This window comes from Streptomyces sp. NBC_01317, from assembly GCF_035961655.1.
Taxonomy (GTDB): Bacteria; Actinomycetota; Actinomycetes; order Streptomycetales; family Streptomycetaceae; genus Streptomyces.
This window is the reverse complement of the sequence record NZ_CP108393.1, coordinates 3,367,424-3,424,047: the sequence shown is the minus strand read 5'-3', so window position 1 is coordinate 3,424,047 and position 56,624 is coordinate 3,367,424. Positions and strand designations below refer to the sequence as shown.

Below are 56,624 nucleotides of genomic sequence, written 5' to 3'. Positions count from 1 at the left end.
CCGCGGGCCCGGGCGCCGTCGTCGAGGCCGAAGAGGAGCAGGACGAGTTCGACGTCATCCTCACGGGTGCCGGCGAGAAGAAGATCCAGGTCATCAAGGTCGTGCGTGAGCTGACCTCGCTGGGTCTGAAGGAAGCCAAGGACCTCGTGGACGGCGCCCCCAAGCCCGTCCTGGAGAAGGTTTCCAAGGAGCAGGCCGACAAGGCCGCCGAGTCCCTCAAGGGCGCCGGCGCGGGCGTCGAGGTCAAGTAACTCCTCGCGAGTCCTCCACCGGGCGCCTGTGGGCGTACGGGACCGGTCTCGGCGCCGCGAGGCGCAGCGTTGACGCGAAGGGCGATCACCCATCCGGGTGGTCGCCCTTCCGCGTTGACGGGGGGATGCTGTGCTGTTCGGCTTCCGGCGAGTATCGTGATCATCGCCGTGCCCTCCGTACGACGGTGACGATCCGCAGGGAGCGGGGGGCCTTGACGAACCGCACGCAGCGCGCAATTCTCAGGACGCGTCGTCACAATCGATCCGGATCCGAGGCATGGATCGACGGCGAAGAGGGCAGTATCGATGTGCGCCTACGGCGCGAAGCTTGCCGCAGTAGAGACAAGGTGTTGAGAACAACGAGGGTCTCCAAAAACCCGCTCTGGACATCAGTGTGCCAAGTGGCTACACTGACCCTTTGCGCTGCCTGTTAGCTGCTCCCTGCCCGTCACCAGGGGCACCCCCTCGCACGGACATCGTGACCGACGGCCCGGAACTGGGCTTTCTGTCCTGATGTCCCGCTTGGGACCGGTACGCGCGTAGTGAGTCCGAGCCCTCGGAAGGACCCCCTCTTGGCCGCCTCGCGCAACGCCTCGACCACGAATATGAACAACGGCGCCAGCACCGCCCCGCTGCGCATCTCCTTTGCAAAGATCAAGGAGCCTCTCGAGGTTCCGAACCTCCTCGCGCTGCAGACCGAGAGCTTTGACTGGCTCCTCGGCAACGCCGCCTGGAAGGCTCGTGTCGAGACGGCTCTCGAGAACGGACAGGACGTCCCCAGGAAGTCAGGTCTGGAGGAGATCTTCGAGGAGATCTCCCCGATCGAGGACTTCTCCGGGTCGATGTCGCTGACCTTCCGCGACCACCGCTTCGAGCCGCCCAAGAACTCGATCGACGAGTGCAAGGAGCGCGACTTCACGTTCGCGGCCCCGCTCTTCGTCACGGCCGAGTTCACCAACAACGAGACCGGCGAGATCAAGTCCCAGACGGTCTTCATGGGCGACTTCCCGCTCATGACCAACAAGGGCACCTTCGTCATCAACGGCACCGAGCGTGTCGTGGTGTCCCAGCTGGTGCGCTCGCCGGGTGTCTACTTCGACTCCAACATCGACAAGACGTCCGACAAGGACATCTTCTCTTCCAAGATCATCCCGTCCCGGGGTGCCTGGCTGGAGATGGAGATCGACAAGCGCGACATGGTCGGTGTCCGCATCGACCGCAAGCGCAAGCAGTCCGTGACCGTCCTGCTCAAGGCTCTCGGTTGGACGACCGAGCAGATCCTGGAGGAGTTCGGCGAGTACGAGTCGATGCGCGCCACCCTGGAGAAGGACCACACCCAGGGCCAGGACGACGCGCTGCTCGACATCTACCGCAAGCTGCGCCCGGGCGAGCCCCCCACCCGTGAGGCCGCCCAGACGTTGCTGGAGAACCTCTACTTCAACCCGAAGCGCTACGACCTCGCGAAGGTCGGCCGCTACAAGGTGAACAAGAAGCTCGGCGCGGAAGAGCCGCTGGACGCGGGCGTCCTCACGACCGACGACATCATCGCCACCATCAAGTACCTGGTGAAGCTCCACGCGGGCGAGACCGAGACGGTCGGCGAGAGCGGCACCACGATCGTCGTCGAGACCGACGACATCGACCACTTCGGCAACCGCCGTCTGCGCAACGTGGGCGAGCTCATCCAGAACCAGGTCCGTACGGGTCTGGCGAGGATGGAGCGGGTCGTGCGCGAGCGCATGACGACCCAGGACGTCGAGGCGATCACGCCGCAGACCCTGATCAACATCCGGCCGGTCGTCGCCTCCATCAAGGAGTTCTTCGGCACCAGCCAGCTGTCCCAGTTCATGGACCAGAACAACCCGCTGTCGGGTCTGACCCACAAGCGCCGCCTGTCGGCGCTGGGCCCCGGCGGTCTGTCCCGTGAGCGGGCCGGCTTCGAGGTCCGTGACGTGCACCCGTCGCACTACGGGCGCATGTGTCCGATCGAGACCCCGGAAGGCCCGAACATCGGCCTGATCGGCTCGCTCGCCTCGTACGGCCGGGTCAACGCGTTCGGGTTCGTCGAGACCCCGTACCGCAAGGTCGTCGACGGTGTCGTCACCGACGACGTCGACTACCTGACCGCCGACGAGGAGGACCGCTTCGTCATCGCGCAGGCCAACGCGACGCTGTCCGAGGAGATGCGGTTCACCGAGCCGCGCGTCCTCGTCCGCCGTCGTGGCGGCGAGGTCGACTACATCCCCGGCGACGACGTCGACTACATGGACGTCTCGCCGCGCCAGATGGTGTCGGTCGCGACCGCGATGATCCCGTTCCTGGAGCACGACGACGCCAACCGCGCCCTCATGGGCGCGAACATGATGCGCCAGGCCGTGCCCCTGATCACGTCGGAGGCGCCGCTCGTCGGCACCGGCATGGAGTACCGCTGCGCGGTGGACGCCGGCGACGTCGTCAAGGCGGAGAAGGAGGGTGTGGTCCAGGAGGTATCCGCGGACTACATCACCGTCGCCAACGACGACGGCACGTACACCACGTACCGCATCGCCAAGTTCTCCCGCTCCAACCAGGGCACCTCGGTCAACCAGAAGGTTGTCGTCAACGAGGGCGACCGGGTCGTCGCGGAGCAGGTCCTGGCCGACGGGCCCGCCACCCAGATGGGTGAGATGGCGCTCGGCAAGAACCTCCTCGTGGCGTTCATGCCGTGGGAGGGCCACAACTACGAAGACGCGATCATCCTCAGCCAGCGGCTGGTCCAGGACGACGTCCTCTCTTCGATCCACATCGAGGAGCACGAGGTCGACGCCCGGGACACCAAGCTCGGCCCCGAGGAGATCACCCGGGACATCCCGAACGTCTCCGAAGAGGTCCTCGCGGACCTCGACGAGCGCGGCATCATCCGTATCGGTGCCGAGGTCGTCGCCGGGGACATCCTGGTCGGCAAGGTCACGCCCAAGGGCGAGACCGAGCTCACCCCGGAGGAGCGTCTGCTCCGCGCGATCTTCGGTGAGAAGGCGCGTGAGGTACGCGACACCTCGCTGAAGGTGCCGCACGGCGAGGTCGGCAAGATCATCGGCGTGCGTGTCTTCGACCGCGAGGAGGGCGACGAACTGCCGCCCGGCGTGAACCAGCTGGTTCGTGTGTACGTCGCGCAGAAGCGCAAGATCACCGATGGTGACAAGCTCGCCGGACGTCACGGCAACAAGGGCGTCATCTCGAAGATCCTGCCGATCGAGGACATGCCGTTCCTGGAGGACGGCACCCCGGTCGACATCATCCTCAACCCGCTGGGTGTCCCGTCCCGAATGAACCCGGGACAGGTCCTCGAGATCCACCTCGGCTGGCTCGCCAGCCAGGGATGGAAGGTCGAGGGCAGCGAGGAGTGGATGGAGCGGCTCAAGGTCATCGGCGCCGACGACGTCGCCGCCGGCACCAACGTCGCCACCCCGGTCTTCGACGGTGCCCGCGAGGACGAGATCTCCGGTCTCTTCGAGGCCACGATCCCGAACCGCGACGGCAACCGGATGGTGCAGCCGTCCGGCAAGGCGAACATGTTCGACGGCCGCTCCGGCGAGCCGTTCCCGGAGCCGATCTCGGTCGGCTACATGTACATCCTCAAGCTCCACCACCTGGTCGACGACAAGCTGCACGCCCGGTCGACCGGACCGTACTCGATGATCACCCAGCAGCCGCTGGGTGGTAAGGCCCAGTTCGGTGGTCAGCGCTTCGGTGAGATGGAGGTGTGGGCGCTGGAGGCTTACGGCGCCGCTTACGCCCTCCAGGAGCTGCTGACGATCAAGTCCGACGACGTGACCGGCCGCGTGAAGGTCTACGAGGCCATCGTCAAGGGCGAGAACATCCCCGAGCCCGGCATCCCCGAGTCCTTCAAGGTGCTCATCAAGGAGATGCAGTCGCTCTGCCTCAACGTGGAGGTGCTGTCCTCGGACGGCATGTCCATCGAGATGCGCGACACGGACGAGGACGTCTTCCGCGCGGCGGAGGAGCTCGGTATCGACCTGTCCCGGCGAGAGCCGAGCAGCGTCGAAGAGGTCTGACGGGTTGTCCGGCCGCCCCCGTCTCGGGGCGGCCGGCTCCTCCCGGACCCGTACAGACCATGATTTGAGACTCGACCCCGAAAGAGGGATTGACGACAAGTGCTCGACGTCAACTTCTTCGACGAGCTGCGGATTGGCCTCGCCACCGCGGACGACATCCGGACCTGGTCCCACGGCGAAGTGAAGAAGCCGGAGACCATCAACTACCGCACGCTCAAGCCCGAGAAGGACGGACTCTTCTGCGAGAAGATCTTCGGTCCTACCCGGGACTGGGAGTGCTACTGCGGCAAGTACAAGCGTGTCCGCTTCAAGGGCATCATCTGTGAGCGTTGTGGCGTAGAGGTCACGCGCGCCAAGGTGCGCCGTGAGCGGATGGGCCACATCGAGCTTGCCGCTCCCGTCACCCACATCTGGTACTTCAAGGGTGTCCCGTCCCGTCTGGGATACCTGCTGGACCTCGCGCCGAAGGACCTCGAAAAGGTCATCTACTTCGCCGCGTACATGATCACGTTCGTGGACGAGGAGCGCCGTACGCGCGATCTGCCGTCGCTGGAGGCCCACGTCTCCGTAGAGCGCCAGCAGACCGAGAACCGGCGTGACTCCGACCTCGAGGCCCGCGCCAAGAAGCTCGAGACCGACCTGGCCGAGCTGGAGGCCGAGGGCGCCAAGGCCGACGTGCGCCGCAAGGTGCGCGAAGGTGCCGAGCGGGAGATGAAGCAGCTGCGCGACCGTGCGCAGCGCGAGATCGACCGTCTCGACGAGGTGTGGAACCGCTTCAAGAACCTCAAGGTCCAGGACCTGGAGGGCGACGAGCTGCTCTACCGCGAGCTGCGTGACCGCTTCGGTACGTACTTCGACGGATCGATGGGTGCCGCGGCGCTTCAGAAGCGCCTGGAGTCCTTCGACCTGGAGGAGGAGGCCGAGCGCCTCCGCGAGATCATCCGTACCGGCAAGGGCCAGAAGAAGACCCGCGCGCTCAAGCGCCTCAAGGTCGTCTCGGCGTTCCTCCAGACCAGCAACAGCCCCAAGGGCATGGTGCTGGACTGCGTGCCGGTGATCCCGCCGGACCTGCGGCCGATGGTGCAGCTGGACGGTGGCCGTTTCGCGACCTCCGACCTGAACGACCTGTACCGCCGTGTGATCAACCGGAACAACCGCCTCAAGCGCCTTCTCGACCTCGGTGCCCCCGAGATCATCGTGAACAACGAGAAGCGGATGCTCCAGGAGGCCGTCGACGCGCTGTTCGACAACGGCCGCCGCGGTCGCCCGGTCACCGGTCCCGGCAACCGCCCGCTGAAGTCCCTGAGCGACATGCTCAAGGGCAAGCAGGGTCGTTTCCGTCAGAACCTGCTCGGCAAGCGAGTCGACTACTCGGCCCGTTCCGTGATCGTCGTCGGCCCGCAGCTCAAGCTGCACCAGTGCGGGCTGCCGAAGGCCATGGCGCTGGAGCTCTTCAAGCCGTTCGTGATGAAGCGCCTGGTGGACCTGAACCACGCGCAGAACATCAAGTCGGCGAAGCGCATGGTCGAGCGCGGCCGTACGGTCGTGTACGACGTGCTCGAAGAGGTCATCGCCGAGCACCCGGTGCTGCTGAACCGCGCACCGACCCTGCACCGCCTGGGCATCCAGGCCTTCGAGCCGCAGCTGGTCGAGGGCAAGGCCATCCAGATCCACCCGCTCGTCTGCACCGCGTTCAACGCGGACTTCGACGGTGACCAGATGGCCGTGCACCTGCCGCTCTCCGCGGAGGCGCAGGCCGAGGCCCGCATCCTGATGCTGTCCTCGAACAACATCCTCAAGCCGGCCGACGGCCGTCCCGTCACCATGCCCACCCAGGACATGGTGCTCGGCCTCTTCTTCCTCACCACGGACGAGGAGGAGCGCAAGGTCATCGGCGCGGACCGGTCCTTCGGTTCGACCGCCGAGGCGACCATGGCGTTCGACAACCGGGAGCTGTCGCTCCAGGCGAAGGTCGACATCCGCTTCCCGGTGGGCACCATCCCGCCGCGCGGCTGGACCCCGCCGGTGGGCGAGGACGGCCAGGCGGACGCCGAGTGGCAGCAGGGCGACCCGTTCCGGCTGCGTACGACCCTGGGCCGCGCGCTCTTCAATGAGCTGCTGCCCGAGGACTACCCGTTCGTCGACTACTCGGTGGGCAAGAAGCAGCTCTCCGAGATCGTCAACGACCTGGCCGAGCGCTACCCCAAGGTCATTGTGGCGGCGACGCTCGACAACCTGAAGGCGGCCGGCTTCTTCTGGGCGACCCGCTCCGGTGTGACCGTGGCGATCTCCGACATCGTCGTACCCGACGCGAAGAAGGCGATCGTCCAGGGTTACGAGGCGCAGGACGAGAAGGTCCAGAAGCAGTACGAGCGCGGTCTGATCACCAAGGAAGAGCGCACGCAGGAGCTCATCGCGATCTGGACCAAGGCGACCAACGAGGTCGCCGAGGCGATGAACGCGAACTTCCCGAAGACCAACCCCGTCTCGATGATGGTCAACTCGGGTGCCCGCGGAAACATGATGCAGATGCGTCAGATCGCCGGTATGCGTGGTCTGGTGTCCAACGCCAAGAACGAGACGATCCCTCGTCCCATCAAGGCGTCCTTCCGTGAAGGTCTGTCGGTGCTGGAGTACTTCATCTCCACGCACGGTGCCCGTAAGGGTCTCGCCGACACCGCCCTGCGTACCGCCGACTCGGGTTACCTCACCCGTCGTCTGGTGGACGTCTCGCAGGACGTGATCATCCGCGAGGAGGACTGCGGCACCGACCGCGGCCTCAAGCTGAAGATCGCCAAGAAGGGCGAGGACGGCAGGCTCCACAAGACGGAGGACGTCGAGACGTCCGTGTACGCGCGGATGCTCGCCGAGGACGTCGTCGTGGACGGCAAGGTCATCGCGCCGGCCAACGTCGACCTGGGCGATGTCCTGATCGACGCCCTGGTCGCCAACGGCGTCGAGGAGGTCAAGACCCGCTCGGTCCTGACCTGCGAGTCCGCTGTCGGCACGTGTGCCTTCTGCTACGGCCGCTCGCTGGCCACCGGCAAGCTGGTCGACATCGGTGAGGCGGTCGGCATCATCGCCGCCCAGTCCATCGGTGAGCCCGGTACCCAGCTGACGATGCGTACCTTCCACACCGGTGGTGTGGCCGGTGACGACATCACCCAGGGTCTGCCCCGAGTCGTCGAGCTCTTCGAAGCCCGTACGCCGAAGGGTGTCGCCCCGATCTCCGAGGCCGCGGGCACCGTTCGCATCGAGGAGACCGAGAAGACGAAGAAGCTCGTCGTCACCCCGGACGACGGCAGCGAGGAGACGCCCTTCCCGATCTCCAAGCGTGCCCGTCTGCTCGTGGGCGAGGGCGACCGCGTCGAGGTGGGCCAGAAGCTCACCGTGGGTGCCACCAACCCGCACGACGTGCTGCGCATCCTTGGTCAGCGCGCGGTCCAGGTCCACCTGGTCGGCGAGGTCCAGCGGGTGTACAACTCGCAGGGTGTGTCGATCCACGACAAGCACATCGAGATCATCATCCGGCAGATGCTCCGCCGCGTGACGATCATCGAGTCCGGCGACGCGGAACTGCTGCCGGGCGAGCTTGTCGAGCGCTCGAAGTTCGAGACCGAGAACCGTCGTGTGGTCACGGAAGGCGGCCACCCGGCCTCCGGCCGTCCGCAGCTGATGGGTATCACCAAGGCCTCGCTGGCCACGGAGTCGTGGCTGTCGGCGGCGTCCTTCCAGGAGACGACCAGGGTCCTGACCGACGCGGCGATCAACGCCAAGTCGGACTCCCTGATCGGCCTCAAGGAGAACGTCATCATCGGTAAGCTCATCCCGGCCGGTACGGGCCTGTCCCGCTACCGCAACATCCGGGTCGAGCCGACCGAAGAGGCCAAGGCCGCGATGTACTCGGCCGTCGGCTACGACGACATCGACTACTCCCCGTTCGGCACCGGCTCCGGCCAGGCCGTCCCGCTGGAGGACTACGACTACGGTCCGTACAACCAGTAAGCGGTGAACGAGGGGCGGCCATCCTGTTACGACGGGGTGGTCGCCTTTCGGCGTCCTTTTCCGGCCGTTTTCCCCTGTCGGCAACCTTGCGGACGGCCAGGTGAGCGGAATCACGAAAAGGGGCGCTCGTACCGTCGTTTCCCGTCCCCCCGGCGGCCTTTTCCGGCCGTCCGCGGACCACGGTCGCGGATGTCAGGGCCCTGGAAAATGGGCCTCTGTGCATTTGTTTTGACCGGAGTCAATGCGGTAGGTACGCTCCTACCTTGTGCCTGGGGTGTGCCTGGGCTCCTGTGCGTGTCATCAACCGCATGACGAGCTCGCGTACTGGCCACCGCAATCTGTGCTTTTTCGCCTCGGCGGGAGTTCGCAGCATTCGACACACCCGACCGCGTGGGTCGGCGACGTTCCAGGTTAGTTTTACGAACGGCACACAGAAACCGGAGAAGTAGTGCCTACGATCCAGCAGCTGGTCCGGAAGGGCCGGCAAGACAAGGTCGAGAAGAACAACACACCCGCGCTCGACGGCTCCCCCCAGCGTCGCGGCGTGTGCACGCGTGTGTTCACGACCACCCCGAAGAAGCCGAACTCGGCCCTGCGGAAGGTCGCACGTGTGCGCCTGACCTCGGGTATCGAGGTCACGGCCTACATTCCGGGTGAGGGACACAACCTGCAGGAGCACTCGATCGTGCTCGTGCGTGGTGGCCGTGTGAAGGACCTGCCGGGTGTTCGTTACAAGATCATTCGCGGTTCCCTCGACACCCAGGGTGTCAAGAACCGCAAGCAGGCCCGCAGCCGCTACGGCGCCAAGAAGGAGAAGTAAACAATGCCTCGTAAGGGCCCTGCCCCGAAGCGCCCGGTCATCATCGACCCGGTCTACGGTTCTCCTCTTGTCACCTCGCTGATCAACAAGATCCTGCTCAACGGCAAGCGTTCCACCGCCGAGCGGATCGTGTACGGCGCGATGGAAGGCCTCCGTGACAAGACCGGCAACGACCCGGTCATCACGCTGAAGCGCGCGCTTGAGAACGTCAAGCCCACGCTCGAGGTCAAGTCCCGCCGTGTCGGTGGCGCCACCTACCAGGTGCCGATCGAGGTCAAGCCCGGTCGCGCCGCCACCCTCGCACTTCGCTGGGTCGTGGGTTACTCCCGCGCCCGTCGCGAGAAGACCATGACCGAACGCCTCATGAACGAACTGCTCGACGCCTCGAACGGCCTCGGCGCAGCCGTCAAGAAGCGTGAGGACACGCACAAGATGGCCGAATCCAACAAGGCCTTCGCGCACTACCGCTGGTAGTCGCTACCCACCTCGAGACCGAGAGAAGACTGAGCCACAATGGCCACCACTTCGCTTGACCTGGCCAAGGTCCGCAACATCGGGATCATGGCCCACATCGACGCGGGGAAGACGACCACCACCGAGCGCATCCTTTTCTACACCGGTGTGAGCTACAAGATCGGTGAAGTCCACGACGGCGCTGCCACGATGGACTGGATGGAGCAGGAGCAGGAACGCGGCATCACGATCACGTCCGCCGCGACCACCTGTCACTGGCCGCTCGAGGACGTCGACCACACCATCAACATCATCGACACCCCGGGACACGTGGACTTCACCGTCGAGGTGGAGCGTTCGCTCCGCGTCCTCGACGGCGCCGTCACCGTCTTCGACGGTGTCGCCGGTGTGGAGCCGCAGTCCGAGACGGTATGGCGTCAGGCCGACCGTTACGGCGTTCCGCGTATCTGCTTCATCAACAAGCTCGACCGGACCGGCGCCGAGTTCCACCGCTGCGTCGACATGATCGTCGACCGCCTCGGTGCGGTGCCCCTGGTCATGCAGCTGCCGATCGGCGCCGAGGGTGACTTCAAGGGCGTCGTCGACCTCGTGACGATGAAGGCCCTCGTGTGGTCCGAAGAGGCCACCAAGGGCGAGATGTACGACACCGTCGACATCCCGGCCACGCACACCGAGGCGGCCGACGAGTGGCGCGGCAAGCTCATCGAAGCCGTCGCTGAGCACGACGACGAGGTCATGGAGCTGTACCTGGAGGGCCAGGAGCCTTCCCAGGAGCTGCTCTACGCCGCGATCCGTCGTATCACCCTGGCTTCCAAGGGCGCCGCGGACTCGGTCACCGTCACCCCCGTCTTCTGCGGTACGGCGTTCAAGAACAAGGGCGTCCAGCCCCTGCTCGACGCGGTCGTGCGCTACCTGCCCTCTCCCCTCGACGTCGACGCCATCGAAGGCCACGACGTCAAGGACCCGGAGAAGATCATCAAGCGCCGCCCGTCGGACGACGAGCCGTTCGCGGGTCTCGCGTTCAAGATCGCGAGCGACCCGCACCTGGGCAAGCTCACCTTCGTCCGGATTTATTCGGGCCGCCTGGAGGCCGGCACCGCGGTGCTGAACTCCGTGAAGGGCAAGAAGGAGCGCATCGGCAAGATCTACCGTATGCACGCGAACAAGCGTGAGGAGATCGAGTCGGTGGGCGCCGGCGACATCGTCGCCGTCATGGGCCTCAAGCAGACCACCACCGGTGAGACGCTGAGCGACGACAAGCACCCGGTGATCCTGGAGTCCATGGACTTCCCGGCGCCGGTGATCCAGGTCGCGATCGAGCCCAAGTCCAAGGGCGACCAGGAGCGTCTGGGTGTCGCCATCCAGCGCCTCGCGGAGGAGGACCCCTCCTTCCAGGTCCACTCGGACGAGGAGACCGGCCAGACCATCATCGGTGGTATGGGCGAGCTTCACCTCGAGGTACTCGTCGACCGCATGAAGCGCGAGTTCCGCGTGGAGGCGAACGTCGGTAAGCCGCAGGTCGCTTACCGTGAGACGATCCGTAAGACCGTCGATCGTGTGGACTACACCCACAAGAAGCAGACCGGTGGTACGGGTCAGTTCGCCAAGGTGCAGATCTCGATCGAGCCCCTCGTCGATTCCGACGTGCCGTACGAGTTCGTCAACAAGGTCACCGGTGGCCGCATCCCCCGTGAGTACATCCCCTCGGTGGACGCGGGTGCCCAGGAAGCCATGCAGTTCGGCATCCTGGCCGGCTACGAGATGGTGGGCGTCCGCGTCACCCTTCTCGACGGTGGTTACCACGAGGTCGACTCCTCGGAGCTCGCCTTCAAGATCGCTGGTTCGCAGGCGTTCAAGGAGGGTGCTCGCAAGGCGTCCCCCGTACTCCTGGAGCCGATGATGGCCGTCGAGGTCACCACGCCCGAGGACTACATGGGCGATGTGATCGGCGACCTGAACTCCCGCCGTGGCCAGATCCAGGCCATGGAGGAGCGCAGCGGCGCCCGCGTCGTGAAGGGCCTTGTGCCCCTCTCGGAGATGTTCGGCTACGTCGGAGACCTCCGCAGCAAGACCTCGGGTCGCGCAAGCTACTCGATGCAGTTCGACTCCTACGCCGAGGTTCCCAGGAACGTCGCCGAGGAGATCATCGCGAAGGCCAAGGGCGAGTAACTCTCCCGAGTTCACGCTTTAGCCTTGTCTCCGGCAAGCCCGGGAGCACTCCGGCCGTCACCACACGGCTTGGGTGCTCCGGGCCCCGGCATCCCAGCAAAGATCACCTGGCGCCGATGAGTAAGGCGTACAGAACCACTCCAGGAGGACCCCAGTGGCGAAGGCGAAGTTCGAGCGGACCAAGCCGCACGTCAACATCGGCACCATCGGTCACATCGACCACGGTAAGACGACCCTCACGGCCGCCATTACCAAGGTGCTGCACGACGCGTTTCCGGACCTGAACGAGGCCTCGGCCTTCGACCAGATCGACAAGGCTCCCGAGGAGCGCCAGCGCGGTATCACGATCTCGATCGCGCACGTCGAGTACCAGACGGAGTCGCGTCACTACGCGCACGTCGACTGCCCCGGTCACGCGGACTACATCAAGAACATGATCACGGGTGCGGCGCAGATGGACGGCGCCATCCTCGTGGTCGCGGCCACCGACGGCCCGATGCCGCAGACCAAGGAGCACGTGCTCCTGGCCCGCCAGGTCGGCGTGCCGTACATCGTTGTCGCGCTGAACAAGGCCGACATGGTGGACGACGAAGAGATCATGGAGCTCGTCGAGCTCGAGGTCCGTGAGCTCCTCTCCGAGTACGACTTCCCGGGCGACGACCTCCCGGTCGTGCGCGTCTCGGCGCTCAAGGCTCTTGAGGGCGACAAGGAGTGGGGCCAGTCGGTCCTGAACCTGATGGCCGCGGTCGACGAGTCGATCCCGCAGCCCGAGCGTGACGTCGAGAAGCCGTTCCTCATGCCGATCGAGGACGTCTTCACGATCACCGGTCGTGGCACGGTCGTCACCGGTCGTATCGAGCGTGGTGTCCTCAAGGTCAACGAGACCGTCGACATCGTCGGTATCAAGACCGAGAAGACCACCACCACGGTCACCGGCATCGAGATGTTCCGCAAGCTGCTCGACGAGGGCCAGGCGGGCGAGAACGTCGGTCTGCTCCTCCGTGGCATCAAGCGCGAGGACGTCGAGCGCGGCCAGGTCATCATCAAGCCCGGTTCGGTCACGCCGCACACCGAGTTCGAGGCCCAGGCCTACATCCTGTCGAAGGACGAGGGTGGTCGTCACACCCCCTTCTTCAACAACTACCGCCCGCAGTTCTACTTCCGTACGACGGACGTGACCGGTGTGGTGACCCTTCCCGAGGGCACCGAGATGATCATGCCGGGTGACAACACCCTCATGACCGTCAACCTGATCCAGCCCGTCGCGATGGAAGAGGGCCTGAAGTTCGCCATCCGCGAGGGTGGCCGGACCGTGGGCGCCGGCCAGGTCACCAAGATCAACGTCTAGTCTTCACGACTGGTTGTTGGATCTGACCCGGCTGTCCGTCAGGGCAGACAGGCAGTGAGCAGGGGCCCCGCACCGAATCAATCGGTGCGGGGCCCCTGTGCTGTGCCCGGGGTACGGTGCGGCGGACGCGGCCGGCCAGGAGGAGTGGTCGTACGAAATCTCGACTCGCACGGCGGTGAACCCCGGGATCTCGTCGCACTGGAGTCCGAGTGCGCACGACGGGTCCCGCTCGGCGCGGCACCCGTGCGAACGCTGTATGACGGCAACGATTCGCGCATTCCGATGCTGGACATCGAGGGCAACGAGTTCTGTATCGGCTGAAGGGCCGCGAACGGGTCACTGTTCTGGCACGACGACGAACCGCCGAAGCCGTCGTGATCATGGGAGGGTGGGCGCGGACGGACGGACGGACGAGGGCGTGGGGCCGTGGGTGGTTCCGGTGGGGAAGGGGCGGCGGCGGTGTCGACTGGCGAGGGGCGTTCGGCCGTGGGTACGGGGGCGGAGGGCCGGGACGGTGCAGGTGGTACGGGGGTGGAAGGGGCGGGTGACCACCCGGTCTCCGAGGCGCTTCACCTCATCCGGCGGCGGCTCGGCGCGCTGCCCGAGGGACGTGGGAACAACTACTGGCTGCCCACCCGTGCCGACCGCCATCGCCGCGCCTACATCTCCGCCAACTCCACGCTCCTCCGCGCCGCCGCCGAGCACGCCGGGCTGCCGCCCGAGATGCTGGCGGGGATCGCCTGGCGGGAGGTCGAGGGCTTGCCCCGCGCCGTGGACGACATTGCATACGGTGTCCGGCGCGTCATCCGGGCCCTCGCGCCCGGCCCCCTCGCACGGCGTGTCCGCGATGCCGACAAGACCTCGATGGGGCCGCTCGCCGTCCAGGTCCGCCGGGCTGCCGAGGTGCTGGGGTACGACCCGGGCGCACTTGGCGGCCGACAGCGGCGTGTGGTTGTGCGGGCGGTCAGGGAGCCGCGGCAGAACGTCTTCATCGCGGCTGCCTACCTGGCTCAGCTCAGGACGGAGTGCGACTTCGCCGCCGTACCGGCTGAGCGGTTGACCCCGGACCAGCTCCAGGAACTTGCCGCACGGTACAACGGCGGCCCCTACTACCGGGTACCGGCCGCGCAGCGGTACGGGCGGGCGTTCGCGCGGGATTTGGGTGCGGCGGTTGAGGCTCTTGGGTGAGGGGGTTTTGGGGGAGGGGGTTTCTGGGGGGGGAGAGGGCTGGAGTGGGATATGCAGTGCGGGTTCGGGCCGAGGGGTAGTCGGGGGTGGTCGGGTTGTGTGGTTCGGGTGGGGCCGCCCCTTGTTGTTGATTGTCGCGGGGCCGGGGTGGGCGTCAAGGGCGCTCCTGCGGAGCGTCGGCTTCGCCGATTCCACTTCGTTCCACCCTTGACCCCCACCCCGGCCCCGCTGGGGAAGGCGGAGGGGGGCGGCCCGGGGGGAGGGGTCCCCGGGGGGCTTGTTTGTCCCTGGTGTTTCGTCGCGGTCCGCGCCTTTCGGCGGGGTGTTGCGCACCACTTGAATGGGGCGGTGGCCACTCGTCTCGGCGGCTGACGATCGTCCGTTGGCGGGCGCACAAGCACCGTGTCTGTGGTGGGTGGGTGGTGGGGCGGAGGTGGTGGGGACAGGCGGCTGGTCTGGCCTGTTTCGGTGGGTTGTTTGCTGTGAGAGCCCTTTAACGCAACACAGGACACAAGACCGGGTGGGAGAGGCCCTCAGGAGCCCTCAAAGCTAGAACAAATGGGGTATATGGCCTGCCGGGATGTGGTGGTGGGTAGTGGAGGCGGATGTGGCGGGCGGGGCGGCCACCCGGCCCGTTTCGGTGGGTTGTTTGCCGTCGGAGCCCCTTAATGAAACAGAGGACACAAGACCAGGCGAAAGAGGCCCCCAGGGGACCTCAAAGCCTGGGCAAATGGGGCATATTTGCCACCAGGACGGGCCGGGGCCCTGCCCGACCCCGCAGCTGACCACGGATCTCAGACACGGTGCTTGCACACCCACCAACAGACGGCGTGGCAGCCGCCGAGCCGAGTCGCCACCGCCCCATTCAAGTGGTGCGCAAACCCCCGCCGAAAGCCGCAGCCCGCGACGAAACCCCAAGCACAGACTGGCCCCCGGGGACCCCTCCCCCCGGCCGCCCCCCCCACTCTGCACTTGCGGGTCCGGGCCGGGGGTCAAGGGTTAAGCGCAGCGCAATCGGCGCAGCCGACGCGACGCAGGAGCGCCCTTGACGCCCGGGCCGGACCCGCGACACTCAACAGCAAGGGGCGGCCCCACCCGAACCACACAACCCGGGTGCCCCCGACTACCCCTCGGTCTGAACCCGCACCCAACCACCCCACCCCAACCACCCCCTTGCCCGCCGCACAACCATTGCGTCCTCCCACAGGTCTCCACTGCATTCGGATTTCTGCGGATTCCCTCCCCCCCCCGCACTGGATTCCCTCCCCGCACCGGACTCCTCACGCACCGGAGACGTAAAAGCCCCATGCACAGCACCCTCCGCACCACCCTCTCCCTCGCTGCCGCGACCGCCCTCGCCGGCGGGCTGCTGACCGCCGCCACGGGTGGCGCCGCCGCCGCGCCCTCCGGGCTCGCCGGGGACTTCAACGGCGACGGATACCGCGACCTCGCGATCGGCGCCTTCATGGCGAAGGTCGGGACCAAGGCGTCCGCCGGGCGCGTCGCCGTCGTGTACGGGACCGTGAAGGGGCTCGACCCCGCGCACCGTACGGTGATCAGCCAGGACAGCGCCGGGATTCCCGGCGCCGCCGAGGCGTACGACGACTTCGGCCGTTCGCTCGCCGTGGCCGACCTCAACCGGGACGGCTACAGCGATCTGGTCGTCTCCGCGCCGGACGAGGACAACGGCAAGATGAACGAGTCCGGGACCGTTGTCATCGTCTGGGGCGGGGCCAAGGGGCTCAGCGGCGGTACGACCGTCCCCAACCCGGACCCGGTCCAGTACGGCACGTACTTCGGACAGAGCCTCGCCGCCGGCGACTTCACCGGGGACGGCAAGCCGGACCTCGCGATCGTCAATCAGGGGCACGGCGTTCCCGCCTGGGAGATCAGGCTCGTACGGGGACCGTTCGCCAAGTCCGGCAGCCACGGGAAGGCCACGAGCTACAAGTCCCCCCTCGACCGGCCGAATCTCACCGCCGGCAAGGTCACCAAGGACGCCGCCGTCGATCTGGTTGTTCAGGGGCAGAAGATCAACAAGGATCCGCTCGGTCCGTCTGTCCTCTACAAGGGCGGGAGCGGTGGGCTGGTGAAGGGGAGCACCCTGCCTGCCGGTACGAACGCCGCCATCGGCGACCTGGACAAGGACGGCTACGGCGACATCGTCATCGGCAACCCGGACGACCCCGACCGGGAGCCCAGCGGCTCCAAGGGGGGCGAGGTCGGCATCGTGTACGGCGCCGCCGCGGGGCCCAGCGCCAGTCGCCGTACCACCCTCACGCAGAACAGCGCGGGGGTGCCCGGTACGAGTGTGTACGGCGACAGCTTCGGCGCCTCGGTGGCGGTCGGCGACTTCGACAAGGACGGGTACGGCGACCTCGCCGCAGGCGTCCCCGGCAAGACCTTCGGTGTCGACCCGGAGGCGACCTGGTCCGCCGGAGCGGTGGTTGTTCTGCGCGGCTCGGCGAAGGGGGTCACCACCACAGGGGCCCGCAGCCTTTCCCAGGACACCGCCGGGGTCCCCGGCGCGTCGGAGGACGGGGACAGCTTCGGCGAGCGCCTGTTCGCGTCCGACGTGAACCGCGACGGTTACGCGGACCTCTCCGTCACCGCCGAGGCGGAGGACGGCGACGCCGGCGGCCTGACCTTCCTGCGCGGTGCCGCCGGTACCGGCTTCCCGGCCGCCGGATCGGTCGGCTTCGGGCCCCGCGGCCTCGGCCTGCCGGCCGCGTACAGCGCCTTTGGCGATCCGCTCGCGGGCTGAGCCCTCGCCGTACCCCTCGTACCTCCCCAGCCAAGGAGCCGAACCGATGCGCAGACGAAGTGCCCTGCTGGCCGCGACCGTCCTGGCCTCGACCGTCACCCCGCTCGCCCTCCAGGCCGCGCCGGCCGGGGCGGCGACCGCCAAGTACGCCGACGACTTCAACGGCGACGGATACCGCGACTACGCCTACGGCGTCGGCGTGACCGACGCGGGTTCCGACGGGTCGGGCACGGTCGGGATCGTCTACGGGACGGCGAGCGGCCCCACCGGCCGCAAGCAGAACATCACGCAGAACAGCGCGGGCGTCCCCGGCACGAACGAGTGGGACGACGGTTTCGGCCGGACCCTGGCCGGGGCGGACTTCAACCGGGACGGTTACGCCGACCTCGCCGTCGGCGTCCCGGGCGAGGCGGTCGGCAGCACCAAGAGCCAGGGCGCCGTCACGGTCCTGTGGGGTTCCAAGTCCGGCCTGTCGGGCGGCACGACCGTGCCCAACAAGGGCGCGGCGAAGTGGGGCGCGTTCGGCCAGGACCTGGCGGCGGGGGACTTCAACGGTGACGGCCGGCCCGACCTCGCGGTGATCAACAACCACACCGCGTACGTCTACCGGGGCGCCTTCGCCAAGTCCGCCGTCAGCGGTACGGTCACGAAGCTCACCCGGGACAGCCTCTTCGCCGAGCACCTCGTGGCGGGCAGGGTCACCAAGGACGCCGCCACGGACCTGGTGGTCCTCGGCGGGGTCGACGGCCCCGCGCACACGCTCACCGGCGCCTGGTTCGTCCGGGGCGGCGCCACCCTCAAGGGGGGCGCCACGCTGAAACTCGGCACGGGCGAGGACGCCTCGTTCGCGGCGGTGGGTGTGGTCGCGGACTTCGACAAGGACGGCTACGGCGACATCGCCCTGGGCCACCCGCACGCCGACGGCGAGAAGGGCGCGGTCTACGTCTGGCGCGGCGGCGCCTCCGGTCCCGGCGCGTCCACCAAGCTCAACCAGAACACGGCCGGGGTCGCCGGCACCCCGCAGGTGCGCGACTGGTTCGGCGGGGCCGTGTCGGCCGCCGACGTGAACCACGACGGCTACCCGGACCTCGCGGTGTCCACGTGGGGCGAGAAGGTCGGTACGCACCCGGGCGCGGGCGCGATCCAGATCCTCCGCGGCGGCGCGTCCGGCCTGACCGGCACGAAGTCCCAGTGGATCGACCGCACGACCCCGGGCGTCCCGGGCGACCCGGAGACGGACGCGTCCTTCGGCGCGGACCTGCGCCTGCGCGACGCGAACCGCGACGGCTACGCGGACCTGTTCGCGGACTACCTCCGCTTCAAGGGCACGGCGACCGGCATCACGACGACGGGGGTCACGGGCTCGGTGCGCGGAGGGTTCCTCCAGTAGCGCGCCGGTGGTGCTCCCGGAAGACGTCAACGACCTGCTTCTGCTGCCCTGTTGGCGCGCGGCCGCACTCGCGTCCCCCGGGTCACGCGTAGCGCGGGAGTCGGTCCGTCGAGATCAGCCACTCACCCACCATGATTTCCTCGCCGTACACGAAGTCCTTGCGGGTGGCGTAGCGAGGGCCGTCCGGGGTCGAGTGGATGTCGGACAGCACCGCGCCGGTGCCCGTGCGCGGGTCGAAGATCACGTACATGGGGATTCCCAGCAGCGGGTAGTCCCGCACCTTGCCGACCCAGTCGTTGTCCGGGTTGGAGCGGGAGACGATCTCCATTGCGGCGAGGAGGCTCCGGGGGTCGAACGATCCCTCGACCTCCATGTCCGCCTCGGCGATCACCATCACGTCCGGGTGGCGCATCACGCCTTCGGTGACGTCCTCGACATCAGGAGTGCCGGTATGGGCCAGCAGACCGTCGGGCATGACCCTCTCCAGCCTGCGGCTGACACGGGCGGCCGTGAGTTCGTGCGGCCCTCCGGGCCGCATCATGTCGTGAACGATCCCCTCGTGCGTGATCTCCAGCTTGCCCGGGACGCTCTCTCGCGTGCGTTCGACGATGTCGCGCATCGCCCGGTACCGCAGAGCGTCGTGCCGTGCGGACTCTCTCCCTTCGCGTCTTTGCCCGTTCAAAGCTTGTCCTCCATGCCCTTCTCTCACGCGTGGCGTCGGGCGAAGGACTCCTCGTCCCAGTGCCTCGCATTCTCCAGGTGGGAGAGGCGCGGCGTGAGGTCCAGTTCCGCCCAGACCGTTTTGCAGGGCGGGGGGCCTGTGATCGCTCCCCAGCGGGTGGACAGGGCGTTCACCAGGAGCAGGCCCCTGCCCCATTCCTCGTCCAGGGCCGCGTTGCGGGGGATGGCGGGGAGGCGTTCCGGCCTGGTGTCCGTCACCTCGATACGGAGCGTGCCCGGCGTCGGGACCGTCAGGGCGATACGGAAGTCCCGGCCCGGCGCGCGGCCGTGCGTCGCGGCGTTCGACGTCAGTTCCGCGATGACCTGGGCGGCCGTTTCGTGGGGGAGGCCCCAGGAACGGATCTGCTCTGTGGCCAGCAGGCGTGCCAGCCGGGCGCCCCTGCGGGTGGAGGAGAGCTGGACGCTGAACTGATGGGTCAGGTTGCTGTTTTTGAGGTTCACGTCACACAGCGTGGTCGGGTGTGCGTAGCCTGAATAGTGAGGGCGGGCGTACGGACAGTGACTGTCCGGTGGGTGTACGGATCTGTCCTCGTCGTCCTACGTGACCTGGTGGAGGTGCGGATCCTTGTACGCGAATGACGGGACGGACGAGCCCGACTGGGAGCCTGACCTGGAGGACGACTCCAGCGCGGTGATCGAGGCGGTGGGCCGCCAGATCAAGCTGTGGCGTACGGGCGTGGGGATGAGCCGCGCGGAGTTCGGGGCGGCGATCGGGTACGGCGAGGCGCAGGTCTACAAGGTCGAGTCCGGGCAGCGGATCCCCAAGCCGGAGTTCCTGGACCGGGCGGACGATGTCCTGCGCGCGGAGGGCAAAATCGCCGCGATGAAGGAGGACGTGGCGGAGGCCCGGTATCCGAAGAAGGTTCGGGATCTGGCGCGGTTGGAGAACGAGACCGTTGAGCTGGGTGCCTACGGCAACCACAACATCCATGGACTGTTGCAGACCGAGGAGTACGCGCGTGCGCTGTTCGACGTACGACGGCCTGCGCTTTCGCCGGACGACCTGGACCGGTATGTGTCCGCGCGGCTCGCGCGACAGTCGATCTTCTCGCGCTCGCCGCTGGTTACGCTCACCTTCGTGCTGGAAGAAGTGACTCTGCTCCGGCCCATCGGGGGCAAGGCCGTTTTGCGGCGGCAGCTTGAACACTTGCTGGAGATGGGCCGGTTGCGGCACGTCGAGATTCAGGTGATGCCAACAGACCGTGAGGACCACGCCGGGATGGGCGGGCAGCTTCAGCTGCTCAAGCTGAGGGACGGTTCTGCGGTGGGGTACTCCGAGGCGCAGCTCACCAGCCGCGTGGTTGTTGCCCCGAAAGAGGTGCACGTACTGGAGCTTCGGTATGGGATTATCCGATCCCAGGCTCTCAGCCCCCGGGGGTCGCTGAGCTTCATCGAGAAGGTGCTGGGAGAGACATGAACTGGATCAAGAGCAGCTATAGCACCAACGACGGGCCCAGCTGCGTCGAAGTCGCCTGGATCAAGAGCAGCTACAGCGGCAGCGACAACAACGACTGCGTTGAAGTCGCCGCCACCCCCGCCACCGTCCTCGTCCGCGACTCCAAGGACCCCGCCGGCCCCCGCCTCGGCCTCGCCCCCGGGGCCTGGGCGGACTTCCTCGCGTACGCCGCGCGCTAGGTGCAACCCGGGTGAGGATTCGGGCGTCAGCCCGTGGGGTACCCTTTCCGGCCGCGATTGGCCAGGGTCACGGGCCCTGTGGCACACTGTTCAGGTTGCTCGGTTGAGCGTCAATGCTGCGCGCCTCCCGCCGGGAGGACCGGAAGCGAGTCCCACAGTACTCGTCGTGCCAACTGCCTTTCGGGGCAGCGCTGGTGCGGACGTACGGGAATCTTCCGGGAAGTGTCAGTGGGACGCCGGCCAGGCGCCCGGTAGGTGTTGTGCCTCCGGCTCGCGGTCCTGGGCCCGCGCCCCCTTGGTTGGGATCTCCCTTTCGGGAGATTTTCGTAGAGGGGATGCGACACGCCCGACCGCGTGGGTCGGAGCAGGACGCGAACCCCCCGGGTTCCAGAGCGTGACGAGAGACAGGACTACTAGCAGCCATGGCGGGACAGAAGATCCGCATCCGGCTCAAGGCCTACGACCACGAGGTCATCGATTCCTCGGCGAAGAAGATCGTCGAGACGGTGACGCGTACTGGTGCGTCGGTCGCGGGCCCGGTGCCGCTGCCCACAGAGAAGAACGTGTACTGCGTCATCAAGTCGCCGCACAAGTACAAGGATTCTCGCGAGCACTTCGAGATGCGCACGCACAAGCGCCTGATCGACATTCTCGACCCGACGCCCAAGACCGTTGACTCGTTGATGCGCCTGGACCTTCCGGCCGGCGTCGACATCGAGATCAAGCTCTGAGAGGCGCGGAAGAATGGCAAAGCAGATCAAGGGTGTCCTGGGCGAGAAGCTCGGCATGACCCAGGTCTGGGACGAGAACAACCGTGTCGTCCCGGTGACCGTGGTCAAGGCCGGACCCTGCGTCGTTACCCAGGTCCGTACGAATGACTCCGACGGCTACGAGTCGGTCCAGATCGCCTTCGGCGAGATCGACCCGCGCAAGGTGAACAAGCCCCTCAAGGGCCACTTCGCCAAGGCCGACGTGACCCCGCGCCGCCACCTGGTGGAGCTCCGCACCTCCGACGCGAGCGAGTACACGCTCGGCCAGGAGGTCACCGCCTCGGTGTTCGAGTCCGGCGTCAAGGTTGACGTCACGGGCAAGAGCAAGGGCAAGGGCTTCGCCGGTGTCATGAAGCGTCACAACTTCAAGGGCCTCGGCGCCGGTCACGGCGTCCAGCGCAAGCACCGCTCGCCCGGCTCCATCGGTGGCTGCGCCACCCCCGGCCGTGTGTTCAAGGGCATGCGGATGGCCGGTCGTATGGGCAACGAGCGGGTCACCACACAGAACCTGACCGTCTATGCCGTTGACGCGGAGAAGGGCCTGCTCCTGATCAAGGGCGCGGTCCCCGGTCCGAACGGCGGCCTCGTCCTGGTCCGTACCGCGGCCAAGGGGGCCTGAGGTAACGATGAGCACTGTTGACATCCTTTCGCCGGCAGGTGACAAGGCCGGGACCGTCGAACTCCCCGCGGAGATCTTCGACGCCAAGGTCAGCATTCCGCTGATCCACCAGGTCGTAGTCGCCCAGCTGGCCGCTGCCCGCCAGGGCACGCACAAGACCAAGACACGCGGCGAGGTCCGTGGTGGTGGGCGCAAGCCGTACCGCCAGAAGGGCACCGGCCGCGCCCGTCAGGGTTCGACCCGCGCTCCGCAGTTCGTCGGCGGTGGCGTCGTTCACGGCCCGCAGCCGCGTGACTACTCGCAGCGGACGCCCAAGAAGATGAAGGCCGCCGCCCTGCGCGGTGCCCTCACCGACCGGGCGCGCCACTCGCGTATCCACGTCGTCTCCGGCCTGGTCGAGGACGCGATCTCCACCAAGGCCGCGAAGACCCTGCTGGGCAAGATCAGCGAGCGCAAGAACCTGCTCCTGGTCGTCGAGCGTGGCGACGAGGCCGCATGGCTGTCCGTTCGCAACCTGCCCCAGGTACACATCCTGGCGCCGGGCCAGCTGAACACGTACGACGTGATCGTCTCCGACGACGTGGTCTTCACCAAGGCCGCCTTCGAGTCCTTCGTGTCTGGCCCTTCCAAGGCCGATGACAACGAGAACGAGGGGGCCGAAGCCTGATGGCCGAGATCACCAGCAAGACGTTCCACGACCACCGCGACATTCTTGTGAAGCCCGTGGTGTCGGAGAAGAGCTACGCGCTCCTCGACGAGAACAAGTACACGTTCATCGTGGCGCCCACCGCCAACAAGACCCAGATCAAGCAGGCCGTGGAAGCGGTCTTCTCGGTCAAGGTCGCCGGGGTCAACACGATCAACCGGCAGGGCAAGCGCAAGCGCACCCGCACCGGTTTCGGCAAGCGCGCGAACACCAAGCGCGCCATCGTGACCCTCGCTGAGGGCGACCGTATCGACATCTTCGGCGGCCCGGCCTCCTGACGGAGGTCGAGTCGTCCGGAATCGGACGAGGACTGAGAAATGGGTATCCGCAAGTACAAGCCGACGACCCCGGGCCGTCGTGGCTCCAGCGTCGCCGACTTTGTCGAGATCACGCGGTCCACGCCGGAGAAGTCGCTGGTCCGCCCGCTGCACAGCAAGGGCGGCCGTAACAACGCCGGTCGTGTGACCGTTCGCCACCAGGGTGGTGGCCACAAGCGCGCCTACCGCGTGATCGACTTCCGTCGTCACGACAAGGACGGCGTGCCTGCCAAGGTCGCGCACATCGAGTACGACCCCAACCGCACCGCGCGCATCGCGCTGCTGCACTACGCGGACGGCGAGAAGCGCTACATCATCGCGCCGGCCAAGCTCAGCCAGGGTGACCGGGTCGAGAACGGCCCCGGGGCCGACATCAAGCCCGGCAACAACCTGCCGCTGCGCCACATCCCGGTCGGTACGACGATCCACGCGATCGAGCTCCGGCCCGGTGGCGGCGCGAAGATCTCCCGCTCCGCGGGTGCTTCGGTGCAGCTGCTGGCGAAGGAGGGCACGATGGCCACCCTTCGTATGCCGTCCGGTGAAGTCCGCATGGTCGACGTCCGCTGCCGCGCCACGATCGGTGAGGTCGGCAACGCCGAGCAGTCGAACATCAACTGGGGCAAGGCCGGCCGTATGCGCTGGAAGGGCGTTCGCCCGACCGTCCGCGGTGTCGCGATGAACCCGGTCGACCACCCGCACGGTGGTGGTGAGGGCAAGACCTCCGGTGGACGTCACCCGGTCAGCCCGTGGGGTCAGAAGGAGGGTCGTACTCGCTCGCCGAAGAAGGCAAGCAGCAAGTACATCGTCCGCCGCCGCAAGTCGAACAAGAAGCGCTAGGAGCGGGTTTAGATGCCGCGCAGTCTCAAGAAGGGGCCCTTCGTCGACGACCACCTGATCAAGAAGGTGGACGTCCAGAACGAAGCAGGCACCAAGAACGTCATCAAGACCTGGTCCCGGCGCTCAATGATCATCCCGGCCATGCTGGGCCACACGATCGCGGTGCACAACGGCAAGATCCACGTCCCGGTGTTCGTCACCGAGTCGATGGTCGGCCACAAGCTCGGCGAGTTCTCGCCGACTCGCACCTTCCGCGGCCACGTCAAGGACGACCGGAAGTCGAAGCGCCGCTGACGCGGGGTGTAACCGACTATGACTTACACCGAAGGGACAACCATGGAAGCCAGGGCCCAGGCGCGGTACATCCGCGTCACGCCCATGAAGGCCCGCCGAGTGGTGGACCTCATCCGTGGCATGGATGCCACGGAGGCTCAGGCGGTCCTGCGTTTCGCCGCGCAGGCCGCGAGCGTGCCGGTCGGCAAGGTGCTTGACAGCGCCATTGCCAACGCCGCGCACAACTACGACCACCCGGACGCCTCTTCGCTGGTCATCAGCGAGGCGTATGTGGATGAGGGTCCGACCCTGAAGCGGTTCCGGCCGCGTGCCCAGGGCCGTGCCTACCGGATCCGCAAGCGGACCAGCCACATCACCGTGGTCGTCAGCAGCAAGGAAGGAACCCGGTAATGGGCCAGAAGGTTAACCCGCATGGGTTCCGGCTCGGCATCACCACGGACTTCAAGTCCCGGTGGTACGCCGACAAGCTGTACAAGGACTACGTCAAGGAAGACGTCGCCATTCGTCGCATGATGACGAAGGGCATGGAGCGGGCCGGCATCTCGAAGGTCGAGATCGAGCGCACCCGCGACCGCGTCCGCGTCGACATCCACACCGCGCGTCCGGGCATCGTCATCGGCCGCCGCGGCGCCGAGGCCGACCGTATCCGCGGCGAGCTGGAGAAGCTGACCGGCAAGCAGGTCCAGCTGAACATCCTCGAGGTCAAGAACCCCGAGGTGGACGCTCAGCTGGTGGCCCAGGCCGTCGCCGAGCAGCTGTCCTCGCGTGTCTCCTTCCGTCGCGCCATGCGGAAGAGCATGCAGTCGACGATGAAGGCCGGCGCCAAGGGCATCAAGATCCAGTGCGGTGGCCGTCTCGGCGGCGCCGAGATGTCCCGCTCGGAGTTCTACCGCGAGGGCCGTGTGCCCCTGCACACCCTCCGTGCGAACGTCGACTACGGCTTCTTCGAGGCCAAGACGACCTTCGGCCGTATCGGCGTGAAGGTCTGGATCTACAAGGGCGACGTCAAGAACATCGCCGAGGTGCGTGCCGAGAACGCCGCGGCCCGCGCGGGCAACCGCCCGGCTCGTGGTGGCGGCAACGACCGTCCCGCCGGCCGCGGTGGCGCCGGTGGCGGCCGTGGTGGCGAGCGCGGCGGCCGCGGTGGCCGCAAGCCGCAGCAGGCTCCCGGTGCGGAGGCCCCCAAGGCCGACGCCACGGCTGCTCCGGCCGCGGAGGCGACGCCCTCTTCTACCGGCGGAACGGAGGCCTGACCGACATGCTGATCCCCCGTAGGGTCAAGCACCGCAAGCAGCACCACCCGAAGCGCAGCGGTATGTCCAAGGGTGGCACGCAGGTTGCGTTCGGCGAGTACGGCATCCAGGCGCTGACCCCGGCATACGTGACGAACCGTCAGATCGAGGCCGCTCGTATCGCGATGACCCGCCACATCAAGCGTGGCGGCAAGGTCTGGATCAACATCTACCCGGACCGTCCGCTCACCAAGAAGCCCGCCGAGACCCGCATGGGTTCCGGTAAGGGTTCCCCCGAGTGGTGGATCGCGAACGTCAAGCCCGGTCGGGTGATGTTCGAGCTGTCCTACCCGAACGAGAAGATTGCGCGTGAGGCGCTTACCCGCGCAGCTCACAAGCTTCCGATGAAGTGCCGGATCGTTCGGCGCGAGGCAGGTGAGTCGTGATGGCGGCCGTTACCAAGGCGTCCGAGCTGCGCGAACTGGGCGACGAGGAGCTTGTCAACAAGCTTCGCGAAGCCAAGGAAGAGCTGTTCAATCTCCGCTTCCAGGCGGCGACGGGCCAGCTCGAGAACCACGGTCGGCTCAAGGCCGTCCGCAAGGACATCGCGCGGATCTACACCCTGATGCGTGAGCGCGAGCTGGGCATCGAGACGGTGGAGAGCGCCTGATGACTGAGAACAACGTGACCGAGAACACCCCGAGCACCGAGCGCGGATTCCGCAAGACCCGTGAGGGCCTGGTCGTCAGCGACAAGATGGACAAGACCGTCGTCGTCGCCGTCGAGGACCGCGTGAAGCACGCTCTGTACGGCAAGGTCATCCGCCGTACGAACAAGCTCAAGGCGCACGACGAGCAGAACGCCGCCGGCATCGGCGACCGCGTCCTCCTGATGGAGACCCGGCCGCTGTCCGCCACGAAGCGGTGGCGCATCATCGAGATCCTTGAGAAGGCCAAGTAACCCAGGCCGAGTAATTCCTTCGAGGGCATACCCCCGAAGTAGTTCCGCCAGGCTCCGGGGGGCGGGAGCGATCCGCCCCCCGGGGAACCGGCAGACGATCAGGAGATACACGTGATCCAGCAGGAGTCGCGACTTCGTGTCGCCGACAACACAGGTGCCAAGGAAGTCCTTTGCATCCGTGTTCTCGGTGGCTCGGGCCGCCGCTACGCGGGCATCGGCGACGTCATCGTCGCCACCGTCAAGGACGCGATCCCCGGTGCGAACGTGAAGAAGGGTGACGTCGTCAAGGCTGTCATCGTTCGCACCGTCAAGGAGCGCCGCCGCCAGGACGGCTCGTACATCCGCTTCGACGAGAACGCCGCCGTCATCCTGAAGAACGACGGCGACCCTCGTGGCACCCGTATCTTCGGCCCGGTGGGCCGTGAGCTGCGCGAGAAGAAGTTCATGAAGATCATCTCGCTCGCGCCGGAGGTGCTGTAAGCATGAAGATCAAGAAGGGCGACCTGGTTCAGGTCATCACCGGCAAGGACAAGGGCAAGCAGGGGAAGGTCATTCTGGCCATCCCCACGCAGAACCGTGTTCTCGTCGAGGGTGTCAACCGGGTCAAGAAGCACACCAAGGCCGGTCAGACGGCTCGCGGTTCGCAGACCGGCGGCATCGTGACCACCGAAGCCCCCGTCCATGTCAGCAACGTTCAGCTGGTCGTGGAGAAGGACGGCAAGAAGGTCGTCACCCGCGTCGGCTACCGCTTTGACGACGAGGGCAAGAAGATCCGCGTTGCCAAGCGGACCGGTGAGGACATCTGATGACGACCACCACTGCACCCCGTCTGAAGCTGCGCTACCGCGAGGAGATCACGGGCAAGCTGCGTGAGGAGTTCTCGTACGAGAACGTCATGCAGATCCCCGGTCTCGTCAAGATCGTGGTCAACATGGGTGTGGGCGACGCCGCCCGCGACTCCAAGCTGATCGAGGGCGCCATCCGCGACCTCACCACGATCACGGGCCAGAAGCCGGCCGTCACCAAGGCCCGGAAGTCCATCGCGCAGTTCAAGCTGCGCGAGGGCCAGCCGATCGGCTGCCACGTCACCCTCCGCGGTGACCGCATGTGGGAGTTCCTGGACCGTACGCTGTCGCTCGCGCTGCCGCGTATCCGTGACTTCCGCGGTCTGTCGCCGAAGCAGTTCGACGGCCGTGGCAACTACACCTTCGGTCTCACGGAGCAGGTCATGTTCCACGAGATCGACCAGGACAAGATCGACCGGGTCCGGGGCATGGACATCACCGTGGTGACCACGGCGACCAACGACGACGAGGGTCGTGCCCTCCTTCGTCACCTCGGCTTCCCGTTCAAGGAGAACTGACCGTGGCGAAGAAGGCTTTGATCGAAAAGGCCGCCCGCAAGCCCAAGTTCGCGGTGCGCGGTTACACCCGCTGCCAGCGCTGCGGCCGGCCCCACTCCGTCTACCGCAAGTTCGGCCTGTGCCGTGTGTGCCTTCGTGAGATGGCCCACCGCGGCGAGCTGCCGGGCGTCACCAAGAGCTCCTGGTAGTCCTCTTCCGAGGACCCACCTGGAACTCTCGGTAAGTACCTGGTTGGCGGGAGCCCTTCCTCAAATGCCGTAGGCTTGGGGGGTTGGGCGCCCGCCGTCCATAACGACTTACTACGCCGTAGGTCCCCGCACCGCACCCGTCCCGGCTCTGATCGGGGAGAGGGATGGCGCATACAGGAAACCCCGGCGAGAGAGGCCGAAGGCCAATACATGACCATGACTGATCCCATCGCAGACATGCTCACGCGTCTGCGTAACGCGAACTCGGCGTACCACGACGATGTCGTGATGCCGCACAGCAAGATCAAGTCGCACATCGCGGAGATCCTCCAGCAGGAGGGCTTCATCACCGGCTGGAAGGTCGAGGACGCCGAAGTCGGCAAGAACCTCGTCCTGGAGCTGAAGTTCGGGCCGAACCGCGAGCGTTCGATCGCCGGCATCAAGCGCATCTCCAAGCCGGGTCTGCGTGTGTACGCGAAGTCCACCAGTCTGCCGAAGGTTCTCGGCGGCCTGGGCGTGGCGATCATCTCCACGTCCCACGGCCTCCTGACCGGCCAGCAGGCGAGCAAGAAGGGCGTAGGTGGGGAAGTCCTCGCCTACGTCTGGTAGTCGGGAACGGAGAGGAAAGCTCATGTCGCGAATCGGCAAGCTCCCCATCCAGGTTCCCGCCGGTGTGGACGTCACCATCGAAGGCCGCACGGTCAGCGTGAAGGGTCCCAAGGGCACCCTCTCGCACACCGTCGTCGCGCCGATCGAGGTCACCAAGGGCGAGGACGGCACCCTTCAGGTGCTGCGCCCCAACGACGAGCGTCAGAACAAGGCCTTCCACGGCCTGTCCCGCACGCTGGTGGCGAACATGATCACCGGCGTGACCCAGGGTTACGTCAAGGCGCTCGAGATCAGCGGTGTCGGTTACCGAGTCCAGGCGAAGGGCTCCAACCTGGAGTTCGCCCTGGGCTACAGCCACCCGATCCTCATCGAGGCCCCCGAGGGAATCACCTTCAAGGTGGAGACACCGACGAAGTTCTCCGTCGAGGGCATCGACAAGCAGAGGGTCGGCGAGGTCGCCGCCACAATCCGCAAGCTGCGGAAGCCCGACCCCTACAAGGCCAAGGGTGTCCGGTACGCGGGCGAGGTCATCCGCCGCAAGGTCGGAAAGGCTGGTAAGTAGCCATGGCATTCGGTGTGAAGATCGCCAAGGGCAAGGCCTACAAGGCCGCTGCCATCAAGCGCCGTCACATTCGCGTCCGCAAGAAGGTCTCGGGCACGCAGGAGCGCCCCCGCCTCGTTGTGACGCGTTCCAACCGCCACATGGTGGCTCAGGTCGTCGACGACATCGCGGGCCACACGCTCGCCTCGGCGTCGACTCTGGACACTTCGATCCGCGGGACCGACGGCGACAAGAGCGCCCAGGCCAAGCAGGTCGGGGCCCTGGTCGCCGAGCGTGCGAAGGCCGCCGGTATCGAGGCCGTCGTGTTCGACCGTGGTGGCAACCAGTACGCCGGGCGGATTGCCGCTCTGGCTGACGCCGCCCGCGAAGCCGGGCTGAAGTTCTGAGCCCCGGTTCCGGAGCTAGCGGACGTAACAGAGAGAGGTAGATCCAATGGCTGGACCCCAGCGCCGCGGAAGCGGTGCCGGTGGCGGCGAGCGGCGGGACCGGAAGGGTCGCGACGGTTCGCCGGCCGAGAAGACCGCGTACGTTGAGCGCGTTGTCGCGATCAACCGCGTTGCCAAGGTTGTGAAGGGTGGTCGTCGCTTCAGCTTCACCGCGCTGGTCGTGGTGGGCGATGGTGACGGTACCGTCGGCGTCGGTTACGGCAAGGCCAAGGAAGTTCCGGCCGCCATCGCCAAGGGCGTCGAAGAGGCCAAGAAGGCCTTCTTCAAGGTTCCCCGTATCCAGGGCACCATCCCCCACCCGATCCAGGGCGAGAAGGCGGCAGGCGTCGTCCTGCTCAAGCCTGCTTCCCCCGGTACCGGCGTGATCGCCGGTGGCCCGGTGCGCGCGGTGCTCGAATGCGCGGGCGTCCACGACATCCTGTCGAAGTCGCTCGGCTCGGACAACGCGATCAACATCGTGCACGCGACCGTGGCGGCCCTCAAGGGCCTGCAGCGTCCCGAGGAGATCGCGGCCCGCCGCGGTCTGCCCCTCGAGGACGTCGCCCCCGCCGCCATGCTGCGTGCGCGTGCTGCGGGAGCGGGTGCGTAATGGCCCGTCTCCAGATCACGCAGACCCGGTCGTTCATCGGAAGCAAGCAGAACCACCGCGACACCCTGCGTTCGCTCGGTCTCAAGCGAGTGAACGACACGGTCGTCAAGGAGGACCGCCCCGAGTTCCGCGGCATGGTGCACACCGTCCGCCACCTCGTGACGGTTGAGGAGGTCGACTGACATGGCAGCAGACAAGCCGCTGAAGGCCCACGACCTCCGTCCTGCCCCGGGCGCCAAGACCGCCAAGACCCGTGTGGGTCGTGGTGAGGCGTCCAAGGGTAAGACCGCTGGTCGTGGCACCAAGGGCACCAAGGCCCGTTACCAGGTTCCGGCACGCTTCGAGGGTGGGCAGATGCCCCTCCACATGCGTCTGCCGAAGCTCAAGGGCTTCAAGAACCCGTTCCGCACCGAGTACCAGGTGGTGAACCTGGACAAGCTCTCCGACCTCTACCCCGAGGGCGGCGAGGTCACGGTGGCCGATCTGGTCACCAAGGGTGCGGTGCGCAAGAACAGTCTCGTCAAGGTCCTGGGCCAGGGCGAGATCTCCGTGGCGCTGACGGTTTCGGTGAACGCCGTTTCCGGCTCCGCCAAGGAGAAGATCGCCGCCGCGGGCGGCTCCGTCACCGAGCTCGTCTGAGACGACCCGATGACCTGAACACCCAACCGGGGGTGCCTCTCAAAAGGGGCATCCCCGGTTGGTCGTTCCATGGTGGGCACAGTCGCCGGTATGGTGGCGTGCATTATTGCTGTATTGAAGCCGGGAGCCCGCTTCCGGTCCACCACCGCGGGATGTGTCCTCACGGGCACTTCACGCGGTGGCCGCTCGTTGACCCGCAGGACCCGCTCGTCCCTTATCCGTCGATCCTCAATACCGTCACCTCTGACGCAGTAGCGCGGGGGTCGCAGGAGGCACCGTGCTCACCGCGTTCGCCCGGGCGTTCAAGACGCCCGACCTGCGCAAGAAGCTGCTCTTCACACTCGCCATCATCGTGCTGTACCGGCTCGGGGCGCACATCCCCGTCCCCGGGGTCAGCTACGAGAATGTCCAGACATGTATCGACGCGGCTCAAAAGGGCAACAACAGCCTCTTCGGGCTCGTGAACATGTTCAGCGGCGGCGCGTTGTTGCAGATCACGATCTTCGCGCTCGGCATCATGCCGTACATCACGGCGAGCATCATCCTTCAGCTGCTGACCGTGGTCATCCCACGGCTGGAAGCCCTCAAGAAGGAAGGCTCGTCCGGCCAGTCGAAGATCACGCAGTACACCCGGTACCTGACCGTCGCCCTCGCCGTGCTCCAGGGCACCGGCCTGGTCGCCACGGCCCGTAGCGGCGCGCTCTTCAGCGGCTGCCCGGTGGCCGGGCAGATCGTCCCCGACCAGTCGATCTTCGTCACCGTCACGATGGTGATCACGATGACCGCCGGTACGGCCGCCGTCATGTGGCTCGGTGAGCTCATCACCGACAAGGGCATCGGCAACGGCATGTCCATCCTGATGTTCATCTCGATCGCGGCCGGCTTCCCGGGCGCCCTCTGGGCCATCAAGCAGAGCGGCACGCTCGCCAAGGGCTGGATCGAGTTCGGTACGGTCATCCTGATCGGCTTCGTCATGGTGGGCCTGGTCGTCTTCGTCGAGCAGGCGCAGCGCCGGATCCCCGTCCAGTACGCGAAGCGCATGATCGGCCGGAGGTCGTACGGCGGTACGTCGACGTACATCCCGCTCAAGGTGAACCAGGCGGGTGTGATCCCCGTCATCTTCGCCTCGTCGCTGCTCTACATCCCCGCTCTGATCGCCCAGTTCTCCAGCTCGCAGTCGGGCTGGAAGACCTGGATCGAGGCGCACTTCGTCAAGGGTGACCATCCGTACTACATCGCGACCTACTTCTTGCTCATCGTGTTCTTCGCGTTCTTCTACGTGGCGATTTCCTTCAACCCCGAAGAAGTAGCGGACAACATGAAGAAGTATGGTGGCTTCATCCCGGGTATCCGGGCTGGTCGCCCTACCGCTGAGTACCTGAGCTACGTGCTCAACAGGATCACTTGGCCGGGCTCGCTGTACCTGGGTCTGATTGCTCTTGTCCCGACGATGGCGTTGGCAGGCTTCGGCGGTGCGAACCAGAACTTCCCGTTCGGCGGGACAAGCATCCTGATCATCGTGGGTGTGGGTCTGGAAACCGTGAAGCAGATCGAGAGCCAGCTTCAGCAGCGCAATTACGAAGGGTTCCTCCGCTGATGCGAATCGTCCTCGTCGGGCCGCCCGGTGCCGGCAAGGGTACGCAGGCCGCGTTCCTCGCCAAGAACCTGTCGATCCCACACATTTCCACGGGCGACCTTTTCCGCGCCAACATCAGCCAGGGCACAGAGCTCGGCAAACAGGCGAAGTCCTACATGGACGCGGGAAACCTGGTACCCGACGAGGTCACGATCGCGATGGCACGAGACCGGATGAGCCGGCCGGACGCCGAGAAGGGCTTCCTGCTCGACGGCTTTCCGCGCAACGTGTCGCAGGCGGAAGCACTGGACAAGGCCCTCGCGGCGGACGGCGTGAAGCTGGACGCGGTGCTGGACCTGGAGATCCCCGAGGACGAGGTCGTACGGCGTATCGCGGGGCGGCGCATCTGCCGCAACGACAGCGCCCACGTCTTCCACGTCGCGAACCAGCCTCCGAAGAAGGAGGGTGTCTGTGACATCTGCGGGGGCGAGCTATACCAGCGCGACGACGACTCCGAGGAGACGGTGCGCAGACGGCTGGAGGTCTACCACACGCAGACCGAGCCGATCATCGAGCACTACCAGGCCCAGGGCCTGGTCGTGACGATCTCCGCGCTCGGCAAGGTCACCGAGGTGACCGACCGCGCGATGGAGGCGCTCCAGCGGGACCGGGCCTCGCAGGCCTGAACCGCGGGCTTCACCGCAGCACGATTCACGTGAGTAAGGCCGTGGCGTCCCCAGGGACGCCACGGCTTTACTGTTGAGTTCCGGTCGTACGCGTCAGGTGGAAGGCAGCAGAGCCATGGTGGAGATCAAGACTCCCGAGCAGATCGCGAAGATGCGCGAGGCGGGGCTGGTCGTCGCCGCGGTCCACGCGGCCACGGCGGAGGCCGCGGTGCCGGGTGCCACCACCAAGGACCTGGACATGGTCGCCCGCAAGGTGCTGGCCGCGCACGGCGCGAAGCCGAACTTCCTCGGGTACGGCGGGTTCCCCGCGACGATCTGCACCTCGGTCAACGAGGTCGTCGTCCATGGCATCCCCGACGAGAAGACCGTCCTCAAGGACGGGGACATCATCTCCGTCGACGCCGGCGCGATCGTGGACGGCTGGCACGGGGACGCGGCCTTCACGGCGTTCGTGGGCACCGGTCACGCTCCGGAGCTGATCGAGCTGTCCCGGGTGACCGAGGAGTCGATGTGGGCCGGCATCGCGGCGATGAAGGCCGGCAACCGCCTGGTGGACGTGTCCCGGGCGATCGAGACGTACATCCGCAGGCAGCCCAAGCCGGGCGGCGGGAAGTACGGCATCGTCGAGGACTACGGCGGCCACGGCATCGGTACGGAGATGCACATGGACCCGCACCTGCTGAACTACGTCTCCCGCAAGCGCGGCAAGGGCCCCAAGCTGGTCCCCGGCTTCTGCCTGGCCATCGAGCCCATGGTCTCCCTCGGTACGCCCCACACGGAGGTGCTGGCGGACGAGTGGACGGTCATCACGAAGGACGGCACCTGGTCCTCGCACTGGGAGCACTCGATCGCCCTCACGGAGGCCGGCCCGCTGGTCCTGACGTCCCCGGACGGCGGTAAGGCGAAGCTCGCGGAGCTGGGTGTGACGGCGGCGCCTGATCCCCTGGCGTAGAGCGGGCGCGAGCGCTGTGAGGCCTTGTGCCGCTTAAGGATCTCGGGGCATGGGCAGACTGCACGGATTCGTCTTTTCGAGTGGGCTGCCGTAGACTGACGCGTCGGCTCTGGTGTACCCGTGTGTCCGCATGCGGCCGCCGGAGACGATCAAGGTAGCCGATTCGAAGGGCGAAGCGTGGCCAAGAAGCAAGGTGCCATCGAAATTGAGGGCACCGTGATCGAGTCCCTCCCGAATGCGATGTTCAGGGTGGAGCTCCAGAACGGTCACAAGGTCCTCGCGCACATCAGCGGCAAGATGCGGATGCACTACATCCGGATCCTGCCCGATGACCGGGTTGTGGTGGAGCTGTCTCCGTACGACCTGACGCGTGGCCGGATCGTCTACCGATACAAGTAGATCTTGCAGTCGTCCCTGTCCAGGGGGCGTCCGCACTGACCCGGAGAACCTCAATTCCATGAAGGTCAAGCCGAGCGTCAAGAAGATCTGCGACAAGTGCAAGGTGATCCGCCGTCACGGCCGGGTCATGGTCATCTGCGACAACCTGCGCCACAAGCAGCGCCAGGGCTGACGCACGACCGCCTGCCTCTCGCAGTACTTCGCGTGACGCGAGCAACTCGTAATTACGCAGTGTCCGGCTCCTCGTCACAGAGGACCGACACCTCCGGCGGAGGCCGGGGACCCGGACCGTACGTACGCGTACGGCAGCCGGGACAGAGACTGCGGAAGACCTCCGAATCATCAGGAGCCATGAATGGCACGCCTCGCAGGCGTTGACCTCCCGCGCGAAAAGCGCGTCGAGGTCGCCCTCACCTACGTCTTCGGCATCGGGCGCACCCGGTCCAAGGAGACCCTCGCCGCCGCCGGTGTCAACCCTGACATCCGCGTCCGCGACCTTGCCGAGGAAGACCTCGTCAAGATCCGCGAATACGTGGACGCCAACCTCAAGACCGAGGGTGACCTTCGTCGCGAGATCGCCGCCGACATCCGCCGCAAGGTCGAGATCGGTTGCTACCAGGGTCTGCGTCACCGTCGTGGCCTGCCGGTGCACGGACAGCGCACCAGCACGAACGCTCGTACCCGCAAGGGTCCGCGTCGCGCCATCGCCGGCAAGAAGAAGCCGGGCAAGAAGTAGTCCTCAGCGGACGCTCACCAGCGGTCTTCGCTGTAGGACCGATCACCTCCACGCAGGAGTAAATACATGCCTCCTAAGGGCCGTCAGGGCGCAGCCAAGAAGGTGCGCCGCAAGGAAAAGAAGAACGTCGCTCATGGGCACGCCCACATCAAGAGCACGTTCAACAACACGATCGTCTCGATCACGGACCCTTCGGGCAATGTGATCTCCTGGGCCTCCGCCGGCCACGTCGGCTTCAAGGGTTCGCGCAAGTCCACGCCCTTCGCCGCGCAGATGGCTGCCGAGTCGGCCGCCCGTCGCGCGCAGGAGCACGGCATGCGCAAGGTCGACGTCTTCGTGAAGGGTCCCGGCTCCGGCCGTGAGACCGCGATCCGCTCGCTCCAGGCCACCGGCCTGGAGGTGGGTTCGATCCAGGACGTCACCCCCACCCCGCACAACGGCTGCCGCCCGCCGAAGCGTCGCCGCGTCTGACTCCGTGCCCCCTGCGAGGGGGTGTGGCGCATGACTCGCGGGCGGTACTGCGCATTCGCGCCGTGCCGCCCGTACGCTTGTTCCGTTGGCATCAAATAGTGGGTGCCAAGACTGGAAGGTCAACAGAATGCTTATCGCCCAGCGCCCGTCGCTGACCGAAGAGGTCGTCGACGAATACCGCTCCCGGTTCGTGATCGAGCCGCTGGAGCCCGGTTTCGGTTACACCCTCGGAAACTCCCTCCGCCGTACGCTGCTCTCCTCGATCCCCGGTGCCGCTGTCACCAGCATCCGGATCGACGGGGTCCTGCACGAGTTCACCACCGTGCCGGGCGTCAAGGAGGACGTGACCGACCAGATCCTCAACATCAAGCAGCTCGTCGTCTCCTCGGAGCACGACGAGCCCGTCGTGATGTACCTGCGCAAGCAGGGCCCCGGCCTGGTCACCGCCGCCGACATCGCCCCGCCGGCCGGTGTCGAGGTCCACAACCCGGACCTCGTCCTGGCGACGCTGAACGGCAAGGGCAAGCTGGAGATGGAGCTGACCGTCGAGCGCGGTCGCGGCTACGTCTCCGCCGTCCAGAACAAGCAGGTGGGCCAGGAGATCGGCCGTATCCCGGTCGACTCCATCTACTCCCCGGTGCTCAAGGTCACGTACAAGGTCGAGGCGACCCGTGTCGAGCAGCGCACCGACTTCGACAAGCTGATCGTCGACGTCGAGACCAAGCAGGCCATGCGGCCGCGTGACGCCATGGCGTCCGCCGGTAAGACGCTGGTCGAGCTGTTCGGTCTGGCGCGCGAGCTCAACATCGACGCCGAGGGCATCGACATGGGCCCGTCGCCGACGGACGCGGCGCTGGCCGCGGACCTGGCGCTGCCGATCGAGGAGCTGGAGCTCACCGTTCGGTCGTACAACTGCCTCAAGCGCGAGGGCATCCACTCGGTGGGCGAGCTGGTGGCCCGGTCCGAGGCGGACCTGCTCGACATCCGCAACTTCGGTGCGAAGTCGATCGACGAGGTCAAGGCGAAGCTGGCCGGGATGGGTCTGGCGCTCAAGGACAGCCCGCCCGGATTCGACCCGACCGCCGCGGCGGACGCGTTCGGCGCGGACGACGACGCGGACGCGGGTTTCGTGGAGACCGAGCAGTACTGAGCCCGGGGCCCCGGGGACGAGGCTTTGTCCTCGATCGCCGGACGGGCTTGATGTGGCCGCGCGGGTTCGATCTGCCCGCGCGGGCACGAGATGAGAACTTCCACGGGGCGGCCGCCCCGTGGGAACTGACACCGGTACCTGATACGGCCGGTGCAGATATGAAGGAGTAACACCATGCCGAAGCCCGCCAAGGGTGCCCGTCTGGGCGGCAGTGCCGCGCACGAGAAGCTGCTTCTCGCGAACCTCGCGAAGTCGCTCTTCGAGCACGGCAAGATCACCACGACCGAGGCCAAGGCCCGTCGTGTCCGCCCGATCGCGGAGCGTTTCATCACCAAGGCGAAGAAGGGCGACATCCACAACCGTCGCCTGGTGCTTCAGTCGATCACGGACAAGAGCGTCGTGCACACGCTCTTCACCGAGATCGCCCCGAGGTACGAGAACCGCCCCGGTGGTTACACGCGCATCACCAAGATCGGCAACCGTCGTGGCGACAACGCCCCGATGGCGGTCATCGAGCTGGTCGAGGCCCTGACCGTGGCGCAGGCCGCCACCGGTGAGGCCGAGGCGGCGACCAAGCGCGCGGTCAAGGAAGACGCCCTGAAGAAGGACGCGTCGTCCGACGAGGCCGTCGAGGACGCCAAGCCGGTCGAGGACGCCAAGCCGGTCGAGGACGCGAAGCCCGCCGAGGCGGCCGACGAGTCCAAGGACGCCTGAGCACACCGCACAGGCCGATGGCTGACGGACGGGTCCGCCCCCCATGGGGGCGGGCCCGTTCCGCATGAGGGGCTGAGTTGACCGAGGGGCTTGGGAGGAACTTCGCGTGAGCGGTGACCTGGAGGCCGGGTCCGTACGGGTACGGCTGGACCTCTCGTACGACGGCAAGGACTTCTCCGGGTGGGCCAGGCAGGCCACCCGGCGGACCGTCCAGGGCGAGATCGAGGACGCGCTGCGGACGGTGACCCGCTCCTCGCGTACGTACGACCTGACCGTCGCCGGGCGCACGGACGCCGGGGTGCACGCGCGCGGGCAGGTGGCGCACGTCGACCTGCCCGAGGACGTGTGGGCCGAGCACGCGGACAAGCTGCTGCGGCGGCTCGCGGGGCGCCTGCCGCACGACATCCGGGTGTGGAAGGCCGAGGAGGCGCCGGCCGGGTTCAACGCGCGCTTCGCGGCGGTCCACCGGCGGTACGCCTACCGGGTGGGCGACCACGTCGGCGGGATCGATCCGCTGTTGCGCGGTCATGTGCTGTGGCACGACTGGCCGTTGGACGTCGACGCGATGAACGAGGCGTCGGCCGGGCTGCTCGGGGAGCACGACTTCGCCGCGTACTGCAAGCGGCGCGAGGGCGCGACGACGATCCGTACGCTCCAGAAGCTGGAGTGGGTGCGGGGCGACGACGGGATCGTCACGGCCACCGTGCGGGCCGACGCCTTCTGCCACAACATGGTGCGCTCCCTGGTGGGCGCGCTGCTGTTCGTGGGGGACGGGCACCGGCCGCCGGAGTGGCCGGCGAAGGTCCTGGCCGCGGGGGTACGGGACTCGGCGGTCCATGTCGTACGGCCCCACGGGCTCACGCTGGAGGAAGTCGGCTACCCGGCAGACGAGTTGCTGGCGGCCCGCAGCCGCGAGGCCCGCAACAAGCGCACGCTGCCCGGCGCGCCCCCCGACAGCTGCTGCTGAGGGGGAGACGGCGCGGGCGGTGGGGGAGACGGCGCGGGCGGTGGGGGAGACGGCGCGGGCGGTGGGGGAGACGGCGCGGACGGCGGGGGAGTGGGGCGGGGCCTGTGGGCCCCGCCCCTCTGTCGTGTCAGCCGCGTGTCGTGTCAGCCGCGGCGCAGACGGCGGCCGAGGCGGTTCAGGAGACCCGGCTCGGGGGCCGGGACCTTCGGGGCCGGGGGCGCCGCCACGCGCAGGGCCAGGTCCCGGTGGGGGTTGGTCCAGTACGGCGTGATGCGGCGGTCCTGGGTGGTCGGGTGGGGGACGGGGGTCAGCTCCTCGGGCACCTCGGGGGCGCGGTACGAGCCGAGCTTGGCGGTCTTCGTCCAGCCGAGCGCGGTGAGGCGTACGTACAGGTCCCAGGCGCCGTCCCGGAGCGGGGCGCCGCCCGCTGCCGTGGCCGGGTCGAGGGAGGCGCTTCCGGCGACGGCGAGTGTGCCGTCGGGGTGGTGGACCGTGGTGTCCGTCGTGAGCCGGTACTCGGTACCGCCCGCGCGCTCCTTGAGCACGACGACGGCGGACGCCGTGTCGGGTGCCGCGCCGCCGGTGAGCGGTTCGCGGGCGAAGCGGGCGAGCAGGTCGCCGGACAGGCCCGAGGGGACCAGCGCCGCCGGTCCCTCGTCCGGGGAGGTGGCCCCCAACGGGCCCTCCGTGGCGAGCAGTTCCGCCGTGAAGGCCGTCCGGAGCGTGCCGTCGTCCTGCCACGACACCGCGTCCAGCCGGGGCCGGCACACCACGGACGTCTCCCAGCGGGCGAGCGCCACCAGGTCGTCGAGCCGGTTGTCGGTGACCAGGCCGACGGCGACCCGGCGCGGGGCGGTCAGGGCCGCGATCGCCGTGTCCGAGATGCCGCCGTGCAGGAAGACGTCCCGGATCGCGTCGAAGAGGGCCCGCCGGTCGTCCTCCTCCCTCTCCAGGAAACGCTTGCCGGTCAGCTGGTCCAGCAGCTCCACCCGCAGCCAGCGCCGGTGCAGCCGGTCCCGGGTGCCCCCCGGCTCGGTGAGGCCCTCCACGGTGCCCACAAGGCCGCGCAGCGCCCCGTAGAAGGCGGCGTGCGGGACGGCGGGGGTCTCGGGCTTGGGCCCGTAGTGGTAGCAGACCTCGCCGCCGAGCACGGCGGTACGGCCCGCGTGCAGCGACGCCTCCGCCGTGAACGCCTGCTCGCCCAGGGGGAGTCCGGCCGCCGGGAAGCGGAGGCCGTGCTCGGCGAGGAACGCGCGGTGGAAGAGCTTGTTGGCGGTCAGGCTGTCCGCCAGCGGGTCCTTCGCGAACGTGGCGCGCGGCCGGTCCCGTACGAACAGCTCACGGGGGACCGCCCGGTCCTTCCCCGCCATCCGGCCGACGACGATGTCCGCGTCGTGCTCGATGCCGTACGCGTACAGCCGCTCCAGGGCGTCGGCGGCCAGCCGGTCGCCGGCCTGCATGTACAGCAGGTACTCGCCGGTGCCGTGCTCGCCGGGGCCGTCGGGCCGCGCGGCCCCGGGCACCTGGAGCACCTCGAACTCCGCCGCCGGGAGCGTCTGCGCGGTGAGCGAGTCGAGCGTGTCCTGTACGGCGGCGGGCTCCGCCCCCTCGGTCGGCACGACCACGGTGACCTTGGGCGGGCGGGAGCCGGGGGGCGTGTCCGTCGTCCGTACGGTCAGGGTCAGCCCGTCCTCCAGGGAGGCGGCGACCTCCAGGCCGCCCAGGCCTTCGAGGACGACCGGGGCGGGCAGCGCGAGGTCGGGCCCGGCCTCCGGGCGCCCGAAGCGGTTCAGGCCCGGTCCCATGAGCCGTACGTGCACCTCCCAGGCGCCGTCGCCCAGCGGCCCGCCGCCCGCCGCGCGCGCCGGGTCGACGGCGACCGTGCCGCGCACGACGGGGCGCACGAGGACGTCACCGTCCCTGAGCCCGTCGTGTGTATCCCGTACCGGTGTCTCCCGTACCGGCTCCTCCTCGAAGGACACGGAGATCTCGCGCGGCAGCAGCCACACCACGGAGGTGTCCCGGTGGCGCAGGCTCACGTCCGCGCGGAAGAGCTTGAGGTCGTCCGTGATCTCGACGGGCTCGACCAGGCCGTCCGTGAGGGAGGAGTCGAGGAAATAGCGGTCGCCCCGGCGCAGGAGGGTCAGAGGCGTTCCCCCGCCATCTGTCCCGGAAGTTGTCTCGAACCGCGCCTCGAAGCGCGTCAGCAGCCGCCCCCGCCGCCACTCCGCCGACGTCAGCCGGACATCCGCGTCCAGCCCGGCCGCCCGCCCCGTCAGCTCCAGCAGGGCCTCGGGCCGGTCGGTCCGTACGAGAGCGGCGCGGGCCCGTTCCAGGCCGGCCAGCCCCTCGTACACCTCCTCGGTCAGGTACTCCTCCGCCACCTCGCGCAGCGCGCCGAACAGCGCGCCGCGCTGCTCCGGCCCGTACGTGGGGAAGATCGGCTCGCTCAGGTACTTGACCATGTCCGCGCGCCAGAAGCGGCGCAGCCACTTGTCGCGCATCGGGCCCGGACCGGTCTCGGCGCGCAGCGCGTCGAAGATCTGGCGGAGGTTGCCGCTGTAGCTGACCGGATCGAGGTGATCGGGGGTGGTGTGACCGCCGTCCTCCCGCTCCAGGTAGTAGTAGCAGGGGTAGTCGCCGACGACGGAGACGGACGCCGCGCGGAAGACGGCGGGCACCATGAAGAGGAGGTCCTCGCCGACGAAGTGCCCGACGGGGAACCGGATCTCCTGCTCCCGCAGGAAGGCCGTCCGGTACATCTTGTGGACCGTCAGGCTGTCGTGCAGGGGGGCCGTTTCGAAGGTGCACGACTCCCGCGTCCTGCTCATCAGGGCGTGCGGGATGCCGCGCAGCCGGAAGTTGCTGACGACCTTGCCGATGACGATGTCGGAGCGGTTGGCGTGGCCGAGGTCGTACATCCGCCGGAGCGCCTCGTCGCCGAGCAGGTCGTCGTGGTCGATGAACTGCACGTACTCCCCGCGCGCCAGCTCGATCGCGACGTTGCGGGGCCTGCCCGGCCAGCCGGAGTTGGGGATCTCGGTGAAGCGGAAGTTCGGGTGCTCCGCGACGAGGGCGGCCAGCTGCGCGGGGGTGTTGTCCGTCGAGCCGTCGTCGACGAAGAGCACCTCGAACTCCTCGGGGGGCATCGTCTGCCGGAGCATCGACTCGACCAGTGGTTTGATGAGCGGTCCCGAGTTGTACGTCGGGACCACCACGGTGACTCTGACCGCCATGCGCTGCGCCTCCGGCTGTTCGACCTTGGGCCCCCAGTGTGACAGCGGGGCCCGGCCGGGAGCCTGCGTGCCTTACGCCTCGGGCTGTACCGCCGCCGCCGAGGCCTGGAGGCGTCCGCGCTGGTAGATCTGGCGGAACGTGAACTCCGAGATGTCGTCACCGGTGGTGAAGACGTCCTTGTCGGACTTGGTGACGTCCTTGCCCGAGGTGAAGCCGCCGACCGTGAAGTACACGTACCGGCCGAACGAGTTGGTGGTCTTGCGGCAGATCACGCCGTCCCGGCAGAAGGTCGGGACCCCGTTCCCGGACAGGGAGGCGATGCCGTCCCTGGCCTCGCCCTTCGCCTTGAGCGCCTGGGACTCCTTCTCGAAGACCGCGACGCCGATCGTGACGGCGACCCCGCCCTTGCTGTACGTGGCGCGGATCACCTCGTCACAGCTGTTGGAGGCGAGGATCGAGCCTAGGGCGCCCTGGGCGGAGGCCGCGCAGTTGGTCGTACGGGTGGTCGCGCCCTTCTTGTACTCGCGTCCCTCCATCGTCAGCTTCGCGCCGGGGAACAGCGTGTCCGCGGACAGCGGCGCGGTGTCCTTGTCGGCGGAGGAGACGAAGTCCTTCGGGTCGGGCGGAGGCAGCGGGGACGCCGAGGGGAAGGACGGCTCGGGATCGGTCGCCGCGCTCGGTGTCGCGGCGGCGGACGGCACGTCCTCGGAGGCCTTCGCGGCCGCGCTCGGACCGCTGTCACCGCTGCTCATGGACACGATGACGGAGGCGACGACCGCGACGACGGCGGCCGTCGCGAGACCTCCGCCGCCTATCAGCAGCCATCGTTTACGGCGGGCACGGCCGGCGGAGGCGTCGGCGAGCGCCGCCCAGTCGGGTGTCTGGGTGCCGTACGGGTCAGGGGTCTGCGCGCTGTACGGGTCAGGGGTCTGGCTGCCGTACGGGTCGGGCCGCTGCGTGGCGTACGGGTCGGGTGCGGCGTACGGGTCGGGTGTGCCGTACGGGTCGTGAGGGTTCTGGGATCCGTGCGGGCTCTGTGATCCGTAAGGATCCTGCGATCCGTAGGGATCGTGTCCTGGTGTCGGTGAACCGGGGCTGCCCCAGGAGGGTCCCCCTTGCCCAAAGCTCATGCCGGGAGTTTAAGGCCGGGCGAGCCCCGCTCGTACCGGCGTGCGACAGAACCTGTGGCAGAAAACGATTGGGCCTGGGCCGCCGGGGGCCCGACAATGCGGACCATGGGACATCTTGAGGCAGGGCACCTGGAGTACTACCTCCCCGACGGACGGGTGCTCCTCGGCGACGCTTCGTTCCGCGTGGGGGAGGGCGCCGTCGTCGCCCTCGTCGGGGCCAACGGCGCCGGCAAGACCACGCTGCTGCGGCTGATCGCGGGGGAGCTGCAACCGCACGGCGGGACGGTCACGGTCAGCGGCGGGCTCGGTGTCATGTCGCAGTTCGTCGGCTCGGTGCGCGACGACCGTACGGTACGTGACCTGCTGGTCTCCGTCGCCCAGCCGCGCATCCGCGAGGCGGCGCGGGCGGTGGACGAGGCCGAGCACCTGATCATGACGGTCGACGACGAGGCCGCGCAGATGCGGTACGCGCAGGCGCTGAGCGACTGGGCGGAGGCGCGGGGGTACGAGGCCGAGACGGTCTGGGACATGTGCACGATGGCGGCGCTGGGGGTCCCGTACGACAAAGCCCAGTTCCGCGGGCTGACCACGCTGTCCGGCGGCGAGCAGAAACGGCTGGTGCTGGAGGCGCTGCTGCGCGGGCCCGACGAGGTGCTGCTCCTGGACGAGCCGGACAACTATCTGGACGTCCCCGGCAAGCGCTGGCTGGAGGAGAAGCTCAAGGAGACCCGTAAGACGGTCCTCTTCGTCTCCCACGACCGGGAGCTGCTGGCCAGGGCCGCCGAGAAGATCGTCAGTGTCGAGCCGAGCCCGGCGGGCTCGGACGTCTGGGTGCACGGCGGCGGATTCGGTACGTACCACCAGGCGCGCAAGGAGCGCTTCGCGCGCTTCGAGGAGCTGAAACGGCGCTGGGACGAGGAGCACGCCCGGCTCAAGGCGCTGGTGCACCGGCTGCGGCAGCAGGCGGCGATCAGCCCCGACATGGCCTCGCGCTACCGGGCGATGCAGACGCGCTTCAAGAAGTTCGAGGACGCGGGACCGCCGCCGGAGCCGCCGCGCGAGCAGGAGATCACCATGCGGCTGAAGGGTGGCCGGACCGGTGTACGGGCGGTGACCTGCAAGAACCTGGAGCTGACCGGGCTGATGAAGCCGTTCTCGCTGGAGATCTTCTACGGCGAGCGGGTGGCGGTCCTCGGGTCGAACGGGTCGGGGAAATCGCACTTCCTGCGGCTGCTGGCGGGCGAGGACGTCCGGCACACGGGGGAGTGGAAGCTGGGGGCGCGGGTCGTGCCGGGGCACTTCGCGCAGACGCACGCGCATCCGGAGCTGCTGGGGCGGACGCTGGTCGACATCCTGTGGACCGAGCACGCGAAGGACCGGGGCGGGGCGATGAGCGTGCTGCGGCGGTACGAGCTGGAGCGGCAGGGGGACCAGCCGTTCGAGAAGCTCTCGGGCGGGCAGCAGGCGCGGTTCCAGATCCTGCTGCTGGAGTTGCGGGGGACGACGGCGCTGCTGCTGGACGAGCCGACGGACAACTTGGACCTGGAGTCGGCGGAGGCGTTGCAGGACGGGCTTGAGGTGTACGACGGGACGGTGGTGGCGGTGACGCACGACCGGTGGTTCGCTCGCGCGTTTGACCGGTATCTGGTGTTCGGCTCCGACGGGGTGGTCCGGGAGACGCCCGAGCCCGTCTGGGACGAGCGTCGGGTGGTGCGGGAGCGGTAGGAAGAACAAGCCCGTCCGGCGATTGAGGACACGTGCGGGAGGGGCCCCGGCCCTCGTTTTGACCCGTACGGGGGCACCCGGGTATTCTGCTGGTTCGTTATGCGTATTGGCTTGGTCGTTCTCACGCGAGGGGCCCTTACGCCGGTCCACCGGGCCGATGGACAGAGGCAGGTACACGGGTTGCGTCCCCGTTGTGCCGCCATGGCTGTCGTGATCGTCCGGGTGGCCTTGTCAGGTTCCCACTCACTGAAGAAGCGAAGGCTACGACCGTGCGTACGTACAGCCCCAAGCCCGGCGATGTGACACGCCAGTGGCACGTCATCGACGCCCAGGACATCGTCTTGGGCCGTCTGGCGACCACTGCCGCCAACCTTCTGCGCGGTAAGCACAAGGCGATCTACGCCCCCCACGTTGACACCGGCGACTTCGTCGTCATCATCAACGCGGACAAGGTGCACCTGTCCGGCAACAAGCGGACCCAGAAGATGGCGTACCGCCACTCCGGTTACCCGGGTGGCCTGCGTTCCGTCCGTTATGACGAACTCCTCGCCAAGAACCCCGAGAAGGCCGTCGAGAAGGCCATCAAGGGAATGATCCCGAAGAACACCCTGGGTCGTCAGATGCTCTCGAAGCTGAAGATCTACGCGGGCGACCAGCACCCGCACGCTGCCCAGCAGCCTGTCCCGTTCGAGATCACCCAGGTCGCGCAGTAGTTCCGGCCACCCCCTAAGACATAAAGAAATCTGAGGAGAATCGTGGCCGAGTCCACTACTGAAGCCCCCGTCGAGAGCGCCGAGGGTGAGGAGACCTTCGAAGCCGTGACGACCTTCGAGTCCGAGGTCCCCGTCGAGGGTGAGTACACCACCGAGTCCCTGGCGTCCCGCTTCGGCGACCCCCAGCCGGCCGCCGGCCTGGGCCGCCGCAAGAACGCCATCGCCCGCGTCCGGATCGTTCCGGGCAGCGGCAAGTGGAAGATCAACGGTCGCACCCTTGAGGGTTACTTCCCGAACAAGGTGCACCAGCAGGAAGTGAACGACCCCTTCAAGATCCTTGAGCTCGACAACCGCTACGACGTCATCGCCCGTATCTCGGGTGGCGGCGTCTCCGGTCAGGCCGGCGCCCTGCGCCTCGGCGTGGCCCGCGCGTTGAACGAGGCGGACCAGGACAACAACCGCGCCCCGCTCAAGAAGGCCGGTTTCCTTTCGCGTGACGACCGTGCGGTCGAGCGCAAGAAGGCCGGTCTCAAGAAGGCCCGTAAGGCCCCGCAGTACAGCAAGCGCTAATCACGCTGGTTGGTCTGTCTGTCTTCGAACGCCCCGGCGGCACTCCGTGCCGCCGGGGCGTTCGTTTTCTTGAACTACTCGGGCGTATAACAGCATCAGACGCTCAGTACTTTGGGTTTTGGCGTTTTCGGAGCTTTTACGTGCGGAGCCGGGACGGTTCCGTGCGTTTTTTGGAGGGAGAGCTGTGGGACGACTCTTCGGCACGGACGGCGTGCGCGGTGTCGCCAACGCCGATCTGACGGCGGAGCTCGCGCTCGGTCTGTCGGTCGCGGCGGCACATGTGCTCGGCGAGGTGGGGACGTTCGAGGGACATCGGCCGACGGCGGTGGTGGGCCGCGACCCCCGCGCCTCCGGCGAATTCCTGGAGGCCGCCGTGGTGGCGGGGCTCGCGAGCGCCGGTGTGGACGTCCTGCGGGTCGGTGTGCTGCCCACCCCGGCGGTGGCGTATCTCACCGGCGTGCTGGGCGCCGACCTCGGCGTGATGCTCTCCGCGAGCCACAACGCCATGCCGGACAACGGCATCAAGTTCTTCGCGCGCGGCGGTCACAAGCTGGCCGACGAGCTGGAGGACCGTATCGAATCGATCTACGAGCAGCACCGCACGGGCGAGCCGTGGGAGCGCCCGACGGGTGGCGGCGTCGGCCGGATCCGCTCGTACGACGAAGGCTTCGACCGGTACGTGGCCCACCTCATCGGCGTCCTGCCGAACCGGCTCGACGGCCTCAAGGTCGTCCTCGACGAGGCGCACGGCGCCGCCGCCCGGGTCTCGCCCGAGGCGTTCGCGCGCGCCGGGGCCGAGGTCATCACCATCGGCGCCGAGCCGGACGGGCTGAACATCAACGACGGGTGCGGCTCCACCCACCTGGACCTGCTCAGGGCCGCCGTGGTCGAGCACGGCGCGGACCTCGGCATCGCGCACGACGGCGACGCGGACCGCTGCCTCGCCGTGGACGCGGCGGGCGAGGAGGTCGACGGCGACCAGATCCTCGCCGTGCTGGCCCTGGCCATGCGGGAGGCCGGCACGCTGCGCGGGGACGCGGTGGTCGGCACGGTCATGTCCAACCTCGGCTTCAAGATCGCGATGGAGCGGGAGGGCATCCACCTGGTGGAGACCGCCGTCGGCGACCGGTACGTCCTGGAGTCGATGAAGGAGCACGGCTACGCGCTCGGCGGCGAGCAGTCCGGCCATGTCATCGTCCTGGACCACGCGACGACCGGCGACGGCACGCTGACCGGCCTGATGCTGGCGGCGCGCGTCGCCGCGACCGGCCGTACGCTCGCCGACCTCGCGGCCGTCATGCACCGGCTGCCGCAGGTGCTCGTGAACGTCCCCGACGTCGACAAGGCGCGGGTGCACACCTCCCCTGACCTGGCGACCGCCGTCGCCGAGGCCGAGGCGGAACTGGGCTCCACCGGCCGGGTCCTGCTGCGCTCCTCGGGTACGGAGCCGCTGGTACGGGTGATGGTGGAGGCGGCCGACATCGAGCAGGCGCGGTCGGTGGCGGGGCGGCTGGCGGACGTGGTGAAGTCGGCGCTGGGCTGAGGTCCGGCCCGTGGGCCCGGGCCCGGCGGCCGTCAGAGTTTGCGCAGGGACAGCCGCTGGACCTTGTGGTCCGGGCCCTTGCGCACGATCAGTGTGGCGCGTCCCCGGGTCGGCGCCACGTTCTCCAGCAGGTTGGGCCGGTTGACGGTCCGCCACATCGTGCGCGCGTAGTCCAGCGACTCCTCCTCCGACACCTGCGTGTACTTGCGGAAGTACGAGGAGGGGTCCTGGAACGCGGTCTCGCGCAGCTTGCGGAACCGGTTCAGGTACCAGCTCTCGATGTCCTCGGCGCGGGCGTCCACGTACACACTGAAGTCGAAGTAGTCGGCGAGACCGACGCGCGTCCTGCCGTCCTTGCCGGGGAGCGCCGGCTGGAGGACGTTGATGCCCTCCACGATCAGGATGTCCGGCCGCCGTACGGTCAGCACCTCGCCCGGCACGATGTCGTAGATCAGGTGCGAGTAGACGGGCGCCGTGACCTCGTCCTTCCCCGCCTTCACGTCGGCGACGAACCGGGTCAGGGCCCGGCGGTCGTACGACTCCGGGAAGCCCTTGCGCGACATCAGCCCCCGGGCCTCCAGCTCCTTCATCGGCAGCAGGAAGCCGTCGGTGGTCACCCGCTCGACGCGCGGGTGCTCGGGCCAGCGGGCGAGCAGCGCCTGGAGGAGACGCGCCACGGTGGACTTCCCGACGGCGACACTTCCGGCCACCCCTATGACAAACGGCGTGCCGCGCTGCGCGCCGTGGCCGTTGCCCGCGTCCCCGAGGAACGTATTGAGCGCGCCGCGCAGCTCGGCCGTGGCCTTGACGTACAGATTCAGCAGCCGGGAGAGCGGCAGGTAGACGTCCCGCACCTCGTCGAGGTCGATGACGTCCCCGAGCCCCCGCAGCCGCTCGACCTCCCCGGCGGTGAGCGGCAGCGGTGTCTTGTCCCGCAGGGCGCTCCATTCGGCCCGGCTGAGATCGACGTAGGGGGTGATCATTCGGCCATTGTTTCGTACGGGGTTCACATATGCTTCGCCCGGGCCTTGCGCAGGACCCTGATCAGGAGCGGCGGGGCGGCGGTCAGCACCCAGAAGAGGACCGCGACGCCCGCGCTCGGCCTCGGCTCGGCCAGCCAGGTCGCCGCGACGGCCATCAGGGCGAGGAACACGGTGGCCACGACGCAGACCAGGATGCCCAGCGACAGGAAGAACACCGTCAGCCCAGGCTTGGGACCGGTCCCGGCTCCGCCGTCGGACGCCGGGCGCGGCTGCGGGATCCGCTCCGGCGCGCGCTCCGGGGCCCGTACCACCGCAGAGGGCGGGACCCCCGCGTCGATCGCCGCGATCCTGTCCGGGGTGAGGTCCGCGTAGAGCGTGGGCTCCACGACGACCTGGAAGCCGTCGTGGCCGGTGAGGCGGCGGCCGCCGTCGGGGTACGCGACCATCGCGGCGCACTGGTCGTAGCGGACGGTGATCACCCCCTTGGGGCTGCTGAAAGCGACCCCCTCGGCCGCCACGGTCAGCACCACGCCCTTGTCGTCGTGCGACTGGTGCCGGGTCCCGGTGAGCCGGTCGGTCTCCGGGGAGAACTGCGGCGCCTCGGTGAAGCCCGCCCAGTCGGCGCCCCGGCCGGGGACCTCCAGCAGGGCCGTGGAGTGCAGCTCGCGGGCCACGTCGCGCAGGTCGTCCACCGTGACGGCGGCCAGCTGGGCGCGGTATTCGTCCCGGGTCGCGTTGGCGTGGTCGACGAGCAGGTTCAGTGCGTACGAGGGCAGGCTCGCGGCGTGCGCGTCGGGGTGGTCGAACTGCTTGAGGACCTTGTTGCGCGCCGCGTCCAGCTCCGCCTGCTCGATGCGGCCGGCCCGGAGCCGGGCCAGGACGTCGACAAAGCCGCCGACCACGGCGTCCTGCTTCTGCGGGAGGGCGTCGGCGAACGCCGTGATGGTGGCGAAGTCCGCGTCGCGCGGGCTGTAGTGCCCGGCGGTGGCGTACGAGTAGCCGCCTTTCTGGCGCAGGTCCGCGTACAGCGCCCGGCCCAGGACCTCGGCGAAGAGCGAGGCCGCGGTGGAGCGCCGGACGATGCCGTCCATGACCACACCACCGTCCTCGCCGGTGATGTAGGCGGGGGTGACGGGCAGCGCGGAGGTGACGGCCGGCATCGGGTGGCGCGGCCCGGAGGGGAGGTCGAGCCGCAGCCCGTCCGGCACGGTGTCGCTGGTGATCCACAGGACCGCGTTGTCGCGGGTGAAGCGGGTGGCCGCCCAGTCCCGCACGGCATCGGCGGTCAGGTGCCAGGGCCCCAGTTCGGTGTAGCTCACCAGGCCGTACCCCTGGGCTCCGTAACGCCACAGCGGCAGCTGGTGGTTGGGGCCGTAGGTGCGGCCCGCCGCCTCCGTGCGCAGGATCTCGCGCTCGGTCTCCAGCCGCTCCAGCGGCAGGTCGCGCAGCGCGTCGCAGACACCGTTGAGGTACGTGACGACCTCGTCGGCCGTGCCGGTGGCGTGGAAGATCGTGTACGTGGCGGCGGTGGCGCCGTTGTAGTGCAGGTCGGACACGCCGTGGCGGAAAAGGGCCAGGTGCTCGACGAGGTGGGTGATGCCGGAGGTGGCGTACGTCTCGTCGGCGGCGCCCACGCGGAAGACCAGCCCGGCGGTGATCTCGCCGCTGCCGGCGGCCAGGAGTGTCCGGACGCCGTCGACCTCGGTGAGGCGGATGCCGGGCTCCCCGCCGGTGACGGTGGCGGGGGTGGCGGACGTGTGCTGCGTCATCGGATCAGCCCTTCGCCAGTGCGAGCTTGCGGTGCTTCGTGAACGCGGCGTCCTGGTCGCCCAGATACGTCCACGGGCGCTCGGTCGCGTTGTTGCCGATCGCGCGGAAGTGCGATGCGGCCAGGGCGTGTTCACCGGCCGTCGCGAACACCATCGCGAAGTGGTTGTGCGCCTCGACCGAGCGGAACGTCGGACGGTGGTCGGGGTGGAGCACGGACGCGGCCGCCGCGGCGGCCAGCTCGTCCCTGACGTCCGTCCGCGTGATGTACCGCGCGTCCTCGCCCGGGTCGAGGTCCAGCCAGTGCTCGATGTGGACCTGCGCGACGACTTCGCCCGCGTTGCTCCCCGCCGGCGCGGCGGCGGCGCGCTCGCGGGCGAAGTCGTGCGCGGCCTTCCAGCTCCCGCCCCACTTGGGGCACAGCTGCTGGAGCAGTGAGTTCTGCGCGGCGAGGTGGTGGGGGTGGTGCTCGGCGAGCCGGTCGTACCGGCGGCGCGCCTCGCTCTGCCCGAGCTCCAGACCGCGCGCGGTCGTCAGGCGTACGGACCAGGCCAGGGCGAAGTCGGGGTGCTCGGCGCAGACGTCGATCAGCAGCTGCTCGGCCTTGCGCAGCCAGGCGTGGAACTGGTCGAACTGCCGGCGCGACACGTTCTGCGCGCGGGCCCCGCTGCGGATGTTCCAGCCGATGACCACCCGCCGGTGGGCGAGGAGGGTCCGGGGGAGCGGGGCGTCGGACCCCTCGGCCTCGATCCGCTCGAACAGCTTCTCCGTGCCGGTCAGTTCCGCGAGGAGCGCGGAGGCGTACGCACGGTCGTCCTCGTCGGTGAGCCCTTCGAAGAAGCGCAACACGGCGGGCAGGTCACCGGCCCTGGCGGCGGTGCGCAGGGGCACGAGCGCGGGTATGGCGGCGTACGGATGGAACTGGGGGCGAGCCAGCGGCTCGGCTTGAGGCATGACGGTCCTCGGTACGGGGGGCCGGCGGACGGCGGGGCGGAAGGAGGCGCGCCTCGCGTACGGCCCTGGGAACGGGTCCCCACGATGTGTGCGTGAGGTGAAGGCGCAGGTTAGCACCGGGGACTGACAGGGAGTCGGGGAGTTTTCGGGGGCCGGGCCTGTGAGGGGTTGGTACGGGTGCCCGTCGTCGGGCGCGGGTCACGTACGGGCGCGGCGCTGGCGCCAGGCGCGGGTGACGCGGGTCGTCAGCCAGAGCGCGGCGATCGTCGAGTTGACCGCCCGGAAGGGGCCGATGTCCGGGGACCACCAAGCGTAGGCCGCGGCGGGCACGGCAAGGCACAGGCCCAGGACGTGGAGGAGCCACCAGAGCCGGGGACGGGGGAAGGCCGCGCGGGGGAAGGAGGCACGGGGAGATCGCGTGCGCGCGGACGCGCTCCCGGCGGCCGACGAGGTCGCCGACGCCAAGGACTCCCTGATGCCGGTCAACAGGCCTCTGCTGACCAGGACATGGGCGTCGGGCAGCGCGGTGAGGGCCTCGGGCCGGTTGCCGAACGTCTCGGGGAGCGGGGGGAGGCCCAGCAGCCCCGTCAGCGTCCGCTGCCGGTCCGCCGGGGCGTTGGCGCCGCGCAGGAGGGCGGTGAGGGGGCGCGGGTCGGCGACACCGTACGCCTTGGCGAGGGCCGCCGCCGTGGCCGCCGCCGTCGCCTGGTCGGGGACCGGGGCCGCCTCGTCCCACTCGTGGGCGGCCACCTTCTTGCCCTTGCGGAGGAGGGTGAAGCCGTGGCGGTCGGCGGTGCGGTGGAGGACGAGGGCCGGCCAGCGCTCGCCCGTGGTGAAGGTGTCTGCGGCGGCGGTGAGCCCCTCCTCGCCGAGGAGCCGGGCGCGCCGCCCCGGGGTGGCGTTCGCGGCCAGCTCGACGTACGACATGGCGCCGTCGGCCGCCGGTGCGATCCGCAGGGGGACCCCGCAGAGCAGCGCCGCCTCCGCGACCTGGTGCGGGGGCGCGGAGACGACGGCGAGGGAGAAGGTGGCGGGCAGGGCGGCTGAGGCGGAGGTGGAGGCGGCGGGGGTGGTGCTGTCCGTGGCGGGGGGAAGCGGCGGCGGTACGGGGGTCGAGAAGAACTTGACGCGTGCCGCGACCTCCATCCGTACCCCCCTGCGAAAGTCCAGGAACTCCTCCCGCGCGTCCCCGAAGTACGCCCACGGAAGCTCCGTCGCGTGCGTGCCGATCCGCCTGAACTGTTCCAGCGCCTCCGCGTGCCGTCCGGCCAGGATCAGCGTCAGGGCGAGGTGGTTGCGTACGGTCGCCGCTTCCGGATCGCCCGGCGCGTGGGCGTCCGACAGTGCGAGGGCCCGTTCCGTCGCGGCGTGGATCCGGGTACGGGCCGGGGTGCGGGAGGCGCCGAAGGGGGTGTGGGAGGTGAAGGCGGGGGCGGGGCGGTTACGGGGCGCGCCGAGCGCGGTGTCGGCCGTCGCGGCGGTCGTCGTGGGGTCCGCCGCCACCTCGTACTCGACCGCCGCCAGCAGCGGCAGCGCGTGCAGCTGCGAGCCGGGCAGCGCCTCCGCCGCCGCCTGTTCCGCGAAGTCGAACATCTCCTCGTGCGAGCCGTGCCACTTCTCGCACAGGTACTGGAGCGCCGCGCGGTGGCAGCCGTAGTGGTGCGGGGCGCGGGCCGTCGCCTCCGCCCAGTACGCGGCGAAGACCTCGCGCGGCGCCTGACTGCCCGTCGCGTGCGTGAGCGCGATCTGCCACGGCACGGGATCGGTGGGGTTCAGCTCGGCCGCCGCACTGATCACCGGGACCGCGTCGTCCAGCAGCGCGAAGAACGCCTGGAACTGGTCCTTGGACACGTCCTGCGCGCGTGACCCGGTCCGTATCTCCCAGGCCTGCGCCACACACAGCTCGGCCTTGACCAGCACCGCGTCCGGATCCTCCGGCGCCTCGGCCAGCCAGGCGTCCAGCCAGCCGCGGTGGTGCAGGGCGTTCCTGGCCAGCTGCGGTACGAAAATACCGCGCCGCTCCCACTCCGCGCCCCGCCGGGTGGCCGCCAGCAGATCCCGCGCGGGCCCGTGGTCGCCGCCCGCCGCCGCCCGGAGCGCGTCGCGCAGATCCGGGTGGACGGGGTCGAGGACGACGGCCGTGTCCGGCGGCAGGTCCGCGCCGACGGTGGCGCCGTGGCGCAGCATCCGGGGCAGGGCGATCAGCGTACGAAGTGTCACGAAGCCCCATTCAATGCGGTGCCGCGTGCACCGACAAGTGACGGCTGTGTGCACACCGACAAGTGACGGCTCTGGCGCACCGACAAGCAACGGCTGTGGCGGCGGCCGTGGTGTCCGGCACCGACAAGGCCGGGGCCACCGTACGGGCCTGGTTACCCGGGGCGTGGCGTCCCGCGCCTTAGGCTGCCGACATGTGTGGAATTGTGGGTTATGTCGGTGGACAGTCGGCGCTCGATGTGGTCGTCGCGGGCCTCAAACGACTCGAATACCGGGGCTACGACTCGGCCGGGGTCGCGGTGCTCGCGGACGGCGGTCTCGCCACGTCGAAGAAGGCGGGCAAGCTCGTCAACCTGGAGAAGTCACTGGCGGAACAGCCGCTGCCGAGCGGTGCCACCGGCATCGGGCACACCCGGTGGGCCACCCACGGCGGCCCGACGGACCTCAACGCCCACCCCCACCTGGACAACGCGGGACGTGTCGCCGTCGTCCACAACGGGATCATCGAGAACTTCGCCGCCCTGCGCGCCGAACTGACCGACCGGGGCCACGACCTGGAGTCGGAGACCGACACCGAAGTGGTCGCGCATCTGCTCGCCGAGGCGTTCTCGGCCTGTGGCGACCTGGCGGAGTCCCTGCGCCAGGTGTGCCGGCGCCTGGACGGCGCCTTCACCCTCGTCGCCGTACACGCGGACGAGCCGGACGTGGTGGTGGGCGCGCGGCGCAACTCCCCGCTGGTGGTGGGGGTCGGCGCGGGCGAGGCCTTCCTGGCCTCGGACGTCGCGGCCTTCATCGCCCATACGCGCTCGGCGATCGAACTGGGCCAGGACCAGGTGGTGGAGCTGCGCCGGGACGGCGTGACGGTGACGGACTTCCACGGAGCGCCGGCCGAGACCCACGCGTACCACATCGACTGGGACGCCTCGGCGGCCGAGAAGGCCGGCTACGAGTCCTTCATGCTCAAGGAGATCGCCGAACAGCCGAAGGCGGTGGCGGACACGCTGCTGGGACGCATCGACGGCGAGGGCCGGCTGTCGCTGGACGAGGTGCGGATCCCGGCGGAGGTGCTGCGGGAGGCGGACAAGGTCGTCATCGTGGCGTGCGGGACGGCGTTCCACGCCGGGCTGATCGCGAAGTACGCCATCGAGCACTGGACCCGTATCCCCTGCGAGGTGGAGCTGGCGAGCGAGTTCCGCTACCGCGACCCGATCCTGGACCGGCGGACGCTGGTGATCGCCATCTCCCAGTCCGGCGAGACGATGGACACGCTGATGGCGCTGCGGCACGCGCGGGAGCAGGGGGCCAAGGTGCTGGCGATCTGCAACACGAACGGCTCGACCATCCCGAGGGAGTCGGACGCGGTCCTGTACACGCACGCGGGCCCTGAGGTGGCCGTGGCGTCCACGAAGGCGTTTCTCACGCAGTTGGTGGCGTGCTACCTGGTGGCGCTGTACCTGGGGCAGTCGCGCGGGACGAAGTGGGGCGACGAGATCCGGGCCGTGGTACGGGACCTGTCGCACATCTCGGGCGAGGTGGAGCGGGTCCTGGAGACGATGGAGCCGGTACGGGAGCTGGCGCGCTCGCTCAAGGACAAGAAGACAGTGCTGTTCCTGGGGCGGCACGTGGGGTACCCGGTGGCACTGGAGGGCGCGCTCAAGCTGAAGGAGCTGGCGTACATGCACGCCGAGGGCTTCGCGGCGGGCGAGTTGAAGCACGGGCCGATCGCGCTGATCGAGGAGGACCTGCCGGTGGTGGTCGTCGTACCCTCGCCGCGCGGCCGGTCGGTGCTGCACGACAAGATCGTGTCGAACATCCAGGAGATCCGGGCCAGGGGGGCGCGCACGATCGTGATCGCGGAGGAAGGGGACGAGGCGGTGGCACCGTACGCGGACCATCTGATCCGCATCCCCGTGACGCCGACGCTGCTGCAACCCTTGGTGGCGACGGTGCCGTTGCAGGTGTTCGCGTGCGAGCTGGCGACGGCGCGGGGCAACGAGGTGGACCAGCCGCGGAACTTGGCGAAGTCGGTGACGGTGGAGTGAGCGCGGGAGTGCGGGTGTCGGTGAGATGCGCGCGCGTGAGTGAGTGAGTGAGGGAGTGGGTTCAGGGTGATCATCGGGGTGGGGATCGACGTCGCGGAGATCGACCGGTTCGGGGAGTCGCTGCTGCGTACCCCCCAGATGGTCGAACGGCTCTTCTCGGAGCGGGAGTTGCTGCTGCCGAGCGGTGAGCGGCGCGGTACGGCGTCCCTCGCGGCGCGGTTCGCCGCGAAGGAGGCCGTGGCGAAGGCGCTGGGCGCGCCCGGGGGGCTGCGCTGGCTCGACGCGGAGGTGTACGTCGAGGAGAGCGGGCAGCCGAGGCTGCGCGTGCTCGGGACGGTGGCGGCGCGGGCGGCGGAGCTGGGGGTACGGAACTGGCACGTGTCGCTGAGCCATGACGCGGGGGTGGCTTCGGCGGTGGTGATCGCGGAGGGGTGAGGGGGCGGGGGTGCGGGGAGTGCGGGGGCGGGGGTAGGTCGTTGGCGGTGGACCGGGTTGGCCGGGGTGGACCGGGTGTGCTGGGTCTGCCGGGTGTGCCGGGTGTGGACGGAGAGATGGGCGTATGCGGACTGCTTACAGCGTGGAGACGGTACGGAACACCGAGCGGGAGCTGATGGCGCGGCTGCCGGAGGGCGCGCTGATGCAGCGCGCGGCGGCCGGGCTGGCGGCGGCCTGCGCGGACCTGCTGGGCGGTGGGTCGGGGGTGGGACCGGCGTCGGGCTCGGCGGCCGGGCCCGGGTCGGTGGTGGGGCGGCGGGTGTACGGGTCGAAGGTCGTCGTCCTGGCCGGGAGCGGCGCCAACGGCGGCGACGCGCTGTACGCGGGGGCGCGGCTGGCGGCCAGGGGGGCGCGGGTGTCGGCGGTGCTGCTGGCGCCGGACCGTACGCACGAAGGCGGCCTGTCGGCGCTGTTGGGCAAGGGCGGACGGGTCGTGGACGACCCGTTCGAGGTGCTGGCGGTGGCGGACCTGGTGCTGGACGGTATTACGGGCATCGGCGGGCACGGGGGGCTGCGCCCCGACGCGGTGCCGGTGGCGCGGGCGGCGCGCGGGGGGAGCGGGGTGATCGTCGCCGTGGACCTGCCGAGCGGGGTGGAGGCGGACACCGGTGAGGTGAAGGGGGAGG

At 68.5% G+C, this 56,624-nt stretch carries 58 protein-coding genes and 1 pseudogene (2 of these 59 running past the window's edge); 51 read left to right on the top strand and 8 right to left on the bottom strand.

What is annotated here, in order from left to right; genetic code table 11:
• The 11 genes and pseudogenes from rplL to OG349_RS14385 all read left to right on the top strand — a co-directional run.
• Positions 1-251, top strand: partial view of a 50S ribosomal protein L7/L12 gene (rplL, locus tag OG349_RS14430; RefSeq protein ID WP_327234990.1) — the 3' portion only. Its footprint begins 133 nt before the window's first position; 251 of the gene's 384 nt are visible here — the last part of the coding sequence; its start codon lies beyond the left edge, outside the window; its stop codon occupies positions 249-251.
• 572 nt (positions 252-823) lie between these two features.
• A complete protein-coding gene (gene rpoB / locus OG349_RS14425) occupies positions 824-4,306 on the top strand; it encodes a DNA-directed RNA polymerase subunit beta (protein WP_161308207.1) in 3,483 nt (1,160 codons plus the stop codon).
• A gap of 99 nt (positions 4,307-4,405) precedes the next feature.
• On the top strand, positions 4,406-8,311 hold the full coding sequence (locus OG349_RS14420; RefSeq protein ID WP_161308206.1) for a DNA-directed RNA polymerase subunit beta': 3,906 nt from the start codon (positions 4,406-4,408) through the stop codon (positions 8,309-8,311).
• Positions 8,312-8,759: 448 nt separating this feature from the next.
• Positions 8,760-9,131, top strand: coding sequence for a 30S ribosomal protein S12 (gene rpsL, locus OG349_RS14415; RefSeq protein ID WP_161308205.1), 372 nt, complete (start codon positions 8,760-8,762; stop codon positions 9,129-9,131).
• Between the two features lie 3 nt (positions 9,132-9,134).
• Positions 9,135-9,605 carry a 30S ribosomal protein S7 gene (gene rpsG, locus OG349_RS14410; protein WP_161308204.1) on the top strand — a complete coding sequence of 157 codons (471 nt, stop codon included), beginning with the start codon at positions 9,135-9,137 and terminating at the stop codon, positions 9,603-9,605.
• Between the two features lie 39 nt (positions 9,606-9,644).
• Positions 9,645-11,774 (top strand): elongation factor G, encoded by a 2,130-nt coding sequence (gene fusA, locus OG349_RS14405; protein ID WP_327234989.1) that lies wholly within the window; start codon positions 9,645-9,647, stop codon positions 11,772-11,774.
• 154 nt (positions 11,775-11,928) lie between these two features.
• Positions 11,929-13,122, top strand: a complete 1,194-nt coding sequence (gene tuf, locus OG349_RS14400) for an elongation factor Tu (protein ID WP_161308202.1) — start codon at positions 11,929-11,931, stop codon at positions 13,120-13,122.
• A 174-nt stretch (positions 13,123-13,296) separates the two neighbouring features.
• A pseudogene (locus OG349_RS34835) lies at positions 13,297-13,443 on the top strand (VOC family protein); the annotation flags it as partial.
• A gap of 138 nt (positions 13,444-13,581) precedes the next feature.
• A complete protein-coding gene (locus tag OG349_RS14395; RefSeq protein ID WP_327234988.1) occupies positions 13,582-14,310 on the top strand; it encodes a hypothetical protein in 729 nt (242 codons plus the stop codon).
• A 1,306-nt stretch (positions 14,311-15,616) separates the two neighbouring features.
• Positions 15,617-17,074 (top strand): FG-GAP-like repeat-containing protein, encoded by a 1,458-nt coding sequence (locus OG349_RS14390; RefSeq protein ID WP_327234987.1) that lies wholly within the window; start codon positions 15,617-15,619, stop codon positions 17,072-17,074.
• A gap of 46 nt (positions 17,075-17,120) precedes the next feature.
• Complete coding sequence (locus tag OG349_RS14385) at positions 17,121-18,464, top strand: FG-GAP-like repeat-containing protein (protein WP_327234986.1); 1,344 nt, start codon at positions 17,121-17,123, stop codon at positions 18,462-18,464.
• Between the two features lie 82 nt (positions 18,465-18,546).
• Here OG349_RS14385 and OG349_RS14380 read toward each other — a convergent pair whose 3' ends face one another.
• Positions 18,547-19,083 carry a Uma2 family endonuclease gene (locus OG349_RS14380; protein ID WP_327234985.1) on the bottom strand — a complete coding sequence of 179 codons (537 nt, stop codon included), beginning with the start codon at positions 19,081-19,083 and terminating at the stop codon, positions 18,547-18,549.
• An 86-nt stretch (positions 19,084-19,169) separates the two neighbouring features.
• Positions 19,170-19,646: an ATP-binding protein gene (locus OG349_RS14375; protein ID WP_327234984.1), complete on the bottom strand. Its 477-nt coding sequence runs from the start codon at positions 19,644-19,646 to the stop codon at positions 19,170-19,172.
• Positions 19,647-19,770: 124 nt separating this feature from the next.
• Here OG349_RS14375 and OG349_RS14370 point away from each other — a divergent pair, with 124 nt between their 5' ends.
• From OG349_RS14370 to truA, 33 genes are all read left to right on the top strand, one after another.
• Positions 19,771-20,622, top strand: coding sequence for a helix-turn-helix domain-containing protein (locus OG349_RS14370; RefSeq protein WP_327234983.1), 852 nt, complete (start codon positions 19,771-19,773; stop codon positions 20,620-20,622).
• A complete protein-coding gene (locus OG349_RS14365; protein WP_327234982.1) occupies positions 20,619-20,840 on the top strand; it encodes a DUF397 domain-containing protein in 222 nt (73 codons plus the stop codon). The genes OG349_RS14370 and OG349_RS14365 overlap by 4 nt, the downstream gene beginning before the upstream one ends.
• 422 nt (positions 20,841-21,262) lie before the next feature.
• Positions 21,263-21,571, top strand: coding sequence for a 30S ribosomal protein S10 (gene rpsJ, locus OG349_RS14360; RefSeq protein ID WP_003948644.1), 309 nt, complete (start codon positions 21,263-21,265; stop codon positions 21,569-21,571).
• A 13-nt stretch (positions 21,572-21,584) separates the two neighbouring features.
• Positions 21,585-22,229: a 50S ribosomal protein L3 gene (gene rplC / locus OG349_RS14355; protein WP_161308662.1), complete on the top strand. Its 645-nt coding sequence runs from the start codon at positions 21,585-21,587 to the stop codon at positions 22,227-22,229.
• Positions 22,230-22,236: 7 nt separating this feature from the next.
• Positions 22,237-22,896: a 50S ribosomal protein L4 gene (gene rplD, locus OG349_RS14350; RefSeq protein ID WP_327234981.1), complete on the top strand. Its 660-nt coding sequence runs from the start codon at positions 22,237-22,239 to the stop codon at positions 22,894-22,896.
• Positions 22,896-23,213 carry a 50S ribosomal protein L23 gene (gene rplW, locus OG349_RS14345; RefSeq protein WP_161308664.1) on the top strand — a complete coding sequence of 106 codons (318 nt, stop codon included), beginning with the start codon at positions 22,896-22,898 and terminating at the stop codon, positions 23,211-23,213. Before rplD ends, rplW begins: the two co-directional genes overlap by 1 nt.
• A gap of 39 nt (positions 23,214-23,252) precedes the next feature.
• Positions 23,253-24,089: a 50S ribosomal protein L2 gene (gene rplB, locus OG349_RS14340; protein ID WP_167028590.1), complete on the top strand. Its 837-nt coding sequence runs from the start codon at positions 23,253-23,255 to the stop codon at positions 24,087-24,089.
• A gap of 12 nt (positions 24,090-24,101) precedes the next feature.
• On the top strand, positions 24,102-24,383 hold the full coding sequence (gene rpsS, locus OG349_RS14335; RefSeq protein WP_127356386.1) for a 30S ribosomal protein S19: 282 nt from the start codon (positions 24,102-24,104) through the stop codon (positions 24,381-24,383).
• 42 nt (positions 24,384-24,425) lie between these two features.
• Positions 24,426-24,773, top strand: a complete 348-nt coding sequence (rplV, locus tag OG349_RS14330) for a 50S ribosomal protein L22 (RefSeq protein ID WP_161308667.1) — start codon at positions 24,426-24,428, stop codon at positions 24,771-24,773.
• Complete coding sequence (rpsC, locus tag OG349_RS14325; protein ID WP_327234980.1) at positions 24,773-25,636, top strand: 30S ribosomal protein S3; 864 nt, start codon at positions 24,773-24,775, stop codon at positions 25,634-25,636. The genes rplV and rpsC overlap by 1 nt, the downstream gene beginning before the upstream one ends.
• Before the next feature lie 5 nt (positions 25,637-25,641).
• Positions 25,642-26,061 (top strand): 50S ribosomal protein L16, encoded by a 420-nt coding sequence (gene rplP / locus OG349_RS14320; RefSeq protein ID WP_014047785.1) that lies wholly within the window; start codon positions 25,642-25,644, stop codon positions 26,059-26,061.
• Positions 26,061-26,285, top strand: coding sequence for a 50S ribosomal protein L29 (rpmC, locus tag OG349_RS14315; RefSeq protein WP_161311158.1), 225 nt, complete (start codon positions 26,061-26,063; stop codon positions 26,283-26,285). Before rplP ends, rpmC begins: the two co-directional genes overlap by 1 nt.
• A complete protein-coding gene (rpsQ, locus tag OG349_RS14310; protein ID WP_161311156.1) occupies positions 26,285-26,575 on the top strand; it encodes a 30S ribosomal protein S17 in 291 nt (96 codons plus the stop codon). The genes rpmC and rpsQ overlap by 1 nt, the downstream gene beginning before the upstream one ends.
• Positions 26,576-26,686: 111 nt before the next feature.
• A complete protein-coding gene (rplN, locus tag OG349_RS14305; RefSeq protein WP_327234979.1) occupies positions 26,687-27,055 on the top strand; it encodes a 50S ribosomal protein L14 in 369 nt (122 codons plus the stop codon).
• Positions 27,056-27,057: 2 nt separating this feature from the next.
• Positions 27,058-27,381, top strand: coding sequence for a 50S ribosomal protein L24 (gene rplX / locus OG349_RS14300; protein WP_161311154.1), 324 nt, complete (start codon positions 27,058-27,060; stop codon positions 27,379-27,381).
• Positions 27,381-27,938 carry a 50S ribosomal protein L5 gene (gene rplE, locus OG349_RS14295; protein WP_161311153.1) on the top strand — a complete coding sequence of 186 codons (558 nt, stop codon included), beginning with the start codon at positions 27,381-27,383 and terminating at the stop codon, positions 27,936-27,938. The genes rplX and rplE overlap by 1 nt, the downstream gene beginning before the upstream one ends.
• Before the next feature lie 2 nt (positions 27,939-27,940).
• Positions 27,941-28,126 carry a type Z 30S ribosomal protein S14 gene (locus OG349_RS14290; RefSeq protein WP_161311152.1) on the top strand — a complete coding sequence of 62 codons (186 nt, stop codon included), beginning with the start codon at positions 27,941-27,943 and terminating at the stop codon, positions 28,124-28,126.
• 210 nt (positions 28,127-28,336) lie between these two features.
• On the top strand, positions 28,337-28,735 hold the full coding sequence (gene rpsH / locus OG349_RS14285) for a 30S ribosomal protein S8 (protein WP_041985707.1): 399 nt from the start codon (positions 28,337-28,339) through the stop codon (positions 28,733-28,735).
• 22 nt (positions 28,736-28,757) lie between these two features.
• Positions 28,758-29,297, top strand: coding sequence for a 50S ribosomal protein L6 (gene rplF, locus OG349_RS14280; protein ID WP_161311150.1), 540 nt, complete (start codon positions 28,758-28,760; stop codon positions 29,295-29,297).
• Between the two features lie 2 nt (positions 29,298-29,299).
• Entirely contained in the window at positions 29,300-29,683 is a 384-nt protein-coding gene (gene rplR, locus OG349_RS14275) for a 50S ribosomal protein L18 (protein WP_161311149.1), read from the top strand.
• 46 nt (positions 29,684-29,729) lie between these two features.
• Positions 29,730-30,332: a 30S ribosomal protein S5 gene (rpsE, locus tag OG349_RS14270; protein WP_327234978.1), complete on the top strand. Its 603-nt coding sequence runs from the start codon at positions 29,730-29,732 to the stop codon at positions 30,330-30,332.
• Positions 30,332-30,514 carry a 50S ribosomal protein L30 gene (gene rpmD, locus OG349_RS14265; RefSeq protein ID WP_161311147.1) on the top strand — a complete coding sequence of 61 codons (183 nt, stop codon included), beginning with the start codon at positions 30,332-30,334 and terminating at the stop codon, positions 30,512-30,514. Before rpsE ends, rpmD begins: the two co-directional genes overlap by 1 nt.
• A gap of 1 nt (position 30,515) precedes the next feature.
• Positions 30,516-30,971 (top strand): 50S ribosomal protein L15, encoded by a 456-nt coding sequence (gene rplO, locus OG349_RS14260; protein WP_327234977.1) that lies wholly within the window; start codon positions 30,516-30,518, stop codon positions 30,969-30,971.
• Positions 30,972-31,248: 277 nt separating this feature from the next.
• Positions 31,249-32,568 carry a preprotein translocase subunit SecY gene (gene secY, locus OG349_RS14255; protein WP_161311145.1) on the top strand — a complete coding sequence of 440 codons (1,320 nt, stop codon included), beginning with the start codon at positions 31,249-31,251 and terminating at the stop codon, positions 32,566-32,568.
• Positions 32,568-33,233 carry an adenylate kinase gene (locus OG349_RS14250; RefSeq protein ID WP_327234976.1) on the top strand — a complete coding sequence of 222 codons (666 nt, stop codon included), beginning with the start codon at positions 32,568-32,570 and terminating at the stop codon, positions 33,231-33,233. Before secY ends, OG349_RS14250 begins: the two co-directional genes overlap by 1 nt.
• Positions 33,234-33,348: 115 nt before the next feature.
• Positions 33,349-34,185 carry a type I methionyl aminopeptidase gene (gene map, locus OG349_RS14245; RefSeq protein ID WP_327234975.1) on the top strand — a complete coding sequence of 279 codons (837 nt, stop codon included), beginning with the start codon at positions 33,349-33,351 and terminating at the stop codon, positions 34,183-34,185.
• Between the two features lie 177 nt (positions 34,186-34,362).
• Positions 34,363-34,584 (top strand): translation initiation factor IF-1, encoded by a 222-nt coding sequence (gene infA, locus OG349_RS14240; protein ID WP_014047798.1) that lies wholly within the window; start codon positions 34,363-34,365, stop codon positions 34,582-34,584.
• A 58-nt stretch (positions 34,585-34,642) separates the two neighbouring features.
• On the top strand, positions 34,643-34,756 hold the full coding sequence (gene rpmJ, locus OG349_RS14235; RefSeq protein WP_003956441.1) for a 50S ribosomal protein L36: 114 nt from the start codon (positions 34,643-34,645) through the stop codon (positions 34,754-34,756).
• 183 nt (positions 34,757-34,939) lie between these two features.
• Entirely contained in the window at positions 34,940-35,320 is a 381-nt protein-coding gene (gene rpsM, locus OG349_RS14230) for a 30S ribosomal protein S13 (protein ID WP_161311142.1), read from the top strand.
• 66 nt (positions 35,321-35,386) lie between these two features.
• Positions 35,387-35,791, top strand: coding sequence for a 30S ribosomal protein S11 (gene rpsK / locus OG349_RS14225; RefSeq protein WP_003956432.1), 405 nt, complete (start codon positions 35,387-35,389; stop codon positions 35,789-35,791).
• Between the two features lie 127 nt (positions 35,792-35,918).
• On the top strand, positions 35,919-36,941 hold the full coding sequence (locus OG349_RS14220) for a DNA-directed RNA polymerase subunit alpha (RefSeq protein ID WP_161311141.1): 1,023 nt from the start codon (positions 35,919-35,921) through the stop codon (positions 36,939-36,941).
• 174 nt (positions 36,942-37,115) lie between these two features.
• Positions 37,116-37,655, top strand: a complete 540-nt coding sequence (rplQ, locus tag OG349_RS14215) for a 50S ribosomal protein L17 (protein ID WP_327234974.1) — start codon at positions 37,116-37,118, stop codon at positions 37,653-37,655.
• 106 nt (positions 37,656-37,761) lie between these two features.
• Positions 37,762-38,622: a tRNA pseudouridine(38-40) synthase TruA gene (gene truA, locus OG349_RS14210; protein ID WP_327234973.1), complete on the top strand. Its 861-nt coding sequence runs from the start codon at positions 37,762-37,764 to the stop codon at positions 38,620-38,622.
• A 143-nt stretch (positions 38,623-38,765) separates the two neighbouring features.
• Here the strand turns inward: truA and OG349_RS14205 are convergent, their stop codons facing one another.
• Positions 38,766-41,858 carry a glycosyltransferase gene (locus tag OG349_RS14205; protein WP_327234972.1) on the bottom strand — a complete coding sequence of 1,031 codons (3,093 nt, stop codon included), beginning with the start codon at positions 41,856-41,858 and terminating at the stop codon, positions 38,766-38,768.
• A gap of 72 nt (positions 41,859-41,930) precedes the next feature.
• Positions 41,931-42,989, bottom strand: a complete 1,059-nt coding sequence (locus tag OG349_RS14200; RefSeq protein WP_327234971.1) for a hypothetical protein — start codon at positions 42,987-42,989, stop codon at positions 41,931-41,933.
• Between the two features lie 96 nt (positions 42,990-43,085).
• Between OG349_RS14200 and OG349_RS14195 the strand changes: the two genes are divergently transcribed.
• The 4 genes from OG349_RS14195 (at position 43,086) to glmM (ending at position 47,540) form a co-directional block, all read left to right on the top strand.
• Positions 43,086-44,714, top strand: a complete 1,629-nt coding sequence (locus OG349_RS14195; RefSeq protein WP_327234970.1) for an ABC-F family ATP-binding cassette domain-containing protein — start codon at positions 43,086-43,088, stop codon at positions 44,712-44,714.
• 269 nt (positions 44,715-44,983) lie between these two features.
• Entirely contained in the window at positions 44,984-45,427 is a 444-nt protein-coding gene (gene rplM, locus OG349_RS14190) for a 50S ribosomal protein L13 (RefSeq protein ID WP_161311135.1), read from the top strand.
• Between the two features lie 42 nt (positions 45,428-45,469).
• Positions 45,470-45,997 carry a 30S ribosomal protein S9 gene (rpsI, locus tag OG349_RS14185; protein WP_327234969.1) on the top strand — a complete coding sequence of 176 codons (528 nt, stop codon included), beginning with the start codon at positions 45,470-45,472 and terminating at the stop codon, positions 45,995-45,997.
• Between the two features lie 184 nt (positions 45,998-46,181).
• The gene (glmM, locus tag OG349_RS14180) at positions 46,182-47,540 is read left to right on the top strand and encodes a phosphoglucosamine mutase (RefSeq protein WP_327234968.1); all 1,359 of its coding nucleotides are present in this window, start codon (positions 46,182-46,184) and stop codon (positions 47,538-47,540) included.
• A 32-nt stretch (positions 47,541-47,572) separates the two neighbouring features.
• On the opposite strand, the gene coaA is transcribed toward glmM, so the two are convergent.
• From coaA to OG349_RS14160, 4 genes are all read right to left on the bottom strand, one after another.
• Positions 47,573-48,523 (bottom strand): type I pantothenate kinase, encoded by a 951-nt coding sequence (coaA, locus tag OG349_RS14175; RefSeq protein ID WP_327234967.1) that lies wholly within the window; start codon positions 48,521-48,523, stop codon positions 47,573-47,575.
• A gap of 23 nt (positions 48,524-48,546) precedes the next feature.
• The gene (locus tag OG349_RS14170) at positions 48,547-50,292 is read right to left on the bottom strand and encodes a M16 family metallopeptidase (RefSeq protein WP_327234966.1); all 1,746 of its coding nucleotides are present in this window, start codon (positions 50,290-50,292) and stop codon (positions 48,547-48,549) included.
• A 4-nt stretch (positions 50,293-50,296) separates the two neighbouring features.
• Positions 50,297-51,244: a hypothetical protein gene (locus tag OG349_RS14165; RefSeq protein ID WP_327234965.1), complete on the bottom strand. Its 948-nt coding sequence runs from the start codon at positions 51,242-51,244 to the stop codon at positions 50,297-50,299.
• 198 nt (positions 51,245-51,442) lie between these two features.
• Positions 51,443-53,464, bottom strand: coding sequence for a hypothetical protein (locus tag OG349_RS14160; protein ID WP_327234964.1), 2,022 nt, complete (start codon positions 53,462-53,464; stop codon positions 51,443-51,445).
• Positions 53,465-53,655: 191 nt separating this feature from the next.
• Between OG349_RS14160 and glmS the strand changes: the two genes are divergently transcribed.
• The 3 genes from glmS to OG349_RS14145 form a co-directional block, all read left to right on the top strand.
• The gene (gene glmS / locus OG349_RS14155; RefSeq protein ID WP_327234963.1) at positions 53,656-55,503 is read left to right on the top strand and encodes a glutamine--fructose-6-phosphate transaminase (isomerizing); all 1,848 of its coding nucleotides are present in this window, start codon (positions 53,656-53,658) and stop codon (positions 55,501-55,503) included.
• Positions 55,504-55,569: 66 nt separating this feature from the next.
• Positions 55,570-55,938: a holo-ACP synthase gene (locus OG349_RS14150; protein WP_161308771.1), complete on the top strand. Its 369-nt coding sequence runs from the start codon at positions 55,570-55,572 to the stop codon at positions 55,936-55,938.
• Between the two features lie 124 nt (positions 55,939-56,062).
• Positions 56,063-56,624, top strand: partial view of an NAD(P)H-hydrate dehydratase gene (locus OG349_RS14145; protein WP_327234962.1) — the beginning only. Its footprint extends 938 nt past the window's final position; 562 of the gene's 1,500 nt are visible here — the first part of the coding sequence; its start codon is at positions 56,063-56,065; its stop codon lies off the right edge, out of view.

Coding starts and splice junctions, on each gene's coding strand:
- OG349_RS14170 (WP_327234966.1), bottom strand. CDS start 50,292: ATGACGCAGCACACGTCCGCCACCCCCGCCACCGTCACCGGCGGGGAG.
- rpsS (WP_127356386.1), top strand. CDS start 24,102: ATGCCGCGCAGTCTCAAGAAGGGGCCCTTCGTCGACGACCACCTGATC.
- OG349_RS14365 (WP_327234982.1), top strand. CDS start 20,619: ATGAACTGGATCAAGAGCAGCTATAGCACCAACGACGGGCCCAGCTGC.
- OG349_RS14165 (WP_327234965.1), bottom strand. CDS start 51,244: ATGCCTCAAGCCGAGCCGCTGGCTCGCCCCCAGTTCCATCCGTACGCC.
- rplQ (WP_327234974.1), top strand. CDS start 37,116: ATGCCGAAGCCCGCCAAGGGTGCCCGTCTGGGCGGCAGTGCCGCGCAC.
- OG349_RS14380 (WP_327234985.1), bottom strand. CDS start 19,083: ATGCGCGACATCGTCGAACGCACGCGAGAGAGCGTCCCGGGCAAGCTG.
- rpsE (WP_327234978.1), top strand. CDS start 29,730: ATGGCTGGACCCCAGCGCCGCGGAAGCGGTGCCGGTGGCGGCGAGCGG.
- OG349_RS14220 (WP_161311141.1), top strand. CDS start 35,919: ATGCTTATCGCCCAGCGCCCGTCGCTGACCGAAGAGGTCGTCGACGAA.
- rpmC (WP_161311158.1), top strand. CDS start 26,061: ATGGCGGCCGTTACCAAGGCGTCCGAGCTGCGCGAACTGGGCGACGAG.
- rplP (WP_014047785.1), top strand. CDS start 25,642: ATGCTGATCCCCCGTAGGGTCAAGCACCGCAAGCAGCACCACCCGAAG.
- rpsJ (WP_003948644.1), top strand. CDS start 21,263: ATGGCGGGACAGAAGATCCGCATCCGGCTCAAGGCCTACGACCACGAG.
- rplF (WP_161311150.1), top strand. CDS start 28,758: ATGTCGCGAATCGGCAAGCTCCCCATCCAGGTTCCCGCCGGTGTGGAC.
- rplB (WP_167028590.1), top strand. CDS start 23,253: ATGGGTATCCGCAAGTACAAGCCGACGACCCCGGGCCGTCGTGGCTCC.
- rplR (WP_161311149.1), top strand. CDS start 29,300: ATGGCATTCGGTGTGAAGATCGCCAAGGGCAAGGCCTACAAGGCCGCT.
- rpsM (WP_161311142.1), top strand. CDS start 34,940: ATGGCACGCCTCGCAGGCGTTGACCTCCCGCGCGAAAAGCGCGTCGAG.
- OG349_RS14250 (WP_327234976.1), top strand. CDS start 32,568: ATGCGAATCGTCCTCGTCGGGCCGCCCGGTGCCGGCAAGGGTACGCAG.
- rplC (WP_161308662.1), top strand. CDS start 21,585: ATGGCAAAGCAGATCAAGGGTGTCCTGGGCGAGAAGCTCGGCATGACC.
- coaA (WP_327234967.1), bottom strand. CDS start 48,523: ATGATCACCCCCTACGTCGATCTCAGCCGGGCCGAATGGAGCGCCCTG.
- rpmJ (WP_003956441.1), top strand. CDS start 34,643: ATGAAGGTCAAGCCGAGCGTCAAGAAGATCTGCGACAAGTGCAAGGTG.
- OG349_RS14195 (WP_327234970.1), top strand. CDS start 43,086: ATGCGGACCATGGGACATCTTGAGGCAGGGCACCTGGAGTACTACCTC.
- rplO (WP_327234977.1), top strand. CDS start 30,516: ATGGCAGCAGACAAGCCGCTGAAGGCCCACGACCTCCGTCCTGCCCCG.
- rpsG (WP_161308204.1), top strand. CDS start 9,135: ATGCCTCGTAAGGGCCCTGCCCCGAAGCGCCCGGTCATCATCGACCCG.
- OG349_RS14200 (WP_327234971.1), bottom strand. CDS start 42,989: ATGAGCTTTGGGCAAGGGGGACCCTCCTGGGGCAGCCCCGGTTCACCG.
- rplD (WP_327234981.1), top strand. CDS start 22,237: ATGAGCACTGTTGACATCCTTTCGCCGGCAGGTGACAAGGCCGGGACC.
- glmS (WP_327234963.1), top strand. CDS start 53,656: ATGTGTGGAATTGTGGGTTATGTCGGTGGACAGTCGGCGCTCGATGTG.
- fusA (WP_327234989.1), top strand. CDS start 9,645: ATGGCCACCACTTCGCTTGACCTGGCCAAGGTCCGCAACATCGGGATC.
- OG349_RS14385 (WP_327234986.1), top strand. CDS start 17,121: ATGCGCAGACGAAGTGCCCTGCTGGCCGCGACCGTCCTGGCCTCGACC.
- rpsK (WP_003956432.1), top strand. CDS start 35,387: ATGCCTCCTAAGGGCCGTCAGGGCGCAGCCAAGAAGGTGCGCCGCAAG.
- rplV (WP_161308667.1), top strand. CDS start 24,426: ATGGAAGCCAGGGCCCAGGCGCGGTACATCCGCGTCACGCCCATGAAG.
- rplX (WP_161311154.1), top strand. CDS start 27,058: ATGAAGATCAAGAAGGGCGACCTGGTTCAGGTCATCACCGGCAAGGAC.
- rpsH (WP_041985707.1), top strand. CDS start 28,337: ATGACCATGACTGATCCCATCGCAGACATGCTCACGCGTCTGCGTAAC.
- OG349_RS14390 (WP_327234987.1), top strand. CDS start 15,617: ATGCACAGCACCCTCCGCACCACCCTCTCCCTCGCTGCCGCGACCGCC.
- OG349_RS14205 (WP_327234972.1), bottom strand. CDS start 41,858: ATGGCGGTCAGAGTCACCGTGGTGGTCCCGACGTACAACTCGGGACCG.
- map (WP_327234975.1), top strand. CDS start 33,349: ATGGTGGAGATCAAGACTCCCGAGCAGATCGCGAAGATGCGCGAGGCG.
- rpsC (WP_327234980.1), top strand. CDS start 24,773: ATGGGCCAGAAGGTTAACCCGCATGGGTTCCGGCTCGGCATCACCACG.
- rplE (WP_161311153.1), top strand. CDS start 27,381: ATGACGACCACCACTGCACCCCGTCTGAAGCTGCGCTACCGCGAGGAG.
- rplW (WP_161308664.1), top strand. CDS start 22,896: ATGGCCGAGATCACCAGCAAGACGTTCCACGACCACCGCGACATTCTT.
- rpmD (WP_161311147.1), top strand. CDS start 30,332: ATGGCCCGTCTCCAGATCACGCAGACCCGGTCGTTCATCGGAAGCAAG.
- rpsQ (WP_161311156.1), top strand. CDS start 26,285: ATGACTGAGAACAACGTGACCGAGAACACCCCGAGCACCGAGCGCGGA.